Origin of the sequence: Bianquea renquensis (assembly GCF_014384895.1) — a bacterium.
Taxonomy (GTDB): domain Bacteria; phylum Bacillota; class Clostridia; order Lachnospirales; family Bianqueaceae; genus Bianquea; species Bianquea renquensis.
Genome location: NZ_JACRSQ010000025.1, coordinates 1 through 46,149, shown reverse-complemented (window position 1 = coordinate 46,149; position 46,149 = coordinate 1). Strand labels below are relative to the sequence as shown.

General features: G+C 51.7%; 36 protein-coding genes, 1 riboswitch and 1 other annotated feature. Of the genes, 25 read left to right on the top strand and 11 right to left on the bottom strand.

Going from position 1 to position 46,149, the window contains the following annotated elements; all coding sequences use genetic code 11:
• Positions 1–83 precede the first annotated feature (83 nt).
• The 8 genes from H8730_RS13725 (at position 84) to thiH (ending at position 11,401) form a co-directional block, all read left to right on the top strand.
• The gene (locus H8730_RS13725) at positions 84–995 is read left to right on the top strand and encodes a signal peptidase I (protein ID WP_249289981.1); all 912 of its coding nucleotides are present in this window, start codon (positions 84–86) and stop codon (positions 993–995) included.
• Between the two features lie 58 nt (positions 996–1,053).
• Complete coding sequence (locus H8730_RS13720; RefSeq protein WP_249289979.1) at positions 1,054–2,355, top strand: hypothetical protein; 1,302 nt, start codon at positions 1,054–1,056, stop codon at positions 2,353–2,355.
• 36 nt (positions 2,356–2,391) lie between these two features.
• Positions 2,392–5,187 carry a DUF6273 domain-containing protein gene (locus H8730_RS13715; RefSeq protein ID WP_249289977.1) on the top strand — a complete coding sequence of 932 codons (2,796 nt, stop codon included), beginning with the start codon at positions 2,392–2,394 and terminating at the stop codon, positions 5,185–5,187.
• Between the two features lie 128 nt (positions 5,188–5,315).
• Positions 5,316–8,099 (top strand): DUF7601 domain-containing protein, encoded by a 2,784-nt coding sequence (locus tag H8730_RS13710; RefSeq protein ID WP_177719483.1) that lies wholly within the window; start codon positions 5,316–5,318, stop codon positions 8,097–8,099.
• A gap of 137 nt (positions 8,100–8,236) precedes the next feature.
• Positions 8,237–8,344, top strand: a riboswitch (TPP riboswitch).
• Between the two features lie 103 nt (positions 8,345–8,447).
• Positions 8,448–8,642 (top strand): sulfur carrier protein ThiS, encoded by a 195-nt coding sequence (thiS, locus tag H8730_RS13705; RefSeq protein ID WP_177719484.1) that lies wholly within the window; start codon positions 8,448–8,450, stop codon positions 8,640–8,642.
• A 2-nt stretch (positions 8,643–8,644) separates the two neighbouring features.
• Positions 8,645–9,451 (top strand): sulfur carrier protein ThiS adenylyltransferase ThiF, encoded by an 807-nt coding sequence (gene thiF, locus H8730_RS13700; RefSeq protein WP_177719485.1) that lies wholly within the window; start codon positions 8,645–8,647, stop codon positions 9,449–9,451.
• 76 nt (positions 9,452–9,527) lie between these two features.
• A complete protein-coding gene (locus tag H8730_RS13695) occupies positions 9,528–10,292 on the top strand; it encodes a thiazole synthase (RefSeq protein WP_249289976.1) in 765 nt (254 codons plus the stop codon).
• A 2-nt stretch (positions 10,293–10,294) separates the two neighbouring features.
• Entirely contained in the window at positions 10,295–11,401 is a 1,107-nt protein-coding gene (gene thiH, locus H8730_RS13690) for a 2-iminoacetate synthase ThiH (protein WP_177719487.1), read from the top strand.
• 113 nt (positions 11,402–11,514) lie between these two features.
• Here the strand turns inward: thiH and H8730_RS13685 are convergent, their stop codons facing one another.
• The 7 genes from H8730_RS13685 to H8730_RS13655 form a co-directional block, all read right to left on the bottom strand.
• Positions 11,515–12,423: a carbohydrate ABC transporter permease gene (locus H8730_RS13685; protein ID WP_249289975.1), complete on the bottom strand. Its 909-nt coding sequence runs from the start codon at positions 12,421–12,423 to the stop codon at positions 11,515–11,517.
• Positions 12,424–12,436: 13 nt separating this feature from the next.
• On the bottom strand, positions 12,437–13,390 hold the full coding sequence (locus tag H8730_RS13680; RefSeq protein WP_177719488.1) for an ABC transporter permease: 954 nt from the start codon (positions 13,388–13,390) through the stop codon (positions 12,437–12,439).
• Positions 13,391–13,482: 92 nt separating this feature from the next.
• The gene (locus H8730_RS13675; protein WP_177719489.1) at positions 13,483–15,177 is read right to left on the bottom strand and encodes an extracellular solute-binding protein; all 1,695 of its coding nucleotides are present in this window, start codon (positions 15,175–15,177) and stop codon (positions 13,483–13,485) included.
• 40 nt (positions 15,178–15,217) lie between these two features.
• Complete coding sequence (locus H8730_RS13670; RefSeq protein ID WP_249289973.1) at positions 15,218–16,450, bottom strand: Gfo/Idh/MocA family oxidoreductase; 1,233 nt, start codon at positions 16,448–16,450, stop codon at positions 15,218–15,220.
• 576 nt (positions 16,451–17,026) lie between these two features.
• Positions 17,027–18,067, bottom strand: a complete 1,041-nt coding sequence (locus tag H8730_RS13665; RefSeq protein WP_177719491.1) for a DUF6807 domain-containing protein — start codon at positions 18,065–18,067, stop codon at positions 17,027–17,029.
• A complete protein-coding gene (locus H8730_RS13660) occupies positions 18,064–18,891 on the bottom strand; it encodes a sugar phosphate isomerase/epimerase family protein (RefSeq protein ID WP_177719492.1) in 828 nt (275 codons plus the stop codon). The genes H8730_RS13665 and H8730_RS13660 overlap by 4 nt, the downstream gene beginning before the upstream one ends.
• 12 nt (positions 18,892–18,903) lie before the next feature.
• Positions 18,904–19,941: a Gfo/Idh/MocA family protein gene (locus H8730_RS13655; protein WP_177719493.1), complete on the bottom strand. Its 1,038-nt coding sequence runs from the start codon at positions 19,939–19,941 to the stop codon at positions 18,904–18,906.
• A 491-nt stretch (positions 19,942–20,432) separates the two neighbouring features.
• On the opposite strand from H8730_RS13655, the gene H8730_RS13650 reads away from it, so the two are divergent.
• A complete protein-coding gene (locus tag H8730_RS13650; protein ID WP_249289971.1) occupies positions 20,433–21,518 on the top strand; it encodes a hypothetical protein in 1,086 nt (361 codons plus the stop codon).
• Positions 21,519–21,626: 108 nt separating this feature from the next.
• Here the strand turns inward: H8730_RS13650 and H8730_RS13645 are convergent, their stop codons facing one another.
• Together H8730_RS13645 and H8730_RS13640 are read right to left on the bottom strand one after the other, a co-directional pair.
• On the bottom strand, positions 21,627–24,377 hold the full coding sequence (locus H8730_RS13645) for a DUF7507 domain-containing protein (RefSeq protein ID WP_249289969.1): 2,751 nt from the start codon (positions 24,375–24,377) through the stop codon (positions 21,627–21,629).
• A gap of 390 nt (positions 24,378–24,767) precedes the next feature.
• The gene (locus tag H8730_RS13640) at positions 24,768–25,859 is read right to left on the bottom strand and encodes a tyrosine-type recombinase/integrase (protein ID WP_177719496.1); all 1,092 of its coding nucleotides are present in this window, start codon (positions 25,857–25,859) and stop codon (positions 24,768–24,770) included.
• Positions 25,860–27,488: 1,629 nt separating this feature from the next.
• Positions 27,489–27,741: a binding site (T-box leader), on the top strand.
• A gap of 121 nt (positions 27,742–27,862) precedes the next feature.
• Between H8730_RS13640 and H8730_RS13635 the strand changes: the two genes are divergently transcribed.
• The 9 genes from H8730_RS13635 to H8730_RS13595 are packed head-to-tail and all read left to right on the top strand — an operon-like array spanning position 27,863 to position 35,443.
• Entirely contained in the window at positions 27,863–29,326 is a 1,464-nt protein-coding gene (locus H8730_RS13635; RefSeq protein ID WP_177713729.1) for an anthranilate synthase component I family protein, read from the top strand.
• Positions 29,323–29,919 carry an anthranilate synthase component II gene (locus H8730_RS13630; protein ID WP_177713728.1) on the top strand — a complete coding sequence of 199 codons (597 nt, stop codon included), beginning with the start codon at positions 29,323–29,325 and terminating at the stop codon, positions 29,917–29,919. Before H8730_RS13635 ends, H8730_RS13630 begins: the two co-directional genes overlap by 4 nt.
• Positions 29,912–30,928, top strand: a complete 1,017-nt coding sequence (gene trpD, locus H8730_RS13625; RefSeq protein WP_177713727.1) for an anthranilate phosphoribosyltransferase — start codon at positions 29,912–29,914, stop codon at positions 30,926–30,928. The genes H8730_RS13630 and trpD overlap by 8 nt, the downstream gene beginning before the upstream one ends.
• Positions 30,925–31,722 carry an indole-3-glycerol phosphate synthase TrpC gene (gene trpC, locus H8730_RS13620; RefSeq protein WP_177713726.1) on the top strand — a complete coding sequence of 266 codons (798 nt, stop codon included), beginning with the start codon at positions 30,925–30,927 and terminating at the stop codon, positions 31,720–31,722. Before trpD ends, trpC begins: the two co-directional genes overlap by 4 nt.
• Positions 31,719–32,336, top strand: a complete 618-nt coding sequence (locus tag H8730_RS13615) for a phosphoribosylanthranilate isomerase (protein ID WP_177713725.1) — start codon at positions 31,719–31,721, stop codon at positions 32,334–32,336. Before trpC ends, H8730_RS13615 begins: the two co-directional genes overlap by 4 nt.
• Positions 32,333–33,523 (top strand): tryptophan synthase subunit beta, encoded by a 1,191-nt coding sequence (gene trpB, locus H8730_RS13610; protein ID WP_177713724.1) that lies wholly within the window; start codon positions 32,333–32,335, stop codon positions 33,521–33,523. Before H8730_RS13615 ends, trpB begins: the two co-directional genes overlap by 4 nt.
• A complete protein-coding gene (gene trpA / locus H8730_RS13605) occupies positions 33,516–34,298 on the top strand; it encodes a tryptophan synthase subunit alpha (RefSeq protein ID WP_249289967.1) in 783 nt (260 codons plus the stop codon). The genes trpB and trpA overlap by 8 nt, the downstream gene beginning before the upstream one ends.
• Complete coding sequence (locus tag H8730_RS13600; protein ID WP_177713722.1) at positions 34,295–34,666, top strand: response regulator; 372 nt, start codon at positions 34,295–34,297, stop codon at positions 34,664–34,666. Before trpA ends, H8730_RS13600 begins: the two co-directional genes overlap by 4 nt.
• A 42-nt stretch (positions 34,667–34,708) precedes the next feature.
• A complete protein-coding gene (locus H8730_RS13595) occupies positions 34,709–35,443 on the top strand; it encodes a histidine phosphatase family protein (RefSeq protein WP_177713721.1) in 735 nt (244 codons plus the stop codon).
• A gap of 9 nt (positions 35,444–35,452) precedes the next feature.
• On the opposite strand, the gene H8730_RS13590 is transcribed toward H8730_RS13595, so the two are convergent.
• Complete coding sequence (locus H8730_RS13590) at positions 35,453–36,214, bottom strand: AraC family transcriptional regulator (RefSeq protein ID WP_177713720.1); 762 nt, start codon at positions 36,212–36,214, stop codon at positions 35,453–35,455.
• 273 nt (positions 36,215–36,487) lie between these two features.
• On the opposite strand from H8730_RS13590, the gene H8730_RS13585 reads away from it, so the two are divergent.
• From H8730_RS13585 to H8730_RS13575, 3 genes are read left to right on the top strand one after another with little or no spacing between them, the layout of a single operon-like run.
• Positions 36,488–36,682 (top strand): helix-turn-helix transcriptional regulator, encoded by a 195-nt coding sequence (locus tag H8730_RS13585; RefSeq protein WP_177713719.1) that lies wholly within the window; start codon positions 36,488–36,490, stop codon positions 36,680–36,682.
• A gap of 8 nt (positions 36,683–36,690) precedes the next feature.
• Positions 36,691–37,281 carry a putative ABC transporter permease gene (locus H8730_RS13580; protein WP_249289965.1) on the top strand — a complete coding sequence of 197 codons (591 nt, stop codon included), beginning with the start codon at positions 36,691–36,693 and terminating at the stop codon, positions 37,279–37,281.
• A gap of 27 nt (positions 37,282–37,308) precedes the next feature.
• The gene (locus H8730_RS13575; RefSeq protein ID WP_177713717.1) at positions 37,309–37,785 is read left to right on the top strand and encodes an HD domain-containing protein; all 477 of its coding nucleotides are present in this window, start codon (positions 37,309–37,311) and stop codon (positions 37,783–37,785) included.
• 87 nt (positions 37,786–37,872) lie between these two features.
• Here H8730_RS13575 and H8730_RS13570 read toward each other — a convergent pair whose 3' ends face one another.
• Entirely contained in the window at positions 37,873–38,703 is an 831-nt protein-coding gene (locus tag H8730_RS13570) for an AraC family transcriptional regulator (RefSeq protein WP_177713716.1), read from the bottom strand.
• 176 nt (positions 38,704–38,879) lie between these two features.
• Between H8730_RS13570 and melA the strand changes: the two genes are divergently transcribed.
• From melA to H8730_RS13550, 4 genes are all read left to right on the top strand, one after another.
• Entirely contained in the window at positions 38,880–40,373 is a 1,494-nt protein-coding gene (gene melA / locus H8730_RS13565; RefSeq protein WP_249289964.1) for an alpha-glucosidase/alpha-galactosidase, read from the top strand.
• 236 nt (positions 40,374–40,609) lie between these two features.
• Entirely contained in the window at positions 40,610–42,238 is a 1,629-nt protein-coding gene (locus H8730_RS13560; RefSeq protein WP_249289963.1) for a MutS-related protein, read from the top strand.
• A 13-nt stretch (positions 42,239–42,251) separates the two neighbouring features.
• On the top strand, positions 42,252–43,814 hold the full coding sequence (locus tag H8730_RS13555; protein ID WP_177713713.1) for a MutS-related protein: 1,563 nt from the start codon (positions 42,252–42,254) through the stop codon (positions 43,812–43,814).
• Positions 43,815–43,882: 68 nt separating this feature from the next.
• Positions 43,883–45,955: a hypothetical protein gene (locus H8730_RS13550; RefSeq protein ID WP_249289961.1), complete on the top strand. Its 2,073-nt coding sequence runs from the start codon at positions 43,883–43,885 to the stop codon at positions 45,953–45,955.
• Positions 45,956–46,149: the final 194 nt, after the last annotated feature.

Sequence of the window (46,149 nt, the reverse complement as noted above, 5' to 3'; positions counted from 1 at the left end):
TCCGGTATCCTGATGGAAAAAACTACAACAGAAGAGTTCTTCTGCTGTAAAGGGGGCAAGCCATAGCACTAAAGGAAATGAGTATGAGGGACGAACAGGAACAGAGCATAAAAGAGAAGACGTCCCCGCCGCGGGAGGATCCCCGAATCGATGTATTGATTGGGGCCTATCGCAATTTGGCGGTGAAAGTGGATCTGTTGCAGGAGCAAATCCTAGAGCAGGAAAAAGAACTGACCCGGCAGGACAAACGGTTAGCTGACGCGATTCTGGCGGAGGCGCAGAGGAAGAGAATCCCAGGGGAGGAGGGCCATGCTCCCCCAGCCGCCTGTAGCGAGCCCATGCCGGACAAGCTGGGGGAGAAGCGAGAACCTGTGGGACAGGAATCGAAACCGCAGCACAGCGCCAGCGCAAAAGCCGGGCCGAAAAAAGGCCGGGCATGGAAAATCATGGGGGAGTGCGTCTTCTATGGGCTGTTGCTCCTATTAATCCTGACTGCCCTGTTTATCCGCACTACCAGCGACGGCTCGCCTCGCAGTTTGGCAGGGTATTCCGGCATGATTGTCCTCACCGAATCCATGCAGAGCGAGATACCAAAGGGATCGCTGGTCATCGCCAAAACCGTAGACCCGGACATGCTGCAGATTGGGGACGACATCACCTATATGGCGAACCAGACCACCTCTGTCACCCACCGGATCGTGGGTATTATCGAGAATTACGAGAACACGGGGCAGAGGGCGTTCACTACCCAGGGCATTATGAACGCTCAGCCGGATAAGCAGCCGGTTCCTGCTGTCAATGTGGTGGGCAAGGTAGTGTTCCACAGCGAAACGCTGGGACTCGCAGCCAGCTTCATCCGCTCGTATTGGCCGCTCCTCCTGCTTGTGCTGGCGGTGGGCCTCGCGCTGATCCATGTGCTGGGGCGCATCTTCAAAAGTCCTCCCAAAAAAAAGGCGGAGCAGGACACAGCCGAACAACCTAATCGGGGCGTATAAAAAGGAAGCTTTCCTTTTTTATACATAGCGAATACTTAATGAAAGGACGAGGAATCAAATGGTAAAGGAAAAGACCCAAAAACGCAAAGTTACCTCGGCGGTAACGGCGGTGGTGGCCGCAGCCGTCATTCTGCTGACGGGCACCTTTGCGTGGCAGAGCATTAGCCAGACGGCTCTCAATGAAACCACCGTCACATACGTCAATCCCGGTGGCCGTCTGCACGACGATTTCAACGGCAGCAACAAGGATGTGTATGTGGAAAATTTCAGTAGCTATGATACGGGAGGCGTGCCCATCTTCGCCCGTGTCCGTCTGGACGAGTATATGGAAATTGGCAAGGGCGCGGGTCTCAAAGCCGGAGGCACGGGGACAAATGAGGCAACCCCGGTGGTGGCCGGGACAGACATCAACGACGTATCCACTTGGACGGCCCATGTCCCGGGCACCAGCGTTACAGAGGGAGCGGAAGGGGACTTCCATACCTACTGGACTTGGACAATGGGCGGAGAAACCGTGTTTTTGCCCACGTTCAACAAGAACAAGGACAGTCTAGAGGCGGACATCAACGGAACCTTTGCCGGGCCGGACGGCGACCCTGCGACCAAAGAGGATCGCTATGGGGATTATGAGACCTACACGGCTGGACAGCAGATCACCGCCGGCGCCACCTATGACGCGGACGATAACGACATTGACGAGGGCGGCAACGGCGTGGAGAACGTAAACTATACGGTCAACAGCGAAACCCACACCGCCAAAGCTACGCAGACAGCCACCGTGCTGACGATGGCGGAGTGGAAAGCGCAGGGGGCACCGGTGGGCCCGTATTGGGTGTACGACACGGATGGCTGGGCGTATTGGGCGCAGCCGATCCTTCCCGGCGAAGCCACCGGCCTGCTGCTGGACGGCATTGAGCTGAACGAGGTCATTCAGGACGACTGGTATTACGGCATTAATGTGGTTGGCCAGTTCTCGGACGGAGGCGATTGGGGCCAGGCGGAAGGCAACGGCTTCTATACCGACGCGGCCAGCGTCCCCAGCGCGGACGCGTTGGAGCTTCTGAATAAGGCGCTGGCGGAAAAGATCGCAGTAACGGTTTCTTCAGCGGACGGCGTAACGACCGTAGCCTCCGGATCAACCCTCCAATTTAGCGCAGCGGTGACGCTGGCGGGTGAGACGATCGCCAACCAGAATGTGAGTTGGACGGTTTCCGGCAATACTTCGGAGGATACCACCGTCGACACCGATGGCCTGTTGACGGTAGGGAGCGATGAGGCCGCCGGTACGCTGATTATCAAGGCGACGTCGAAAGAAAATATCCGTGTTTCCGGGGATATGGAAATAACCGTCAATGGCTAATATCCAGCGAAATTTGTCAAGAAAGGGGAATTCACATTGAGCAAGGTAAAAAATCGTAAAGTTGTTTCGGCTGTGATGGCGGTTGTGGTCGCAACGGCCATACTGCTGACGGGCACCTTTGCGTGGCAGTCCATTAGCCAAATGGCGCTGAACGAAGTGGCCGAAGAATACGTCAATCCAGGTGGCCGTCTGCACGATGATTTCGACGGCGTCAACAAGGATGTATATGTGGAAAACTTCATGGGCGAAGGGGAAGCGGGCGGCGTGCCCATCTATGCAAGGGTGCGCTTGGATGAATATCTGGAAACTGGCCTGGGCGCCGGAATCAAGGACGGCATGGATGGCGAGAATCTGGCCACCCCGCTGGTGGCCGGGACAGACATCAACGATGTCACGACATGGACGACCCACCTGCCGGAAGAAGGCGACCCAGCGGGCACGAACTCTGCGTTCCGGGAGTATTACACGTGGGAGATGGGCGGCAAGACCGTCTATATGCCCACCTTCCTGAAAAATCGGGATAGCCTAAAAGCCGACATCAACGGCACATACGCAGGGCCGGACGGCGACCCTGCTACCGATGAGGACCGATATGGGGACTATGAGACCTACACTGTCGGCCAGACCAAAACCGCCGACGCGGAATACGACGCGGACGACAATGACATCGACGAGGGCGATGCCGGCGTGGAGGACGTAAACTATACCCTTCAAAGCGAAACCCACACCGCAGCGGAAACGCTGGAGGCCCAAGTGCTGACGATGGCGCAGTGGAAAGCAATGGGTGCCCCAGCTGGCCCGTATTGGGTGTACGACACGGACGGTTGGGCTTACTGGGCGCAGGCCATCCAGCCGGGCGAAGCGACGGGCCTTTTGCTAAATGGCATCCATCTTGAAAAGACCATGACAACGGATTGCTACTACGGCATTCACGTTGTCGCACAGTTTACCGACGGACGGGACGGCGACTGGGGCAAAGGGGCTGGCAACGGATTCTACACCCCGGACGCTGGGCCGGAACCCAGCATCGACGCGTTACAGCTTCTCCACCAGGCGGCGGGCGAGCTCTTGAAGGTCACGGTATCTTCTGAGAATAATGCAATCACGGTCAAGACGGCCTCCAATCTGCAATTTAACGCCGCAGTGACCATCGCGGATACCGCCATCACCAATCAGGGTGTGACGTGGACGCTGGAGGGCAATACCTCCTCTGGGACGTCCCTCAATGATGCCGGTCTCTTAACGGTTGCGGCCAACGAGCCGGTGGGCACAGTGCTGACGGTGAAAGCCACGTCTCAGGAAAACGACACCGCCATGGGTGAAATGCAGGTGACGGTAGTGGCGGCGGCGGACGGCGTTGTTATTTCCTCGGCAGACGGCGCCACCAGCGTCAAGCGGGGCCGGACGCTGCAATTCAGTGCCGCTGTGAGCAACCAAGGCTCCCAGGACGGCGTATCGCAGGATGTGACATGGACAGTATCCGGCAACACGGCATCGGACACTTCCATCAGCGACGAGGGCCTTTTAACGGTTGGGCTGGAGGAAACCGTGGGGAATGTGCTGACGATTAAGGCCACGTCCATGGTGAACAACGCGGCGGTGGGCGATGCAACTGTGACGATTCTGGTGCTGGGAGACGGGGTGACGGTGGCCTCGGCGGGCAACGCCACTACGGTGAAAACAGCTAGAACACTCCAGTTTACCGCAGCCGTGCTGGATGAGGGTTCATCGGACGGAGTGCCCCAGGGCGTCACCTGGGCGGTATCCGGCAATACATCTTCCAGCACTGCCATTAGCACCAGCGGCTTGCTGACCGTTGGAGAAGATGAGACGGCTGGTGGCACACTGACCATTAAGGCGACTTCCGTTGTCAACAGCGCAGCAGTGGGAACCAAGACGGTGACGGTGAATCCGTTGGCGGATACGGTGACGGTTTCGACCACGGCAACAATGCCGTTAGCAGCAGGCGAGACACGTCAGTACAGCGCGCAGGTAACGGGAGAGGGATCTACCACAGGCGTACCCCAAAATGTTACCTGGACGGTATCCGGCAATACATCTTCCAGCACGGCCATCAGTTCCGGCGGTCTGCTGACCGTGGGGGCAGATGAAGACCTTAACAACACGTTGACTGTCACGGCTACCTCTACTGCAGGTTCCTCTGTTTTTGGCACCAAAACGGTAGTAGTTAATTTTGAGAAATCAGTGGCAAACGTTACGGCAGGCAGTACCACAACCGTTACGATTGACGGTATCAAGTGGTATGTACTGGTGAAGGATGGAAACAAAGCATTGCTCCTTCCCAAAGATATTTTGGAAGTTAACAGACCTATTAATTCGTCTTCAATAGACCCTAATAGTCCCAAATGGAAAGGTAGTGCTATGGAGACTTACTTAAATGATGAATGGCTGAGCAGCAAACCTGTGTTAAGCCAGAAGGCAATGTCCACGACTATTTATACTCGTTCCACTTGGGATGCGGATGAAGATACCTTTGATACAACAACGGATAAAGTGTTTTTGTTGAGTGAAGCGGATGTATTTGGAACGATGGATGATAAAACTGCTGTTGCAAAAGATTATACCTATAATGGAACTATGCTACCTGCACCGGGTGGAAGCTGGAAAGCGACTTATAATGACACTCGTGCTTGGTGGTTTTTACGCTCACCGAAATGGTCATCTTCTAATCCTATTGTGGGTATGGCTATAGTCAATCATAATGGAAATTCTAGTATGTACGGAAGTTACTACTGTAGCGACTACGATGGTATTAGAGGTGGCGGTGTGCGTCCTGCTTTGTGGGTGACGACAGGAACCTACACGTCGTAATAATCTTACCGAATAAAGCGATCATAGTTCAAAGGGAATGGTTCCCAGCAGGTAGCAACTCCCGCCTGCTGTGCTTGCGGCAGGCAACCGAAATGAATATATCTATAGAAGAAAGGAGGGGCTTTGCCATGCGCATAGCGATATATCGGTCAGTTAGTATGATGCTGGCGGCAGTATTTGTGTTAAGCGGCCTTATCACCGGCACGCTGGGCTGGCAAAGCCTCGGCCAGCAGGCCAAAAACGAAACCCAAAGCCAGCTCATCGCCTACGCCGACGTGGAGCTTACGAAACTGGAAAGGGACACGGAGGGCAACGAAACAATCACACCCGTCCCAGGCGCGGCCTTTTCCATCTTTACTTCTGACGGCGAGCCGCTTGGCGGCCGGTATATCACCGATGAAAAGGGTAAAATTGCCGTGCAGCTTCCGGCGGGCTCCTACTACTTCGAAGAGATCGCCCCCAGCACGGGCTTTACCTTCGATACCGACAAAACCGGCCAGCGGATTATCCGCTACCCCTTCACCGTCACCGGCGAGGAAACGGAGCCTGTCATGGTCACCGCCTACAACGTCCGGCTGCAAGGGACGCTCTCGGTGCAAAAGGTCGTCGAGAACGCGGACAATTCCCCGCTGACCGAGGAACAAAAGCAGCAAGAGTTTACTTTTACCGTCGCCTTCTCAGACGGCGGCGACTATTCGTATTCCATTGACGATGGAGAGCCGCAAGAGCTTTCCAGCGACGGCACGCTCACCCTCAAGCACGGCCAGACCGCCGTGTTTGAGAGTGTCCCGGTGGGCGTGGCCTACTCCGTTGCCGAGCAGCCCGTCCCCGACTATACTGTATCCGGCACCGGCCACAGGGGTACGATCACCGAAGATGGCTGTGCGGCGGTGTTTACCAATACCTACGCCCGCAGCCAGACAGGAAGCCTGACAGTTTCCAAAGAAGTGACCGGCACCGGCGCGGATTTGCAGAAGGAGTTTACCTTTACCGCCGTAATAAACGGGCAGACGGAAACCTTTGTCCTGAAGCACGGCGAGAGTAAAACCTTTTTCGGCCTGCCTGTGGCGGCGACGTACACCGTCACCGAAGCCGATTATACCGCCGAGGGCTATACCGCCACTGTTGCGGAGTACATCGGGCAGATCACCGGCAATGAGACCGTGTTGCTTCCCTTTGTCAATGTGTATGAGCCAGCCGACGAGCCGGGGAGTCTGACGGTGGAAAAGGAAGTTGTGGGCGACAATGCCGCCCTGGATAAGGAATTTGAGTTCACCGTTATTTTTTCCGATAGCGGAACATATCCGTATTCCATCGACGGCGGTGAGCCGCGGCAGCTAACAAGCGGCGGTGCGCTTCACTTAAAGCATGGTCAGACCGCCGTGTTCGAGGAGATCCCGGGCGGCACGGCCTACACCGTTAAAGAAACCGGCTCCGGCGGATATCTAGCCGGTGTAATGGAGGTTTCCGGTGTCATCACTGGCGGAAGCAATGCTGCTGTCCGGTTCCAGAACCGGACGCCGGATGAGCCGGAGGAAGTCGCGGTCCTCCGCGTTACCAAGAGGCTGGCGGGCGAATACCCGGAGGCGGACGAAAACAGAGAGTTCCGCTTTACCATTGTCATTGACGGTGCGGATATGGAATTTACACTCAAACCCGGCGAGGCCAGGGAATTTGAAGTTCCAGCCGGGGTACAGTATGAAGTCAGGGAGGACGACTATTATCCCGAAGGGTACAGCCAGTCTGTCGCAAACGGCTATGGCGTCACCCTTTCCGGTCAGACGGTGGAGGTTATCGTTACCAACACCTTTGAAAAAGACCGGGTACAGATGGAAATCGAGGGTGAAAAGACGTGGGAGCTGGGCGGTTACGACAAAAGCGTGCTGCCGGAGGCCATCACGGTCCGGCTCATGCAGGACGGCCTGCTTGCAGAGGAGCAGCAAGTCACCCCGGACGACAACGGCCAATGGCGTTACCGCTTTACTGTGCCCAAGTATGACGCGGAGGGCAATGAAATCCGATATACCATTGAAGAAGCGCCGCTGGACTGCTTCACCGCTACCTATGACGGCCTGAATATTGTCAACACCTATATTCCGCCAATATCCGTTGACCCGCCGGTCATCCGAAAGGTCGTGGAGGGTGAAAGTGCGCCCGAAACGCAGTTTTCCTTCCTGCTGAAAGGCGAATCTGATGCGCCTATGCCGGAGGGCGCGGACGGTGGCGCCAAAATTATCGCGATCACCGGCAGCGGTGAGGCTGAGCTGGGCCGATTCATATTTGAGAAAGCAGGAGTCTATATCTATACAATTTCCGAGTTGAACGGCGGCGAGGAAGAATGGAGATATGATAACGCCCTCTATACCCTGACGATCACCGTCACCCAGCAGGAGGGGAGGCTGACGGCTGCCCAAAGCCTTGTGAAAAACGGACAGGCGGCGGAAAGGATCGAGTTTGTCAACCGCTATGAGTCGGATCTAGGGGAGGATACGGTGAGGATCAAGGGCACAAAGACGTGGGAGCATGGGGACAACCCCAATCCCCCCGATTCCATCACCGTGGAGGTTTACGCCGACGGCCAGCTTGCCGTCCAGCGGGTGGTAACAGCCAGGGACGGATGGGGGTACGCCTTTGAGATGACTCGTTACGCAGCCGACGGCCACGAAATTGTCTACACGATTGATGAGGTGGATGTACCCGGCTACGACAAGACCCTCCATGGATATGACCTTGTGAATACCTATCGTCCCGACACCCCAGTTGACCCGGATGTCCCCAGCAAGCCGGACAATCCTGACAGTCCACAGACGGGCGACACGGCCCCTATAGGACTGTGCGTTGCGCTGATGCTTCTAAGCCTGGGCGGGCTCATCGTCACCGCACTGTGGGGTGGAAAGAACGCGCGCAGTTGACAGATTGTTTTCATTCGGAAAACAGAAAGGGACATAACCCATTGAAAACCCAGCCTTGACAATTTCCATAGACAAGCCTATAATAGATATATGCTCTGCACGATTCGGTTTCGCAGGCGCATAAAAAAGAAACTAAGCAGACAAAACTGGAGAGCTGATGCAATCAGCTGAGAGTGAGGTACCGTCCTCAGATCCATTGAACCTGTGCGGTTAATTCCGACGTAGGGAGTTTTGCGCTTTATTATGGCATATGGTTTTTATAGGCCCTTGCATAATAGAACCCAAAGACTAAGCTTACGCGCGGAGGCTTAGTCTTTTATTTTATTGCATAGGAGAGAAGGTGAAACAATGCGCTTAAATGGAAGGGACATCGCGCTTGAAACCGCGATTCCACTGCTTCAGGTATTGGAGAAGTTTCAGTATGATCCGGCAAAAATAGCCGTCGAGCGAAATGGAGACATCATTCCTAAATCCATGTATAGTCAGACAGAAATTCAACCGGATGATTGTTTGGAAATTGTAAGCTTTGTAGGAGGGGGTTGACTGTGCGGCTGCAAGTGAATGGACATCCCGTGGACTATACAGGGGCACCATTTTTGTGGAGCCTTCGCAGCGCTATGGCCCCCGCCAGCGAAGTAACCATCGTCAACGGGTATCACACCAATGAAAACCAACGGCTGCGGGAGGGCGATCAAGTTGTCTTGATTCAAAAGGGGCAGACTCCTCTCCGCGAAGAGCTGGAGGCCATGCTGCTGGCGCGGCTCACGCCGGGCGTGTACGAGCGTGTCCGCTCAGCCAAAGTTGGAATCGCAGGCCTTGGCGGACTCGGCTCTAACATTGCGATGATGTTAGCCCGAACCGGCATTGGACTCCTGGTACTCGCTGATTTTGACACAGTGGAACCCAGCAATCTCAACCGGCAATGTTATGGCGTATCCCATCTGGGAATGCAAAAGACGGACGCCTGTGCCAACCAAATTCGGGAAATCAACCCTCTCGTCCAGGTCCAAACATATCCGCACAGAATCACGGCCCGTAACGCAGTCTCCTGTTTCGGTGCCTGCGATATCGTCTGTGAAGCCTTCGACAATCCATGTGCGAAAGCGGAGTTAATCAATGCCATACTGGAAATGGAAAAGGGACCTATTCTCGTCAGCGGATCCGGTATGGCTGGCATGGACAGCGCAAATCGGATCCACACGAGGCGAGCGTTACGGCGCTTGTACGTATGTGGGGACGAGACCTCAGAGGCGCGAGAGGGGGTGGGGCTCATGGCCCCTCGCGTTACCGTCTGCGCGGGGCATCAGGCGAACATGGCGCTTCGCCTGCTGATGGGTGAGACCGAGCCATAAAGAGTTCGCTCCGCAAACTTTGGTCAGGTTTCTATAGGATACAAAAGGCCGCTCAGGGCGGCAGATGGAGGATAGTATGGATGAATTGATAATCGGGGGCAGACCCTTTACATCCCGTTTACTTCTCGGAACGGGAAAGTTTTCCTTATCCAAAATGGCTGATGTCATACAAAGAGGGGAAACGCAGATCGTGACCCTTGCTCTTCGCCGGGCGAATCAGGGAGGCGAGGAAAATATTTTGGACTATGTTCCGGAGGGCATCACGCTCTTGCCCAACACGTCCGGCGCACGCAACGCTAAGGAGGCGGTTCGAATCGCCCGCCTGGCTAGAGAGCTGGGGTGCGGTGATTTTGTCAAGATTGAGGTCATTCGGGATACAAAATATTTGATGCCGGACAATCAGGAGACCCTTTTGGCCACTGAGATTCTGGCAAAAGAAGGATTTGTGGTGCTGCCGTACATCCATCCGGATCTCAATGTGGCCCGCGATCTCAAAGACGCCGGTGCCGCGGCGGTTATGCCCCTTGGCGCTCCCATCGGAAGCAACATGGGGCTGCGCTCGAAGGACTTTATTCAGATGCTTATTGATGAGATGGATTTGCCCATCATTGTGGACGCAGGGATCGGCAAGCCATCCCAGGCCTGCGAGGCTATGGAGATGGGCGCTGCTGCGGTCCTCGTCAATACGGCGGTTGCGACGGCGCAGGACCCAGCGGCCATGGCGGCTGCCTTCAAGCTGGCGGTGGAGTCGGGACGTCAAGCGTATCTGGCAGGGCTTGGCCGGGTTTTGAATCTGACGGCGCAGGCATCCTCCCCGCTGACAGGATTTTTGGAGGCGTGAAGATGGAAACGACAATCTTAGAACAGGTGACAGCCGCTAGGGATGCGGTTGATTTCTCTGCGTTCACCTCCCACGATGTATTTTGTGCCCTGGAAAAGCAAACGCTAACGCCGGTGGACTTGGCGGCCCTGCTCTCCCCCGCGGCTGCACCGTATCTGGAGCCCATGGCGCAGCGGGCTAAAGTGCTGACAGCCACACATTTTGGCAACAGCGTGGGACTCTACACACCCTTATATATCGCCAACTTCTGTGTTAACCACTGCGTGTACTGTGGATTCAACTGTAAAAACCAGATTCACCGGGGAAAGCTTACGGAGGAGGAAATTGACCATGAGCTCTCCGCTATCGCAAAAACCGGCTTAAAGGAAATCTTACTGTTGACGGGGGAATCCAAATCGCAGTCCAATGTAGCCTATATCGGCCGGGCTGTCGAGATTGCCAAAGAATATTTCACTGCCATCGGCATTGAAGTCTATCCCATGGATGTGGAGGAGTACGCCTACCTGCATGAAAAAGGCGCTGATTTTGTCAGCGTCTATCAAGAAACCTATGACCAAACACGGTATCAGGAGGTACACCTGGCGGGCCCGAAACGGAACTTTGCCTATCGCTTCAACGCGCAGGAACGAGCGCTACAAGGCGGTATGCGGGGAGTCTGCGGCGGAGCGCTGCTCGGCCTTGGCGATTTCCGGAGGGACGCTTACGCTGGCGCTCTCCACATGAGTCTGCTGCAAAAGCGGTATCCCCATGCCGAGGTATCCTTCTCCGTTCCCCGTCTGCGCCCTTATAAGAATAACGCAGACAATAGCCCCAACGATGTCCACGAGCCACAGCTCCTACAGATTATGCTAGCCCTCCGGATCTACATGCCCTTTGCCGGTATCAATATATCCACGCGAGAGCGGGCTGGTTTTCGGGATCATGTTATTGGACTGTGCGCAACCAAAATATCTGCCGGTGTCAAAACGGGCGTCGGCGGACACGAAGAGGAGGCAAAGGGAGATGAGCAATTCCAGATTTCGGACCCCCGCTCCGTTTCGGATATCCATGCCATGCTTTTACAGCGGGGACTACAGCCTGTTTACACCGATTACCTGTATGGAACCTAATGACAAGATCCAGAAGTAAAAAGGAAGCGCGGAGGCGATTCAAATGCATCCGCGCGATTTTTTCATTTTTGGGGATAATCATTCATAGTAGTCTCCTCTGTCAGGGAATGCCATTACTCCTTGATGGCGCCGATCATGACGCCCTGAGCAAAGTATTTCTGTAAGAAGGGGTAAATGCAGAGGATGGGGAGGATGACGACAATGATGGTGGCATACTTAGTCTGCATGGCTTCCATAGCCAGCTGGAGGAGATCGCCATCGCCCTCGGCCAGCTGGTCCTGCGCCAACACCAGAAGCTTAACCAAATACATCTGAAGAGGTTGAAGCTTGATATCGGGGACGTAAAGGAGAGCGTTGAAATAGCTATTCCAGTGGCCGACAGCGTAAAAGAGGGTGAGGACGGCCACAATGGGCTTGGAGAGGGGAACGACGATTTTCCACAGAATGGTACCCTCGCCAGCGCCATCGATGGAGGCGGATTCCATCAAGCTCTCAGGAATGCCCATGAAGAAAGTGCGAGCGAGAATCATGTTGAAGACGCTGATGGCGTTGGGGAGAATCATCGCCCAGCGGGTATTGTAGAGACCTAAGTTTTTGATAAGCAAAAAGTTGGGGATCATGCCCCCGCTGAAGAGGGTGGTGAAGACGATCAACAGGGAGATGAAGTTGCGGCCCCAGAAGCGCCTGCGGGAGAGTGGGTAGGCGGTCATGCAGGTGAAGATGACATTGACGATGGTGCCGACAATGGTGTAGTACAGGGTATTGCCGTAGGCGACCCAGATGGAGGAGTCGGAGAAAACCTTTTTGTAGGATTTCAGATTAAAGCCTTTGGGAAGGAGCCAGACCTCCTGACGGAGCACGCTGCCCTGATCGCTTAAGGACATGCTGAGAACGTAGAGAAAAGGATAGAGGGTGATAATAAGGACAAGGATCATAACGAGAATGGTGATACAATAGACAACCCGGTCGGAGAAGCTCTCGCGAATGCGGTTGTGCCGGCGGGAAGAAGAAAAACCAAACAAGGAAAGCACCTCCTTACCAGAGTGAAGTTTCGGAAACTTTGCGGCTAATCTTATTGACAGTACAGATGAGGATGAGATTGATGACAGAATTGAAGAAGTCAACAGCGGTACTAAAGCTGAACTGACCATCGAGGACACCGCGGCGGTAGACGTAGGTGGAAATGACGTCGGCGGTCTCATAGGTGGCGGGGGAGTAGAGAAGGTTGACCTTCTCAAAGCCGACGCTCATGATGCTGCCGAAGCGGAGGATGAGCATGATGATGACAGTGGGAAGGATACCGGGGAGAGTGACGTGGAACATAATCTGAAGGCGCTTGGCGCCGTCGACGCGAGCGGCCTCATAGAGCTGAGGATCCACAGCGGAGATGGCAGAGAGATAGATAATGGAATCGTAGCCGAAGTTCTGCCAAATGCCGGAGACAACATAGATGGTGCGGAACCAGGAAGGCTCGCTGAGGAAATTGATGGGGGTGCCGCCGAGAGACTTGATGATGACATTGACAATGCCGTCGTAGGGATTGAGAAAGCTTTGGACCATGCCGACGAGAACGACGACGGAGATAAAGTGAGGGAGATAGCTGACGGTCTGGACGACCTTTTTGAAGGGGCCGTCGCGGAGCTCGTTTAAGAAGAGGGCAAAGATAATAGGGACAGGAAAGCCCCAGAGCAGGCTATAGACGCTGATGAGAATGGTGTTGCGGACGAGTCTGGAGAAATAGGCAGAGTGGAAGAAGTCGAGAAAGTACCTGAGGCCGACCCACTGACTGCCGAGGATTCCCTTGGAAGGGCGATAATCCTCAAAGGCCATGAGCACGCCGAACATGGGAACGTACTTGAAGATGATAAAATAAGCAAGGCCGGGGAGGATGAGAAGCCACAACATACGGTCGCGCTTTATGTAAAAGAGAGCCTTTTTCGGAGTGGTTCTCATTTTTTTCCGGGCAATTGCAGAAGTCGAATTAGCCATGATACGCCTCCGTCAGAAAATATCAAAATAAGGAAAAAGGCTGCCGCCTTTTCTAGCCTACAACAAGGCAGCAGCCGAAGAGAGGTGAAACCTTACTTCAAGGCTTCCAGGTAACGGTCATACTGAGCCTGCCGAACTTCGAGAACCTTGTCGAGGCCCATTGAATAGAGGCCATCTACGTAGTCATCAAACTTGTCCAAGCTTTCCCGGCCCATGACGAAATTCACCATCATCTCTTTCACGCGAGTCTCGATATCCGACATATACTGTCCGTAAGTGGCGGTCTCGTCCTCGGTCATGAGCATACGGCGGGGGAAGGCCTGGGTCAGATAGGGCTGCATGTTTTCCGCGGCCTGCGTTAACTCCGGATCCTCTTTGTTGGTCTGAAGAACACCGTGGGACCAGTAGCCGTTAAGAGCGCGGGTGAAGGGGAAGTAAGGCATACCGCCCAAAGAACGAATGACAGAGACCATCCCCATGTCAGGATTGTCCAGGGCATAGGAGGTGTAAACGGGAAGCCCATCGGAGCCGATCTCATAGCTCTGACCTTCAATTCCAAAGCACATGCCATAGACAGCGGACTGGCTGGCATAGCAGTAGTCGATAAACTTGAACTTCGTATCCAGGTCATCACAGTCCTTGGAGAAGCCCCAGGTCAAAACGGTCGGGCCACCAATAGGTACGATGGAGGGATCCGAGTTGGCATCCTTTTTCGGAGGAGTGGGGACAGCTACGTATTTGCCGTCGATGTTGGAGCTTTCAAGAAGTTTGTTGTACTGCGCAATATAGTTGACAAGGGACGTGGTACTGCCAACCAAACCCTGTCCGAGCTGTTTGTTGGTGGTGTCCGCATCGCGGTTGGCGAAGTCCTGACTCATCAGGCCTTCGGAATAGATCTTGTTAGCCCAAGTGAGGAACTCTTTCAGCTCCGGCTGAGCATAACCGTACTGGACTTTGCCATTTTCATCGACCATCCAGCCGTTGGACTCAATGTCAGTGTTCAGACCGTAAGTGTCACCAAGGGCACTCACAATATCACCGGTGAGGAAGGGGATTTCATCCCGCTCGCCATTTCCGTTGGCATCCTGCTCCAGGAAGGTTTTCCAGCAGTTGTACCAGTCATCCAGGGTCTCCGGCATGTCGAGATCAAACTTCTCCAGCCAGTCTTCCCGGATCATCCAGCAACCGGGGTCGGTGAGATAGCTACCCGCGATATCGCTGCTGAAGAAGTAGACTTCCCCGTCAGGCCCTGTGACAAAGGGTCTCATGTAGGGGTTGGCTTCGAAGTACTGTTTGGTGTAGTACCCGTACTTCTCCAACTGCTCTGTGATGGGGACGATGAGGCCGTCGTTGACGTACTTCATGGGAGATCCATCGGGAACATCGATGAAGTCGGCAAGGTCGACGCCGGCAGCCAACTGTGTCTGGATGACGGAATCATAGTCGCTGCTGGGGGTAACCCGCCAGTCAATCTTGATCCCGGTTTCCTCTTCCAGCTTGGTCCACACGGGGAGGCCGTCGGTGTAGGAGTAGCCCTTCACCTTACAGTCCGGGGACGAGATGGAGATGGTGACAGAGCCGTCGGTGACAATGGGCAGATCATAGGGCTGATCGGCCGAGGGGGTTGAAGAGTCCGCCTCGGAGCTGTTGTTGGAAACCGTGGATGTTTCCGAGCTGTTGCCTGAGGGAGTTGAGCTGCTATCGCCGCCGCCGCTCTTGCAGGACGTAAGCAGGAAGGAGGCTGCCAGAAGGGAAACGACTAGCAGTCTAGCAAAGTGCTTTTTCATTCAAATATCCTCCAATCATTTTTTTATTTATAGAATCCCTCTAGTAAGAGAGGGTATCTACATCGATCATATCTTGGATCCGAATGGGGGTACCCGTTTTGATACTCTCGTTGGCGCCAATTCCGATGAGAACAGACATGACGCCCTCCCGTGAACCTGCGTGTTGATGGAGAGAGGTGGGCTCCACCCCCCGCATCAAAGCGGAGAGGATGCGGTCGTCGGCGCCGCCGTGGTTGCCTTGGCGGGGAGGAGTATCGTATGTAATGAGATCCCCTTGGCGATTGTAAATTTTGATGTGGAAAAGAGAATCGCCGGATTCGGGTCCAGAGCTGTGTTCCCACGTCTCCAAACGGCCATTGGAGCCGCTGATGGAGAGTCGAAAGCCCTCATAGGGGCTGTGAGCGATCAAGGAATAGCTCAGGAGAGCGCCGCCAGAATACTGGACGCTGAGGGAGGTATTGTCGTACATGGTAATGGAGCTGTCGAAGGGACAGCGGTCGCGGAGATAGCCATCGGCATCCTCACAGTCAAAATAGAGTTCGCGGATGGTGGCGTTCTCCTCGCCCTTGAGATCAAACTCGCAGGAGGAACGGCGGGAGCAGGAGCGGCAAGTGGGGCCGTGTTGGCGTCGGTCATTGCCGTAAAATTCGCGAGTACCGATGGCATAGACGGAAACCGGATCCTGCTCAATGAGCCAGTTGATAATGTCGAAGTGGTGGGTGGCTTTGTGGACGAGAAGGCCACCGGAATTGTCCAACAAGCGGTGCCAGCGGCGGAAGTAACTGGCGCCGTGGGAGGTATCGAGAAGCTCTTGGAAATCGACGCTCATGACCTTGCCAATGGCGCCGGAGAGCATGACCTCCTTGAGTTTCTCCATGTGAGCCATGTAGCGCATGTTAAAGATGACAGAGATCTTGCGGTGATTGCGCCGCTCAGCGTCCAAAATGGCCTGGCATTGATCGGGGTGAATGGCAAGAGGCTTTTCGCATATGACGTCAAGGCCGCGGTCCAGAGAGCGAACGACATACTCGCTGTGGAATCGGTCCACGGTGGTGATGATGATGGTATCAGGGTTGGTGACATTCAGCATAGTATCGAAATCGGTAAAGGCGGGTGGGTTGCCGGCGAGATGCTGGGAGACGTATTCAACCCGTTTGGGGTTGATATCACAGAGACCAACCAGCTGGGCGCAGTCTTGAAAACGCTCAGAAATGGGCATACCATAGGACATATAGCCTCTTCCGCCTGTACCGACGATTGCAATTCGTTTCAAAATGGTTTCCTCCTATTTTTACGAGAGTATAGAAACTGCAAGCAGGATCATGACATGCAGCTGCAATGTGTGTTGCCTATGTTACAGTCTATAAAAATTACATATTGTAATGATCCTTCGTAAAATATAGCACTATACGAAAAAAGCCCCCCTTTTTTGTGGTGATCAGGGGACTTAACGGAATATATGCGATATGATTTTGACCAGAATTAGTGGCACATAGGAGTATAGATGGACTGTAGGTTTCCTGCATCAAACGAATCGGTTGATATCTCAAAATGACCAAGTATTTGACCAGTATAAGAGCGATAAAGTGTACCACGACTTCTGAATTTGACATTTACGCAAGATTTAGAACAGAAACTGCGGCGACCGAAATTGTAATTTTGCCGATTAAAAAAATTTAAAATAAGTAAATTGTCTAATATTTTAGAACAAATTTGATTATAATTGTGCTAATTCCACATATTTCTTCTTGACAAAGCCTTTCGTATAGTGCTATACTTTATGAAATTTGCCAAACAGTGGAAAATAATATAGAAAGTTTATCCAGGAGAGCAGAACAAATTTTAGGCGCTATCTCGCATAGACAAGAAAACGGTCAGCCGTATCCAGTGTGTTTTCGTGAAAGCAAATTCGGAATTTATACGTTAACGAGTAATGACGAGGGATCTTCAGTCCACCTTTGAAGTACAGATTATTGGCGGCAAACAGTCCATAATCGCGGATATGCCAAGTGGTGGGATAGCGTTCATTATCCTCGTGATCAAAGACGGCGATGCCGTATTGTTGTCCCCCCACCATGCCGGTGTAATCACACCAAGGGGCAGGACGTCCCCAACACTCCGCTTCGTTGCGCGCACCATATGCGTTGATAAAGCTTCCGCTGCGGTCCGCGCGCATCTCTTCGTTGATGCGGATGCCGAGCGGACCAGCCTCCTTGGTATTGCCAAACTGAACATCGCAGTAGGAAGCAGTAAAAGTAGTCTCGACATCGACATAGCGGCAACGGTCAGGTTGATTGTAAAAGGTAAAGGTGCGCTTTTCATCCAGGAGCGCATTGCCTTTTTTGTGGTCATACCAGATATTTTTGGCGGTGAATCCACCCCAGGCGGGGCCGCTCGTGATCTGGTCAAAGCCCTGATGGCGCTGCTCACCGACGGTCTCTCGATCTTCATTCCAAAAATCAATGCCATTGACATCGCCCACAGCGATAAAAACAGAGCGCTGGTGCGGGTGTTCCGTAGTCTCCAGATCCAATCGGGTATAGGAGGTACCCGCAGCAGTGTAGACAGGCCCCAGATAGGGCTTAAGTAAGCTGCGATCAAACACATATGAGGTAAACAGCTTGCCGCCTATGAAAATATCCAGTGCTTTCTGATCCTCCGCGGGTCTAACTTCAACGCCGCCTGCCGCGGGTTTATCGGATAGTTGTGCCGCAACTGCCTTATCGCAATCTAAGTCGGCAACCACGAGGACGCCATCCTCCTTTGGCTGGGCGGGATATATAATCCCATCCTCCGTAACAGCGGAGCAGCAATTCACCGGTATTCCGTCTGTCTTGATCCATACCGGCTCACCTGTGACAGCCCGGCGTCCTGTAATGCTGATTGTCATGAAAAAGCCTCCTCAAGAAATGCCCGAGCGGACATGATTTCGCTATTAAAATCTGTAAAGCCGCACTCTACGCTGACTCGACCACAATAGCCGGACGACTGGAGTGCCTGTGCGAATCCCATCAGATATTCGCCGCCGTCCCGCCCGGGATAGACTCGATCCGGCGGCTCGGCAACGTGGATATGGACTAGAATCTCTCGCTCTCTCTGCAAGACAGAGAAATCTTCCGCTTCGCAGTACATGTGAAATGCGTCAGCTAGCAAGCGAACTTTCGAAAGCTGGAGTGCATGAACCATCTCCGCGCCCTCGGCAACTGTGTTGAGAACGTTGCATTCTCTCCTGTTAAGCGGTTCGATGGCAATGGTAACGTCATACTGTTCCCCAAAGGCATTGCACATCCGCAAGAAATTATGGATTCCAGCGATACCTTCCTCCCGGCTCATTCCCTCTGGAATTCTTCGGGCCTTGCCGCTTCCGAAGACGATGGTGTCAATTCCGAGACGGGAGGCACGGGCTATGACGGTTTCGGTATAGCGCCGAAGGGCCTCCTGTTTTCCGGGTTCGAGAATCGGGAGATCACCGGGGATAAAACTATTGCAAACCTCCAGGGGAAGTTTCCCAGCCCCGTGGGCCTGCGCTAGACGGGCGACCTCTTCCTCAGAAAGCTCACAGAGAAGACCGGCGCAGATTTCTGAATAGCTGTAACCTGCCTCTGCGATGATTTGTGTGCCTTCCAGCAGGACACTCTCCGTTGAGGCTGGAATCTGTTCCTCGCCCTGCGGCATAAAGGAGCCGCCAGGAAGACAACATCCCAATCGCACCATATCTTCCCCTCCCTAGTCGATCTTGATGGTCTTTCCTGTGCGCGCAGATTCATAAATTGCACAGACAATCTTGACCGCCTTGATTCCCTCGCTGGGAACGATCTGCGGGTCGCGGTCATAGTAAACCGCGTCGATCATATCTTCTATCATGGAGGGATGACCAAGGACAAGGGTTGGATCACTGGCGGCAGCACCGGAATCCTGGTTATATTTCTGTAGCATCTCGGCCTCCTCGTTCTCAGGGGCGTCCATAAACTTCCATAAGGTAAGATTCCCCGTATTTGCCTCCATACTTCCTTTGGAGCCATATACTTTTAAGTGAGTGCCGACACCGGGATATGCGCAGGTAGTACTGACAAAGGTTGCAACCGCCCCGTTTTTAAAGCGAATGATGGAGGTGGTCATATCCTCAGTCTCAATCGTGTGATTGTAAATTCCCATAACAGAGGTAACGCTCTCCACGTCGCCCATGAGCCACTGCATCAGGTCAACCGTGTGGACTGCTTGATTCATGAGGGATCCGCCGCCGTCCATCTCCCATGTGCCGCGCCAGCCGCCGTTGTCATAATATTCTTGGTTGCGATACCATTTGACCTCAAAGGTGCCGATAATCAACTTTCCAATCCGGCCGCTGTCAATGGCGTCCTTCATGGGTTTCATACAGACATTGTTGCGGTTCTGGTGGACGACCCCAACCTTTTTGCCAGTGCGGATGCGGGCATCCTCGATCTTCTGAGCCGCCTCCGGCGTGATGTCAAGCGGTTTTTCTACTAAAACATGCTTGCCCGCTTCCATAGCCCGAACAGCAAAGTCCGCGTGCATGGCGCTGGGCAGAGCGATGCTGACAATTTCAATATCTGGATTTTTGAGCATCTCGTCAAAACTTTCATATGTAAGGATACCGGGGTGTTTTTCAACCGCCGCCTGTAGCCGATCTTGCAGTAGATCACAAACCGCAACCAGCTTTCCATGCTTTGAGTTTGCGGCAGCGTCGGCATGGCTTCTCCCGATGCCAAGTCCTACGACTGCATAACCGATTTTCCGTTCCAAAATACATTCCCCTTTTCGAATAATTTCTTTCATTATAGCATGGGGAATTTTGCCTCTCAAGGTCAAGAAATTCGTAAAATAGAAAAATCGGCCGCTTTTTATTGGAAATTTTTATTGTTGTTTTTATTGGGATATGTTACTATCAATCACTAAAATGGGCCAATAATTCTGAAAAAAATAGCCTTCATGGCAGTTCTTATGGGTATTTTCACGATTAATGCGCGCAATTGAACATTGGCGGCGAGAGAGCGCGGAGGAGGTGTAAAGAATTTTATTGGATTTGTATGGACAACGACTGGCTTGTATCGGATACCATCAATACAAGACGAAGTGAGGATATGTACAGCGCTCCGATATACCGGTGGTATCCTTTTTCTCCAAAAATCCCCATACGTCATTGATTTTCGAGAACCGGTGTGGTAAATTATACTTGGTGAGGGTCGGGAATGCATCGGAGTCATATCCCCATCATAACAAGGAGGTACATGCCTATGAATACTGCGAGACTAAATTCAGCCATATCGGAATTTATGACAAACAGAAAGATGAGGACCGATTATTATAAAAACAACTGGGACGAACGCATCTCGCAAAAAGAATTCTATCAAGCATTTACTAGGGAAAAACTGCTTACTATGACAGAGGAGGAGTTTCTCGAGTACATCAGCAAACTCTGGTCTATGATCATTTGGGGGAATAAGCAGTACGTGGTAGATAAGCTCATTGCTGACAATGGGTTTGACAATCTAAAAAAACAATTAGTTGAACTTTTATATGGAAATGCCCCTGTCGAAAAACGTTGGGATTCCTTTCTTAAAACTGTTAAAGGGCTTGGACCTGCCACAATCAGCGAACTTCTAACCTATGCAAACCCCGAAGAATATGTGATTCTAAATAGAACGACGATTCAGTGTTTTACGTATCTTGACATTCCGGGAATGCCAAAATACAACTATCAATATACAGGTAAAAAATATGTGGAAGTTTGTACCGTTGCCAAAAAAATTGCTGCTGTTTTAAGGGAGGCTGGTATAGAGAACATCGATCTGCTCACAGTTGACTATTTTCTGTGGGATGAGGTACTCCCCTTGGCAGAAAAAAATCCCAGTGACAAAAAAACGCAAGTGGCTCCTGCAAAGGAGAATCTGGTAACGACGAAGGAGTCAAAATCGTTGCATGAGGAGATCAAAGAAAAACTCGTTGCAATCGGTGAACTTTTGGGCTTTGAAAGCCGCGCGGAAGTGCGGATTACCGCTGGGGCTGTAGTGGATGCCGTGTGGGAAGCAAAGATTGGCAATATGGGCAAGGCAATCTACGTCTTTGAGGTTCAGTCGAGAGGCTCCATTGATAGCCTTATTCTAAATTTGAAAAAGGCTCAAAATAATGCAGCGGTACAGGCCGTTGTAGCGGTTGCTGACGAAGAGCAGCTGGCAAGGATCATCAAGGAAAGCAAAGGGGTCATTGCCGAAGAGGACCTTAGAACATGGGACTCTGAGGATGTTCTAGCAGTGTATGATGCCCTTGTCCGTGCCCATGAGTCAATCAACAAGTTGGCATTGGTACCCGAGAGTTTCTGAGGACATTTTGCGTTTTCTCTGCGTCCATAATATTCGAGAGTAGAAGTCAAGAAAACAATACCGGCCGTCCCCAATTGGGCGGCCGGTATGTCAAACGCTCCATCGTTTTCATTTATCAGAGACTCTTCTCTTTCTGCCGTACAGAATCATCCCAACGAATGCATTGCCCGAAACAAACAAAGCAATCCAGAGCATCATCATATTGCTGTTGTCGCCGGTCTTTGGAGAATCGGTGGGTTCAGTTGCCTTCGGCGGATCAGTTGGCTCGGCTGGCTCAACTGGCTCGACCGGGTCAGGCTCAATTTGCGGATTGGTCACGGTCACATCAGCGTTGTCGCGAATTTTGTAGCGATCCGGCAAGTTGCCACCGTCTGCCGTAGCGTCAATGATCGTGGCAGTGTTTTGGATAACCGTCCTATCCGCCACGCCGCTGTTGACAGTTGCCTTGATAGTTATCGTAACGGTTTGGCCATTTGCGATTGCAGAAATGGTCCATATACCATTTCCCGCATTGTACTGTTCTGCCGGATTGGCGCTTACCAAGGTTAGGTTCGCGTCCAACGTTTCGAGAACCGAAACGTTTGTCAGCTCCATGCCCGTATTGTTGATGACTTTGATTGTATACGTCACAGTATCGCCAGGCTTTACAGAACCAGTCGAATCAGCTGACTTTTCGATGGTGAGCTTATCCCAATCAGGTTGTATGGAAATAGGGGGAGTAACAGGAGTATCCACTGTCACATCGGCATTGTCGGTGGGTTTTTTGTCCTCCGGCAGTTTCTCATCATCGCCCGCTGCGGCATCCGTGATGATAGCGGTATTTTTGATAACCGTCTTATGTGCTACGCCGCTGTTGACAGCAGCCTGGATGGTCAGCGTAGCTGTGTTGCCGTTTGCCAGTGAGGGGATGGTCCAGATGCCAGTTTCTGCATTGTACTGTCCAGCGGGATCCGCGCTTACAAAAGTCAGATTTGGATCCAGCTTTTCCGAAACCGTGATGTCAGCTAACGCTTTGCCGGTGTTGTTGGTGACTTTGATTGTATAGGCCACAGTTTCACCGGGTTTCACAGAACCAGTTGAGTTTACAGTTTTCTCGACTGTCAGTTTGGTCCAGTCGATTTCCAGGGAGGGAGGTGTGTCCTTTGTCCATTGCGCGGTGATGGTGATGTTGCCATCAGCATCCGTTACAGGATCACTCCAACTAAGAAAGGTGTAACCGGGATAAGCCGGAGCAGCAGGATACTCGTGGGTATAATCCGCTCCCTCTTGGATCGAGACTGTTTTGATCTGATTGCCAAAGCCATCCACCCAGCTCACGGTGATCCATTTGTCTTCGGGTGTCACCTCTACAGGGGCGCTGGTGGCAGTAACGGTACTGCCGTTCAGTTCTTCGGCGGTTGCGGCGGCCGTATTGGCGGGTATCTGTTTGTCAGATATAACGGTTGCCGTTACAGTCATGGTTCTGCTTTCTCCAACCGCAAGTGCTGAGATGGACCACTGAATATTCCCATTGTTCGAGCTGTAAAGGACACCGTCAGGCTCCGTATGATTTGTTGGAGCGGATAAACCTTCCGGCAAGGAATCGGTTACGACAACGTCCGTCAAAGGCACATTGCCAGTGTTGGTGACAGTGATGGTGTAGGTTACCGAATCCCCTTGTTTTGCCGTTTCAGGGGAAACGGATTTACTGATCGTGATTTCGGGGACGGGTTGTACCTGCTTGTCATAGGTATTATATAAATAGGTTACCTGTTCATAGTTGGTTTGCCCGTTGGTATACTGGCTTGAACTCCAGCTTGCGGTGTGGGTGTAACCATCCACATCTGCGTTATGCTCTGTAACATTGACATAATAACTTGTCACATCGCTAGGCAGTTGAAAGCTGGGGATCTGATATTTATAGGCGGGGTTTCCATCCACAACCGCGGAGGTATATTCACTCAGGGTACCGCTGGCATACTGCTCACCAGAATTTTGACCGGACGTGACCGTATAGGTCATAGAAAAGTTGGCCGGTATTTGGCTGCCCTCTACTCCCTTAAACACCTTCACGACATAGTCGTTCGTGATGGTAGTCTTGTCCTTCTCCCAAATCGCATAGACGGTTGCGGTCTGTTTGCTCCCATTGAGTGTAACGGAAGTCACTTTGTTTCCGCCGTTATCCTCTCCAGAAGTGGTAGACCAACCTTTGAATTCATAACCCTCTCGGGTCGCAGTTGCGTTCAAGTTACACGTCCAAGATGTGGCCGTTGTTGTGCCGCTGGTTTCACTGTATCTGGAAGGCGTACCGCCATTGCCATCATACTGGACGGTATACGTATATTCAGGCGCGGCTTCGTTGTAAATCAGGTACATGTTTTTTGAACAGGGATACGGTTCGCTTCCCGTCACATTTGCGGTGGCATTGACAGTGCTAGAAGTATACTGGGTGAATGTCGAACTTCCCTTGCCACCGCTATAATATCCATTGAACTGCCAACCGACCCAATCAGTGGTGCTTAGTCCCACATTGTTTGGGTGAAAATTTTTTAAAGGCACAAAGTGATTGTATCCACTATGAGTAGTGCCATCTGTACAAGTGACAACAATCGTATCGACCAACTCTGGATTTTGATAGCCCAGCGGTTTGCTGCTATCCAGTACAACCTTATAAATTTTTACCGATATCTGATGTCCTGTAGCAAGCCCATATGGCGTTGCGCTCACAAGAGATGCATAGGTCCCAACATCTGAGTTCTCGACCTTTTGAGGAGAAACATTTGGGCTTGCGCCGGCAGAAGCTGCCGTCGGCAAGAGTGTGCTGATTACAAGTATGGCCAGTACCATGCCCATGATTTTGCGAATAGGGTGCGCTTTCATAATTACATTAAAACTCCTTCCTGCAAAATTTATATTTTCACACCGCAAGGCATTGATGTTCCGCTGCCTTGCAGTATAAAAACCATATTGATTCCCGTGAACAGTCCATTGGAACTTTAGAGGCGTGTCCGGCTTATGGAGATGGTAGCATGTCATGAAGGCGGATAGTCCGCGCATAAATCCTGCAAAACAGGGAAAACTATATCTATGGAGTTAATTGCGCAAAGGAAATCCCTTTGCGCAAAATTAGCGGCAAGTCCTGCGCTGCAAGGCTTGCCGCTAATCGTTTGCTCTATAGGAAAGTCCGCCCAAAGGCGGACCAAGATTCTTCCAAAGTTTGCATAAGCAAACTTTTTGCATAAGCAAACTTTTTACCACTTTTTTGACCCCTTAAATCGCCGCCGACAACAGTTCCATTTGCTTCCTTTTTTGCTCAATCGAGGAATGTACATAGCGGTTCAGCGTGATATTAACATTGGCATGACCTAAAATCTCGCTTAGAGATTTCACATCAAAACCAAGCTCTACCGCACGGCTGGCAAAGGTGTGACGGAGCGTATGGAAATTGGCCTCAGGCAGACCGCATTCTCTCAAATACCGTTTGAAGCGATTTTGATATGTTCTCGGCTGTGTGAATTCCTCTGTTCCTGTCAATACATACGCTGTCTTTTTGTGCTTGCGATACGGTTGGAGATACTTCATCAGAAAATCAGAGACTGGTATTTCGCGCATGGAGGTATCCGTTTTCGGCGTGTCGATCAAAAACCTTGTCCCGCCGTTTTCATCTTTGATTCGCTGGATCGTCCTCTGGACACGGATCGTTCCACTTTCAAAATCTATGTCTTCAAATCGAAGCCCGCATATCTCACCAAGACGGATGCCGGTTTGCAGACAGATCAACACCCCTAACCGTTGTAAGTCTAAATTCCTGATGAGATACAGAACAAGGTGTTGCTGCTGTAATACGGTAAAGATATACATTCTGCGTTTCTGCTCTTTCGGCAGCTTTACGCTTGTGCTGACAGGTTGACACAATCCACGGTCATTGGCAAAGGACAGAATTTGCCCTAATAGGATTAAAATATCCTTGACTGTTTTCGGCTTGTGGTCCTTCATCAGAATTTCTGCAAAGGCTTGTACCGATTGTTCTGTGATCTGTGAAATGCGCTGTCCGGAAAACTGCCGGTAGAGATGGTTTTCCACTATGGTTTTGTACCGCGAAAAGGTGGAAACCTTGACCGACAACCGCTTTGACTTCAGCCACATCACACATATATCCTCGAATAAAAATTTACTGACAGGCTTTGCGTCCTTCTGCAAATTCCCTCCGGCTGCGGCATACAACTTCTGCTTAACCTCTGCATAGGTCTTGCCGTATACGGAACGGTAACGGATGGAACCGTCTGGTTTATATCCGTCCGCATATCGCCCTTCGTATCTACCGTCCTTACGTTTTCTGATGTTATCGCCTCTTTTTGGCATTCAATCATCTCCCTGTAAATAATTATTTCGGCATACCCAGAGACATAATAAGAGTCGCCGATCAGGATTCCGCGCCGACCATTTTCTGACCCGTAAAAACCTTGAATCAAGCATTTTCCAACTTAAAAAACAAAAATTCTCTGGAATTAAAGGCTCTGGATGTTGCAAAATTTGGATTTTTATGGTATACTCATTCCAATACCAAGTATTTCACGCGTGTTCAAGCCTACGCAAAGGGATTTCCTTTGCGTAGACTTTTCTTTTTTTCCAGGTATTTACATACTATAACGACGTCTGCTTAATATCAAGAGAACTTTCCTTGCTATAGAAAATCAGTCTAGAGGACAGCGTCCACCGGACGCGGATTATATCGCTCGTCCTGTGAGAGTGTGGAGACACACTGATGCAGACGGGCGGAACACCGCCCCGAGTCCCATCACGGCTGCCGGTTTTTTAGTTCCTTTCTAGGGAGCAAAACCGCCCAGATCGCCGCTAAAAAGGGAAGTAGAAAGTGAACCCCTGACGCAAAAAAACGGAGGAGCCTTGAAATGATAGGGAGCTGAGAAGCCGAAACCATCCAGGTCGCCGCTAAAAAAGGAAGTAAAAAACAAACCACCGCCGCAAAACACGGAGGAGCCTTGGAATGGTAAGAGGCTAAGAAGTCGAAACCGTCCAGATCGCCGCTAAAAAAGGAAGTAAAAAACAAACCACCGTCGCAAAACACGGGGGAGCCTAGAAATGATAGAGGCTAAGAAGTCGAAACCATCCAGGTCGCCGCTAAAAAAGGAAGTAAAAAACAAACCCTGCCTCAAAAACACGGAGGAGCCTTGGAATGATAGGAGGCTAGAAAGCCGAAACCGTCCAGGTCGCCGCTAAAAAAGGAAGTAAGAAGCAACCCCCTGCCACCAAACACGGGGGAGCCTTGGAATGATAAGAGGCTAAGAAGTCGAAACCGTCCAGGTCGCCGCTAAAAAAGGAAGTAAGAAGCAACCCCCTGCCACCAAACACGGGGGAGCCTTGGAATGGTAAGAGGCTAAGAAGTCGAAACCGTCCAGGTCGCCGCTAAAAAAGGAAGTAAGAAGCAACCCCCTGCCACCAAACACGGGGGAGCCTTGGAATGATAAGAGGCTAGAAAGCCGAAACCGTCCAGGTCGCCGCTAAAAAAGGAAGTAAAAAACAAACCACCGCCGCAAAACACGGGGGAGCCTTGGAATGATAAGAGGCTAGAAAGCCGAAACCGTCCAGGTCGCCGCTAAAAAAGGAAGTAAAAAGCAACCCCCTGCCTCAAAAACACGCGGGAGCCTTGAAATGATAGGGAGCTAAGAAGTCGAAACCGTCCAGATCGCCGCTAAAAAAGGAAGTAAAAAGCAACCCCCTGCCTCAAAAACACGCGGAAGCCTTGAAATGATAAGAGGCTTAGAAGCCGAAACCATCCCGCCCGCCGCTAAAAATACCAGCGACGCTGGCATAGTGATACCGCGGGTGTCCAAAATCGTCCCGGCGACAGATATAAATACGACACAGGCGGATAACACGGCCTTTATGGGTCGCGCATTTTTTCATTCTATACGGCCGCGCGAAGTCTTGACAAAAATGTTTCCGCGTGGTATAATAATTATAACTTAATATTGAAAACCGTTGAAGTGAAGATAAAAACAAGAATGCTCCTACAGAGAGCCCGCGGCGCTGAGAGTCGGGTGGAAAACAAGTTGTTAAATGGATCACGGAGGGCGCGGTCAAAGGCATCCCATTGGATGCTGAGTATTCCGCGACGTGGTGGCATACGTCAGTTGCCGGGAATATGTTAGTATTCTGCTAAGTGTGTGGGGATATCCCCCACAAAGCAAGGTGGTACCGCGGATATCGTTTATTCGTCCTTGACAGATTCAATTCTGTCAAGGATTTTTTATTTCTTGTCCAAATTTAGGGAGAACCCGTTTTGCGCAGTGGCGCAAAACGATGGCTAAGTATATTGCCGCTGGAGCGGCGGAATGGAGGTAAATATGGTAAAGCCTAGGATTGAAGAGGTAAGGCGGGTTGCGCAAACCGGAAACTATAATATTATGCCGGTCAGCATGGAGATGTTGTCTGACATCAAGACACCGGTGGAGGTTATGCGGATTCTGCTAAATATTTCTCAGCATTGTTATATGCTGGAAAGTGCGGAAAATAACGAAAACTGGGGCCGATATACATTTTTAGGTTACTCTCCCAAAATGGATATCACCTGTGTAAACGGTGAGATCAAAGTTGACGGTTTGACCATTCAAACGGGCCACCCTGGAAAATACATTCGCCAGATACTGGAGAATTATAGAAGTCCAGTCATGGAAGACCTTCCCACGTTTACCGGCGGTTTAGTCGGATACTTTTCCTACGATTACCTGAAATACTCTGAGCCATCGTTACACCTAGACGCAGAGGATACCGAAGGGTTTAAAGACGTGGACCTGATGCTGTTTGATAAGGTAATTGCCTTTGACCATTTTCGCCAGAAGATTATTTTAATCGTGAATATATCGCTGGATAACATCGAGGTTGAGTATAACCGTGCGCAAATCGAATTGAAGCAGATGGCTGATCTCATCAAGAACGGGAAACCAAAGCAGAACTTGTCTGGAAGGTTGACGTCGGAGATCAGGACGCTCTTTTCGAAAGAAGAATACTGCCGGATGATCGAAAAGGCCAAGCGGCATATTTATGAAGGCGATATTTTTCAGATCGTTCTCTCGAATCGGCTGGAGGCGGATTTTGAGGGAAGCCTTTTCAATACGTACCGCATCTTGAGGACACTGAATCCTTCGCCGTATATGTTCTATTTTTCGGGATCGGACATGGAGGTTGCGGGTGCCTCGCCAGAAACCCTTGTCAAGCTTGAAAATGGAATTCTCCATACATTCCCGCTGGCGGGCACGAGGCCGCGAGGTAAAACGGAGGAGGAAGACAAGAGACTGGAGCGAGAGCTGCTGGCAGATCCCAAGGAACTTGCCGAACACAATATGTTGGTTGATCTCGGCCGGAACGATATCGGAAAAATCAGTAAATTCGGGACAGTTGAAGTAGAGAAATATCATGAAATTGAGCGATTTTCCCATGTGATGCATATCGGTTCCACCGTCCGAGGGGAGATTCGCGAGGATGCCGATTCGTTGAATGCGGTGGATGCCATCCTTCCAGCGGGAACCCTGTCGGGGGCTCCCAAAATCAAAGCCTGCCAGCTGATCAACGACCTTGAGAATAACAAGCGCGGAATTTATGGCGGCGCAATCGGCTATCTTGATTTTTCCGGAAATCTTGATACTTGTATTGCCATTCGCATTGCCTATAAGAAGAATAACAAAGTGTTTGTGCGAAGCGGAGCCGGAATTGTTGCAGATTCTGTTCCAGAGACAGAATTTCAGGAGTGCCTAAACAAAGCCGCGGCGGTTGTGCGAGCGCTGGAGGCTTCCCAGGAGGAGGACCTATGATCCTATTACTTGACAATTATGATAGCTTTTCCTATAACCTGTATCAGCTTATGGGATCGCTGAATCCAGAGATTCAAGTGATCCGAAACGACGAGATGACAGTGGATGAAATGAAAGGGTTACATCCCCAAGCCATGGTCATATCCCCCGGCCCGGGAAAGCCGGAAGATGCGGGGATTTGTATAGAGGCCGTGCAAAAGCTGGGCAGTACAATTCCGATACTGGGGGTTTGCCTTGGGCACCAGTCCATCTGTGCGGCATTCGGGGCCACCGTGTCCTATGCCAAGACCCTCATGCACGGAAAGCAATCCATGACCACCGTAGACACCAGCTGTCCGCTGTATCAGGATTGTCCAGAAACCATGCCAGTGGCAAGGTATCATTCTTTGGCCGCCGTGGAGAGTACGCTGCCCGATTGTCTGATGGTGACAGGGAGGGCGGATGACGGCGAGATTATGTCGGTGAAGCATAGGGAGTATGAGATTTACGGGGTGCAGTTCCATCCGGAGTCCATCATGACGCCCTATGGGACGGTCATGTTGAAGAATTTTTTAAGAATTGCACATTTGAACGGAGGTAAACAAAATGATTAAAGAGGCTATTGTTAAGATTGTGGACAAACAGGATCTGAGCTATGATGAGGCCTATGCCGTGATGAACGAAATCATGAGCGGCGAAACCACCCCAACGCAGAATGCAGCGTTTTTAGCGGCCCTATCGACCAAAAGTACAAAAGCGGAGACCATCGATGAAATCTCCGGTTGTGCTGCCGCCATGCGGGAGCATGCAGTAAAAGTCGAGCATGATATGGACGTTTTGGAGATCGTCGGAACCGGAGGCGATGGCGCTCACAGCTTTAATATATCCACCACGGCGGCGATTGTGTTGGCGGCGGGAGGCGTGAAAGTCGCAAAGCACGGCAACCGTGCGGCGTCCTCCAGCAGCGGAACGGCAGATTGTTTAGAAGCCCTGGGTGTGAAGATTGATCTTGGGCCGGAAGCATGCGTGGCGCTGCTCAAAAAAGTGGGGATCTGTTTCATGTTTGCACAGAAGTACCATACATCCATGAAATATGTAGGGTCAATTCGCAAGGAGCTAGGGATCAGAACGGTGTTCAACATCCTAGGACCGCTGACCAACCCTGCGCATCCCACAGCTCAGCTGCTGGGGGTGTACGATGAATCGCTGGTGAATCCGCTTGCAAGAGTGTTGTCCAGTCTCGGCGTAAAGCAGGGGCTGGTCGTATATGGGCAGGATCGGTTGGATGAACTGTCCCTGAGTGCGCCAACCACCATATGCGATTTCAAGAATGGAGAATACAAAACGTACGTGATCACCCCCGAGGAATTTGGGCTCACATCCTGTGAAAAGAGTGATCTGACTGGCGGTACGCCTGCTGAAAACGCCCAGATCACAACGGATATCTTGAGCGGAGCGCAGGGCGCCAAACGGGACGTAGTGCTGCTGAATGCCGGAGCAGGTTTTTACGCGGCTGGAGCCGTGGACAGTATAGCGGCTGGAATCGTCAAGGCGGCCCAAGTCATCGATTCAGGTGCCGCCCTTGCCAAGCTGGAAGAATTTAAGGAAGCGTCAAACCAATGAATACAACCATTCTTGAAACCATCGCCGCGGCTACAAAAGCCCGCGTTGAAAAGGCGAAACAAGAGAAATCCCTTGAAACGATAAAATCCGAGGCACAGCGATTGGATGCCAATACGGGATTTCCCTTTGAACAGGCGCTGCGGTCAGAGGATATAGCCTTTATCTGTGAGTGCAAAAAGGCATCCCCGTCAAAAGGTCTGATCGCTCAAGATTTTCCTTATCTGAAGATCGCTGGGGAGTATGAAGAGGCTGGGGCGGCTGCAATCTCAGTGCTGACGGAGCCCCAGTGGTTTTTGGGGAGCAATGAGATTCTGCAGGAGATCGCGTCGGCGGTGAAAATTCCGTGTCTGCGCAAGGATTTCACTGTGGATGAATATATGATCTATGAAGCCAAGACGCTGGGAGCGTCGGCGGTGTTGCTCATCTGCGCTTTGTTAAAGGAGGACACGATGCGAGACTATATCAAGATCTGTGACCGTCTGGGACTCTCAGCGCTGGTTGAGGCGCATGATGAGAGAGAAATACAATCGGCAGTACGGGCCGGTGCCCGGATCATCGGCGTCAACAACCGGAATTTACACGATTTCACCGTCGATGTCCACAACAGTGAACGATTGCGGAAACTGGTGCCAGAAACGGTGCTCTTTGTAGCGGAGAGCGGAATCCGAAGCGCCGCCGATATTCGTGTGCTGCGAAATGCCCGTGTCAACGGTGTGTTGATCGGGGAGACATTGATGCGTGCCCCGGATAAGAGGGCTATGCTCTGTGAGCTTCGCGGGGGGAACAGCCAGTGAAAATCAAGATATGCGGCTTGCGCAGGGCGTGTGATATCGAATATGTCAACGAGCTGTTGCCGGACTATATCGGGTTTATCTTTGCCGAAAAAAGCCGGAGGTATGTGCCCCCCGCTGAGGCTGCAAAGCTGAAAGAGCAGCTGGACCCGCGCATCAAGGCAGTCGGAGTCTTTGTCGATGCGCCCATGGATAAGATTGTGACTGTAGTGGAGCAAAGGATAATCGACGCCGTGCAGCTCCACGGCAGCGAGGACGACGGATATATACGGAAACTGCAAGGCCGGACGGACTGTCCGATCCTTAAGGCATTTATTGTCAGAGGTGTGGGCGATGTGAGGGCGGCAGAACAGTCGCCGGCGGACTATGTACTGCTCGATGGCGGAGAGGGAAGTGGAAGGCCTTTTGACTGGTCGCAGATCAAGAATATAACACGCCCCTATTTTCTTGCGGGAGGTCTGAATCTAGACAATCTCCAGGAAGCCATCCAGGAACTAGGGCCCTATGCTGTCGATGTCAGCTCCGGCGTGGAAACCGGCGGATGGAAGGATTATGCGAAAATAAAACGATTTATGGAGATCTGTTCTGAACAACAGGGAAGGAGAGGAAAGCAATGACCAATTCGAAGGGAAGATTCGGCGTTCACGGAGGCCAGTATATTCCGGAGACGCTGATGAATGCCGTGATTGAGCTTGAAGAGGCTTACGGCCAGTATAAAAGGGATCCTGCCTTTCAGGCTGAGCTTACGGACTTGCTCAACGAGTACGCTGGCCGTCCAAGCAGGCTGTATTACGCCGCGAAGATGACAGAAGATTTGGGCGGTGCCAAAATCTATTTAAAGCGTGAGGACCTGAACCATACAGGGGCTCACAAAATCAACAATGTGTTGGGGCAGGCGTTGCTTGCAAAAAAAATGGGAAAGACCAGGCTCATAGCAGAGACAGGGGCAGGCCAGCACGGCGTTGCCACGGCCACGGCCGCAGCGCTCATGGGCATGGAATGTGTTGTGTTTATGGGACAGGAGGATACAGTGCGCCAGGCGCTGAATGTCTATAAAATGCGGCTGCTGGGGGCGGAGGTTGTGCCAGTGACCACTGGCACCGCTACGCTGAAGGATGCCGTCTCGGAGGCTATGCGGGAATGGACGAGCCGCATCAGCGATACCCACTATTGTCTCGGCTCCGTTATGGGCCCCCACCCCTTCCCCGTTATCGTCCGTGATTTTCAGGCCGTCATCTCAAAGGAAATCAAACAGCAGATCTTGGAGAAGGAAGGCCGGCTGCCGGATGCGGTTCTCGCCTGTGTCGGCGGTGGCTCCAATTCCATCGGAAGCTTTTACCACTTTCTCGATGACAGGGATGTGGCGCTGATCGGCTGTGAAGCCGCAGGCCGCGGCATCGATACCTTTGAGACCGCCGCCACAATGAATGTAGGGAGGCTTGGCATCTTTCACGGGATGAAATCCTATTTCTGCCAGGATGAATACGGGCAGATTGCCCCGGTTTACTCGATCTCAGCGGGATTGGACTATCCTGGCGTCGGACCGGAGCACGCGTATCTTCACGATATAGGCCGGGCGCAATATGTGCCCATTACAGACGACGAGGCGGTTGAGGCATTTGAATATCTGTCAAAAACAGAGGGCATTATCCCGGCAATCGAGTCGTCCCATGCGCTCGCCCACGCCATGAAACTTGCTCCGCAGATGGACAAAAACAAAATCATCGTTGTCACCATCTCAGGGCGCGGGGATAAAGACTGTGCGGCCATCGCGCGATACAGGGGGGAGGATATCCATGAATAAGATTGCAGAGGCATTTCAAAACGGCAAGGCATACATACCTTTTATTACATGCGGGGATCCCGACTTGGAGACAACGGCTAAAATCATAGGGGAGATGAGCCGAAATGGCGCAGATCTGATCGAACTTGGCATTCCATTCTCCGATCCCACAGCGGAAGGGCCGGTCATTCAGCAGGCGAATCTGAGAGCACTCGCCGGCGGCGTCACAACCGATCAAATCTTTGACATGGTTGCACAACTGCGCAAGGACGTCAAGACCCCCATGGTGTTCATGACCTATGCCAATGTCCTGTTTTCATACGGCGCAGAAAGATTTATCGCAAAAAGCGCTGAGTTGGGCATAGATGGATTTATTCTTCCGGATATTCCCTTTGAGGAGAAGGAGGAATTCCGCGAACTGTGTGATCGATATGGACGGGATCTCATATCGCTTATTGCGCCAACGTCTGAAAACCGCATCGCGATGATTGCCAGAGAGGCGCAAGGATTTCTCTATATTGTTTCCTCTCTGGGTGTTACAGGGGTGCGCTCTGAAATTACGACGGACATCGGGGCGATGGTTCAGATCATACGGGAGAATACGGATGTGCCCTGTGCCGTAGGCTTTGGCATATCCACACCCGAACAGGCGAAAAAAATGTCGGAGGCGGCGGACGGTGTCATCGTCGGCAGCGCCATAGTAAAACTTGCAGCTCAATATGGAAGGGATGCGGTCCAGCCCATCGGCGCCTATGTCCGTTCCATGAAAGAAGCGATCGGAGGGAAGATACGATGAAGAAGGATATCCTTATTTGTGATGATGCGGCTTTCATGCGCATGATGATCAAAGATATCGTGAAACGAGAGGGATATACAGTTGCGGGCGAGGCGGAAAATGGCAGGGTTGCCATTGAGAAGTATAAATCCCTGCACCCGTCCCTTGTACTTCTGGACAGTGTCATGCCAGTTATGGATGGACTGGAGGCGATGCAGGGCATCCTGGAGATTGACCCGCTAGCCAATATTGTGATGTGTTTCGGAATAGGTGAGAAGGCTACGGCGCTAAAGGCAATCCGGCTGGGGGCAAAGGGCAGTTTGATGAAACCGTTTCAGGCTGATCGAGTCATTGAAGCCGTAAAAGAGATTCTCGGAGACCCTGCCTGAAGGCAGGGTCTCGGTATCCGATATGAGGGAGTGATGTAGAACGTGAAACTATTAATCATTCGGCACGCTGAGCCCGACTATGCCCACGATTCTCTGACGGAAAAGGGATTCCGGGAGGCGGAGCTGCTTTCAGAAAAGCTGGCGCAGTCATCCATTACAGATCTATACTGTTCTCCCATGGGACGGGCCCAGCGGACCGCAAAACCTACGGCTGAAAAATGCCAATTGCCGGTGGTAACCTTGCCGTGGCTTCGAGAATTCACCGGACAAATGCAGGACCCTGACGAGCCGGAAAGGAAACGGATCCCCTGGAACCTCAAGCCACAGTTTTGGACGCGGCAGCCGGAGTTGTATGACCGCCAGCGCTGGATAGAAAATCCCTTTGTGAAGGCCGGGGATGTGGAACAGAAGTATCGGGACGTCACGGACTCCTTTGATGCCCTACTCGCTCGCTATGGCTGTCGCAGGGACGGCGGGATCTATCACTGTGAACAAAATCCTGATAGTACAATAGCCTTGTTCTGCCACTTTGGGCTTGGCATGGTTCTCGTATCCCATCTAGCGGGAATCTCACCGTTTTTGATGTGGCAGAATTTCTTTTTTCCACCTTCATCGGTGACTGCGTTTATCACAGAGGAGCGCGCGCGAGGCGACTTATTTTTTAAGTGTATGCAAATGGGAGACACCTCGCATCTGTATGCGGCAAAGGAAGAGCCATCCCACTCCGGGCTTTACTCGGAATTCTATGGAGGCGACGGCAGCGGCGCACAAGTCTAACCCGTCGTCTTAATATGCCACATCCTTTCGAGACATTCGCCGGTAGGCGTTGGGGGATAGCCCCTGACATTTCTTAAATACCCGGCTAAAATAGGATGCATCCTCATAGCCCAGCTGCTCCGCAATATGGGAAATGGAAAAATCCTCGTGGGCAAGGAGCACCATCGCCTGCGCCATCCGCAACTGTGTTTGGTATTGCGCGGGGGTACAGTGCTCATATTCCCGGAATAGCGATTCGCAGTACACGGGGTGGAGGTGCACACACTGGGCGATGCGGTCCAGGGAAAAAGGCTCGGTTAGGTGATCGGCAATACACTGCTTCATTTTCTCAACGTGAGGGTTCACGGCCTCCTTCGCATTGCGCTGGAATAGCTCCCAAAACAGCATGAGAAAGGCGGCTTTTCCTTTTAGACTCCCCTTGGATGTCAGCCAGGCGCGATTGTACTCCCGAAGCCAATAGTCCACAGCAGCGCAGTCCCGGAAGGTCGAAACGGTGGGGAGGACCTCATCCAGTATAAGATTGGAGAAAAAGTTGAAGGCCATGCACTCCATGCCCTCCGTTTTGGCGGCTCTCGTCGTCCCTTCCGGTATAAAGACGGCTTCGCCGGCATGTACCGTGAAAGGAGTGCCTTCAAGCCAGTAGACCGCCTCCCCTTGGAGGACAAAGGTCAGATCATTGAAAGGAATCCGCGCTGGAGGTGTGAGCGACCAGGACCGGTCGCAGCGTTTGGACACATAATAGAAAATCTGAGGATTAAAATCGTCCAGCATAGGATGTGCCCTCCTTTATCTCAGTCGATTACTGTGAAAGTTGATTGTATCCTTTGATTATAGCAAGAAAATCGGGTTAATTCAAGGGGCAGGATAACGCCGCTTGTTTTGTCCCGATTTGCCATGGCCGGGATATACAGGATGATAAGAAAAACGTAAGAAAAAACTAGGATGAATCAACTTGACAAAGCGGGGAGGCCGTAGTAAGATGAAGAAAACTTCACATGAACAAAAGTTCATAATAAGGTAGGGGAATGGATGGAAGGTGCTGGTATGCGGAATCGAATCAAAGAACTGCGTGTCCAATTGGCGATAACACAGAAACAGCTGGCGGATGCGGTCTGTGTGTCAACCAGAACGATTATTTCTTTGGAGAAGGGACAGTGCAATCCATCCGTGTTGTTGGCGTACCATATAGCGAAGGAATTGAGGGTCACCATAGAAGAATTATTTATGTTTGGAGGGTGAAGGGGGCTATGCTTGAGTATTTTGTTCCAGGCTCGCATATTTTCATAGCAGTCGATGTGTTTTTTATTTATAGCTTTCTCGGCTGGGTTATGGAATGTATGGTGATTACATATGAGCAGAAGCATTTGACACTTAACCGGGGATTTGTACACGGTCCCTTCTGTATCATCTATGGATTTGGCGCGATGATTGGATACGCTCTGATCAAGCCCTTTGCACATAATCCAGTGATTCTGTTCATAGTGGGTGCTGTCTTTGCCAGCCTATTGGAGCTTTTGACAGCGAAACTCATGATATATCTCTTTGGTTCTTTTTGGTGGGACTACTCGGCAAAACCCTTTAACTATAAGGGAATCCTCTGCCTGGAGAGTACGCTTGCGTGGGGAGTGCTGGCCATCGTGATCGTGAACTTTTTCCACGGGTTTTTGGTCCGCACAGTTGCATCCATCATCCCGGAGATCACCACGGCTGCGGCCATTGTGCTTACCCTCTGGTACGCCATTGATTTTGGCGTCAGCGTCCGGCAGGTTCTGAGAGAGAATAAGGGCGAGGCGCAGTCCAATCCCATCCTGGTATTATTGAATAAGGTGAAAGGATAGTGGGAACAGAATTTGAGAAGTAAAAACATGGAATTGCCGGCAAAGGCCATCCGCCTGCCGCGGGATCGGGAGTACCTCGACTGTGTCTGGGATCTCCTGCTCAATCCAGCAGTGCGGAGGATGAATCAATATGTGCAGCATGGAAGCACCACCTGCTTGCGGCATTGTCTGAACGTCTCATACAGGAGCTACTGTGCTTGCAGAAGACTTGGACTGAATTATCGATCTGCGGCCAGGGCCGGGCTCTTGCATGATTTGTTTTTGTATGACTGGCACTACCACTATGATGTGACGGGCGATGCCTTTCACGGGTTGACCCATCCCCGAAAGGCGCTTCGGAACGCACAAAAAATCTTTGCGCTGACGGATATGGAGCAGAACGCGATTTTGCGGCACATGTGGCCGTTGACGCTGATACCGCCGCGGTATCGGGAGGCATATGTCATCATTTGGTATGATAAGTACTGTGGTGTTCTCGAGACATTTCACAGACCGGTCTATTAGGTGTAAAAGAGATATTGCAACAGCGAAAAGCTGGGCTGCCCTCCAGGGCAGGCCCAGCTTTTCGCCTACAGGAACGTCGGCGCCGGTTCAGAGTCGGACGCCATATAGTTTCCGGTATTCCTGGGGGCTTACGTGAAAAGCTTTTTTAAAGGCGCTGCCAAAGTGTTGGCGGCTATTGTACCCTACCTCCCCTGCAATCGCCTCAATCCCGCGGTCCGTATTTTGGAGGAGAAGGCGGGCCGTTGCCAGTCGGTGGCGATTGACATGGGTCATGATGCCGCATCCAAAGTGCCGGTGGAACAAAACTTGCAGATAGGATGGATGGATTCCGGCAGCCTTGGCGATATCCTCCGCCCGCAGTTCCTCCTGGAAGTGAGCCTGGATGAAAGATTCGGCACAGTTGATGTAGCCCATGGATTTTGACGGGATGTTATGCTGGATGCACCGGGCGAGTTCCAGCAATACCCGCTGAAAGAGCAGCGTGAAGAGATAGGTTGTGTCGCCGTGCTGTGTCAGCTCCGCGACGCAATCGCGCATAGCGCTGCCTAGACTGGATGAGTCCGTCCCGGAAACATAGGGTCTCGGTTTTGTGAGGAACTGGCGAAAGGTTTCGTCTGCCTGACATAATTTCGTGATGGAGAGGGATGTGGCACTGCGACTGCACTCGAATTCTAAGTTGAAAATCTTGCAGCGGCCATTCTTGACATTCAGGGAGTGCTGGACATTCTCGTCCAGGAAGATGAACTCATTTTCATGAAAAATCTCGGAGGAATCCGCCGTGTCAATGCGGCATTGTCCCTGTGCCACGTACATGATCTCGCACCGCCTATGGGAGTGAAGCGGCATGGAGAAGGTCTTATAGTCGATACCGTAGAAGGCGCAGACATGGACATATGTTGCCTTGTCAAAAAGACTCATTGGCACCCCTCCTTTTTTCCTGTATTATAGTCTGATCGCCAGCCATTGTCAAGGCGTGTTCCGGCAAATAAAATACTACAAAACCTTGCATTTTATACTCTGGGAGTCTGGAAGCTTTCCTGCAATCGTTCCTATAGGATATAATAGAGTCATCACAGACGAGGAGGAATAAGAGCATGAGTTTTAAAGTAGCATTTGTCGGCGCCGGAAGTTTGGGCTTCTGCCGTGGACTTTTGACGGACCTGATGTCAGTGCCTGAATTCCGGGACATGGAGATTGCCTTCACGGACATTAACCAGCATAATCTCAGTATGGTAACGCAGCTTTGCCAGCGGGATTTGGAGGCCAATGGAATATCAACGAAAATCCAATCGACCACCAATCGCAGGGAAGCCTTTGCGGGTGCGAAATATATTATCAATTGCATCCGGCAAGGTGTTCTGGATGCCTTTGAATTGGATGTAGAGATCCCTTTAAAATACGGTGTTGACCAATGTGTGGGCGATACGCTGTGTGCCGGCGGTATTATGTACGGGCAGAGAACCATTATCGAGCTGTTGGCCATCTGCAAGGATATACGGGAGGTGGCTCTGCCGGGTGCTCTGCTGCTGAATTACTCAAATCCTAATGCCATGGTGACGTGGGCCTGCAACAAGTATGGCGGAGTGAAGACCGTCGGTCTCTGCCACGGCGAGATGCATGGGGAAAGCCAAATTGCCGAGGTTTTAGGCATTCCCAGGGATGAGCTAGATTTTATTTGTGCCGGCATCAATCATCAGACATGGTACATATCTGTGAAATACCATGGGGAAGAGATGACCGGTAAACTTTTGGAGGCCTTCCTAAACTATCCGGAATTTGTGAAGACGGAGAAGGTGCGCATTGACATTTTGCGGCGCTTTGGATATTATTCCACCGAATCCAACGGGCATTTGTCTGAGTACGTGTCCTGGTATCGGAAGAGGCCGGAGCGAATCGCAGAGTGGATCGATACCTCTTCCTGGATCCTAGGGGAGACGGCCGGGTATCTGAGAGTCTGCCGCGAAGGGCGAAACTGGTTTGAAGTCGATTTTCCACAGTTGTTGCAGGAGGAACCCCATAAGTATGATGGCTCTTGTCGGGGGCAAGAGCACGGATCTTATATCATTGAGAGTCTGGAGACAGGGCGGCGGTATCGCGGGCATTTCAATGTGATGAACGAGGGCTGCATTTCCAATCTTCCGTGGGAGTGCGTTGTGGAAGTGCCGTGCTACGTGGATGGCAATGGGATTTCTGTGCCCAAGGTGGGGGATCTGCCCCTCGGCTGCGCGGCTGTCTGCTCGCAGTCCATCTGGGTTCAGAGATTAGCGGTCGAGGCGGCGGTGTCCGGCGATGCCATGCTGTTAAAACAGGCGGCGATGATGGATCCTTTAACAGGTGCGGTGTGCTATCCCGATGAGATCTCCCAGATGATCGACGAAATGTTGATCGCCCAGGAGCAATGGCTGCCGCAGTATGCAGAGGCCATCGAGAAGGCGAAGGAGTACTTTGCCTCCGGACACGTGCTCCCGGTAAAGGAAGGCTATCGGGGGGCAGTGCGGCTTCATGAGAAAACGGTGGAGGAAATGGCGCAGGATGCCGAGAAGGCAAGAGCGTTGGCGAACGCGGCGGCCAAAGAAAATGTGAAATAGGGTTTTGCAGCAAAACGTGGAGAGTCTATGGTTTTCATAGGCTCTCCATACTTTTTACAAGCCAAAATCGCCAGTGCCGTTAAAAATCTGTAGATAAATAAAAGATGGCTTTCGACGAATGGATTTCCCAAAGGTTAAGTAATTTTGGCTTCGGACTTGTCAAATAAAGAGAATCAGGCTATAATCGTATATAGCAAGAGGAAGAAAGCCGCTTAGACGGCAGAATGGAGGCAGCAATGCTGGATAGGCTGATTGACACTTCGAAAACGGTGACCAAGCCGGCAAGCTGGAAGGATGCGGTCACGGATCTTGAAGTGGATAAGATCATTTCGACTCTGACCACATCCGGTGAGGATGTGCAATGCGATGGAGATGCAATCGTGCGCTTTCTCACAGCGGATCCAGATGAGATCACGCAGAGAAGCGCAATGTTAGATGATTTTGCTAAAATAGAGGATATAGAGGGACGGATTACGAAATGTATTGAGGGGATCACCCGCCTTCAATATATGATGGAGCGGTCGCAGACGTCCAGTGAGGACATCTATAGACAGATCGCCGCATGGCATGGAGCGGCACAATATAGTACTTGCGTCACGATGCTGCGGGATGAGCTTCTGGGAAGGGATGAATTGACATCGCCACGGCTTCTCAACCTCAAGCGGCAGATAACGGCGCTGTCCCAGAGCACGGACTTTCAAAATGACGCCAGACTGTTGGAGGCAGCAAAGGAATGGTTTCAACTGCCGAAGGACGTCTATGTAGGGTTCAACTATGTCTCCGGAAGCGGCCTCGATAGCATCCAGGTGGCAGCGGTGGACGAGGAGGCCACACCGATTGAATCGCTCATCCGGGAAACTTCCCTTGGACAAGCCCTGCCCAACAGCTTAGAGGGCTTAGTTCCGTTTCCGGTGCTGAGTCAAAGCGCGCAGCTGGAGTCATACCTAATCAAACAGATTGAAAAACGCTGGTCAAAAAAGCTCGCCCGGCTGAAAAAGGAGTTAGATAAACTGGCGCTGTCGGATTGTCAGGGGTTAATTGCCTTAAATGAGGATTTCAAATTTTTGCGAATGGGGCTACGGCTCATTCACGCGGCAAAGCAAAAAGGTTGTGGCCTGTGCAGGCCGGCCCTTGGCAGTGGACCGCTTCAGATTTCGCAGCTGATGTATCCGCGATTGACCCTGATCAGCGAGGAACCGGTGGTGGAGAATGATGTCACCATGGAATATGGCAGCTTCGCCGTGATCACAGGGGCAAACCACTCGGGCAAAACTTCCTATCTGAAATCCGTAGGGCAAGCCTGTATGTTAGCCCAGTTAGGTTTTTTTGTGCCGGCCGCCGCAATGCGGTTCACGCCAGTCAAGACCATGTTTACACTCTTTTCCGGGGAGGAGGACGACGAGCTTCGCTACTCCAGAATGGGATTGGAGGTGCAGAGGATCCATACGATTCTCCAGGAAGCGGATTCGGAATCTATGGTATTTTTCAACGAACCGCTGACCAGCACCAACCCGATTGAGGCGATTTCCCTCTGTGTGGAGTGGATCGTGCATTTCATCAATACTGGAATTACTGGATTTATGGTAACCCATATGCATGATATCTACTTCTCGTTGGAGAAGACGCTTTCGGAAGAGAAAAAAAGGAAATTTCGCAGCCTGGTCACCATCACGCGGAGGAACGACGCCCATGTGCTGAAGAATCTGTACCGGGTAGTGGAGCAGGAGCCATCCAAGACAAGCTATGCCGCCGATGTAGCGGATAGCTTTGGCATTTCCCTGGAGAAACTCATTGAGGATCCTGCTTTGCGGGAGCAAGCGCAGCGATACCAGAAGGATGTCAGTGAACAATCGCTATTTGAATAAAGGAGGTGCCTCCATGGGACTATTATTGGGGGCGGCCGGTGATGAACACCGGCTCGTGCTATCGCCAGAGTGTATACATGATTTGATGCTCGCGCAGTTGATGAGTGAATTCTGCGAGGCGGAGGAGGGGGAGGACTCGTGGACGTCCCTTTTGACTACTGATGGGGAAGTCATACGGCAGCGCAATCTTGTGATCCAAGACCTGCTGGCGCATCCAGAGGTTGCGGAGAGCATACGTAAGCTCTATGATTTTGTGCGGGCGGTCTGTACCCTTCAAGCGTCAGGCCGTATGCAGCAACTATCCATTGAAGTCTTTTCGGAGTTTTCTCTGATTAAACAGTACCGAAGTCTCTTAAACGAGATGAGTGAGACGTTGAGCGCGGCGCGAGACTCCTTTTGTTCTCCACAATTGGGGGAGCTTCTCGCCATGGTGCAAAAAAATGCGCAGCAGAACTTTTCCTATGATTTTGAGACAGTGTGGAGGGAACTTGCGTCTGGTGTAGAGGAGCCCCAATCCTTTACCTTTTTGTTTCGACTTGATGAGGAAGGACGCGTGGAATCTGGGGGGTTAGCTGCGGTGCACGGGGAGCGATACAAAAAAGCGCTGCTAGGAGGCGATGCGGGCAAGGATAGACGGCAGCCCTGTAAGGTACCCGATCTACAGACGCTGGATAAAACCGTGGACGGGGAATATAATCCATCTGCCGACCGCAGCCATGTGTGGGCGCTCAGCATCGCGGCCAACGAATACTTGAAGGACCATTTTACGGCGTTGAAAAAACAGTTTCACCAGTACTTGCACGCCATAACGAGCGATTTCATTGAACTGCGCACGGACCTATCATTTTATCTCCACGCCGTGGAGTATTGCCGAACGCTGGAAAAGCATGGCGCGGCATATTGTTTTGCCCAGATCGAACCGATGGAGACGAAATCCTTCCGGGCAGAAGGACTATACTACCTGCCACTGCTGCGCCAGGATCGGTTTCGAACTGTAGTTCAAAACGATATTGCCTTTCAGGAGGGCGGAGAGCTTTTTATCCTGACAGGGCGCAACCAAGGCGGGAAGACAACCTTTCTTCGCTCTGTGGGAATGGCTCAGGTGCTGTTTCAGTTGGGATGGCCGGTGCCGGCCAATGGGGCGGCCATCAGCCCGGTGGCAGATTTGGTGACGGTTTTTTCCCAGGAAGAGGATCAAGAACTTCACAATGGAAAGCTGGGACAGGAATTAAAAGCGGTCAGGCGGAACCTGGAGGGACTGTCGAAGGATGGCATGATTTTGCTCAATGAGCCCATCACAGGAACATCCCCCATGGAAAACCTGTATATCAGCCGCGTTGTCCTGTGCTCGCTGAAGGTAAAGGCAATCCGTGGAATCTGGGTGACGCATATTTATGACCTAGCGAGCGGCGCCGCCTATATCAACGAAACGGTGGAGGGCAGCCGCGTCAGCAGTCTGACCGTGTTGCAGGAGGAAGATGTCAACAAAGTCTCCTATAAGGTGGTCCGCGGTGAGCCGGGATTCTACAGCTATGCGAGAGAGCTGTTGTACAAGATTGGGGATAAGGCAAAATGAATCAGCGCGCTGTCACGGGAAATGGTGTGGCGGTAATTTAAATTAATGACTGATTTGAGGTGGGTGTCATGAAGAAAAGGGTTAACACATTTCATCTGATGGCTTTTCTTTTTGCCGTTGTAGCTGCGGTCGGACTTGTATCCTGCGGGAGCGCGAAAGAACAGTCGGAAATGCTGTCCGAAGCGCAGTCCGAGCCGCAGGCCGCCGGTTCCAGCATTTCGGGTGAGGATTCGTCCGTGCCGGGATCCAGTCTCCCGGAAGAAGCGGTCGTTTCGCTCGAATGCTTTGACGTGCAGGATGAGGTACTGTGTGTGCGCCCCGCTGGCGAGAACCGCGCAGCGCTCGTGTGCGGAACCCCCGCGCCTGACCTCTACGACGGCTCCTTTACCAACGCGCGGCTATACGTGATAGACGTTTCTGAAGATACGATCGTCTTTGAATCGGAGTACGACGCAGACGAACAGCTTTTGTGCGTCCGTGAAAATGGGACGTTCGTGACCTTGGACTATATAGATCAGGTAATCCATGTCTACGGATCGGATATGCGGCCGGTGCATTCCTTTGCGATGCCCGAAGGAATCCTGCAGGCAGACGTTGAAGAAGACTGCTTGTATTTGATCTCCCGCAATGAGATAGCGCGTATTGGCTTTGATGGTGCCAGCGAGAGCGCAATCACTTTCCCGTATGACGTCGACGTTTATTCGTTCGATTCCGGACATGGCCGTGCCATCGCATCCGTAAATCCTGCGAGCGACACCGAAAATTTGGGGACGGCAATTTATTCCGAGGCGGCCGGAGGCTTTGTGTTTTCCACTGCTGCAGACGTTTGGGCTTCCTATTTTGCGGGGGATAAGGTGGTATCGGTCCTTTCAGACGATCGGTACGATGAGGAAGGCAATCTGATCGAAAGCCTGTACAGGCTCACGGTCTGCGATTTTCCGGACGGGAGTGATTCGGTATGCTTTTTGCTTCCAAATGGAGCTAACTGCACTTTTTTCCCTCAAACAGAGTATTTCATAAATTCCGTATTCCCCTGCGATGATGAGAATGACGTACCCGCAAATACCAGGTTTTACATTTTGAATGCGGCGCAGGGGGAGATGTCCACCCCGATAGCAGAGCTTGAGGGTGCCTTGTTTATAGTGCCGGAGTACCTTGAAAGCTGCGGAAGGATCATCGTGGGGGCCTGCTTTTCGTCGGACGAAGGCGTTCGTTCGCGCCTGCTTCTGATCCGTCCAGAGGCGGTGGAAATGACAGAAAAGCTTGACCGCTTTGAAATGACGGCGGCGGATCCGGAGCTGCATACACTTTCCCAAGAGCTTTTACCGCAGCGGGAGAGCGCGGACGATATTGAAAAGGAATTCGGCGTGCGGATACTATTAGGCGACGAATGCCTTGACGCGGCGGCCAACGGCTCATTTTCCATAGTTTCCACTGAGGATCGCGAATACGCTGATTATGCCGCCAACCCCGAGGAGGAGCTCACCGAGGCCCTGAATACCCTGCGCCGTTCTCTTGAATATTATCCGAAGAGCTTTTTCGACTCCTTTAAAAACTACGCTGGAGAGGGGGGTGTCCGCTTTCTCATAGTGCGCGATATGGTGAATGAAAACGGCAGCTTTGCAGGCGGGCTGCACTATCAATACGGCGCGTGGTACAACGTGGTTCTTGACGTGGATGAGATCATGTCGGTGCATCACGAGCTGTGGCACGCGGCGGAGCAGAGAATCACAAATGAATTTGCGGAAGCGTTCAGCGATATTCGATGGTCCGAACTCAATCCGGAGGATTTTTCATACTGCTATGATTTTGACAACTATTACCAGGATGAGTCTGTGTTTGAATACATAATTCCGTGGGACGACGACCCGGCGAAGAGGGAAACCGTATATTTTGACCAGATCTACTCGACGATGTCGCCCTATGAGGACAGGGCAACTCTTGTCGAGGATTTGCTGAACGAGTCTTTTGATCCGGACCTTTACGGCTTTGCAGACCCGATGGAGAGGATCTGCGCTTACCCGCATCTGAGAGAAAAACTCGAGTATATGGCTGAGCAGACGGAGAGGACTTTCGGTTACGTTTATTGGAAAGAGGTCCTGCAAAACATTATGAAAATGAAAGAGGGACTGTCGCAGTGATTCCAGTTTCCCGATTAAGTTCCAGTCTATTTTATTCCTAAAAAGGCGCAGGCAGGGCTGAAACCCTATCTGCGCTTTTGTTTGCCCAGCATGGGCGTTCTCTAACGGGTGAAAGTCCCGAGTGCGCGTAGGCAACGACGAAGCACATAGCCGAACAGCAAGGGTGTCCATCGCGAGGTGGAATCTGAAAGAAG

Bases quoted from the DNA above. Each gene is read 5' to 3' on its own strand.
- H8730_RS13675 (WP_177719489.1), bottom strand. From the start codon at position 15,177: ATGAAAAAGCACTTTGCTAGACTGCTAGTCGTTTCCCTTCTGGCAGCC.
- H8730_RS13680 (WP_177719488.1), bottom strand. From the start codon at position 13,390: ATGGCTAATTCGACTTCTGCAATTGCCCGGAAAAAAATGAGAACCACT.
- thiS (WP_177719484.1), top strand. From the start codon at position 8,448: ATGCGCTTAAATGGAAGGGACATCGCGCTTGAAACCGCGATTCCACTG.
- H8730_RS13660 (WP_177719492.1), bottom strand. From the start codon at position 18,891: ATGGTGCGATTGGGATGTTGTCTTCCTGGCGGCTCCTTTATGCCGCAG.
- trpA (WP_249289967.1), top strand. From the start codon at position 33,516: ATGAATAAGATTGCAGAGGCATTTCAAAACGGCAAGGCATACATACCT.
- H8730_RS13550 (WP_249289961.1), top strand. From the start codon at position 43,883: ATGAAGAAAAGGGTTAACACATTTCATCTGATGGCTTTTCTTTTTGCC.
- H8730_RS13635 (WP_177713729.1), top strand. From the start codon at position 27,863: ATGGTAAAGCCTAGGATTGAAGAGGTAAGGCGGGTTGCGCAAACCGGA.
- H8730_RS13575 (WP_177713717.1), top strand. From the start codon at position 37,309: ATGGAATTGCCGGCAAAGGCCATCCGCCTGCCGCGGGATCGGGAGTAC.
- H8730_RS13720 (WP_249289979.1), top strand. From the start codon at position 1,054: ATGGTAAAGGAAAAGACCCAAAAACGCAAAGTTACCTCGGCGGTAACG.
- H8730_RS13630 (WP_177713728.1), top strand. From the start codon at position 29,323: ATGATCCTATTACTTGACAATTATGATAGCTTTTCCTATAACCTGTAT.
- H8730_RS13555 (WP_177713713.1), top strand. From the start codon at position 42,252: ATGGGACTATTATTGGGGGCGGCCGGTGATGAACACCGGCTCGTGCTA.
- trpD (WP_177713727.1), top strand. From the start codon at position 29,912: ATGATTAAAGAGGCTATTGTTAAGATTGTGGACAAACAGGATCTGAGC.
- H8730_RS13665 (WP_177719491.1), bottom strand. From the start codon at position 18,067: ATGACAATCAGCATTACAGGACGCCGGGCTGTCACAGGTGAGCCGGTA.
- melA (WP_249289964.1), top strand. From the start codon at position 38,880: ATGAGTTTTAAAGTAGCATTTGTCGGCGCCGGAAGTTTGGGCTTCTGC.
- H8730_RS13570 (WP_177713716.1), bottom strand. From the start codon at position 38,703: ATGAGTCTTTTTGACAAGGCAACATATGTCCATGTCTGCGCCTTCTAC.
- H8730_RS13710 (WP_177719483.1), top strand. From the start codon at position 5,316: ATGCGCATAGCGATATATCGGTCAGTTAGTATGATGCTGGCGGCAGTA.
- H8730_RS13600 (WP_177713722.1), top strand. From the start codon at position 34,295: ATGAAGAAGGATATCCTTATTTGTGATGATGCGGCTTTCATGCGCATG.
- H8730_RS13590 (WP_177713720.1), bottom strand. From the start codon at position 36,214: ATGCTGGACGATTTTAATCCTCAGATTTTCTATTATGTGTCCAAACGC.
- trpB (WP_177713724.1), top strand. From the start codon at position 32,333: ATGACCAATTCGAAGGGAAGATTCGGCGTTCACGGAGGCCAGTATATT.
- H8730_RS13640 (WP_177719496.1), bottom strand. From the start codon at position 25,859: ATGCCAAAAAGAGGCGATAACATCAGAAAACGTAAGGACGGTAGATAC.
- H8730_RS13725 (WP_249289981.1), top strand. From the start codon at position 84: ATGAGGGACGAACAGGAACAGAGCATAAAAGAGAAGACGTCCCCGCCG.
- H8730_RS13645 (WP_249289969.1), bottom strand. From the start codon at position 24,377: ATGAAAGCGCACCCTATTCGCAAAATCATGGGCATGGTACTGGCCATA.
- H8730_RS13560 (WP_249289963.1), top strand. From the start codon at position 40,610: ATGCTGGATAGGCTGATTGACACTTCGAAAACGGTGACCAAGCCGGCA.
- trpC (WP_177713726.1), top strand. From the start codon at position 30,925: ATGAATACAACCATTCTTGAAACCATCGCCGCGGCTACAAAAGCCCGC.
- H8730_RS13650 (WP_249289971.1), top strand. From the start codon at position 20,433: ATGAATACTGCGAGACTAAATTCAGCCATATCGGAATTTATGACAAAC.
- H8730_RS13580 (WP_249289965.1), top strand. From the start codon at position 36,691: ATGCTTGAGTATTTTGTTCCAGGCTCGCATATTTTCATAGCAGTCGAT.
- H8730_RS13695 (WP_249289976.1), top strand. From the start codon at position 9,528: ATGGATGAATTGATAATCGGGGGCAGACCCTTTACATCCCGTTTACTT.
- thiH (WP_177719487.1), top strand. From the start codon at position 10,295: ATGGAAACGACAATCTTAGAACAGGTGACAGCCGCTAGGGATGCGGTT.
- H8730_RS13585 (WP_177713719.1), top strand. From the start codon at position 36,488: ATGCGGAATCGAATCAAAGAACTGCGTGTCCAATTGGCGATAACACAG.